Below are 43,730 nucleotides of genomic sequence, written 5' to 3' on the forward strand. Positions count from 1 at the left end.
TAAGGAACCGCCACGTGCCGAACGGCATGCGTGGTGGTGTGAGAGGTCGGAAAATGAAATAGGAGGAAACTATTTCATTTTCCTCCTACTCGATTACCTTAGTCGCGGCATATAACCTGCATATACGTATGAAAAGAATCACTGGCATACTAAGCTTTATATCCGGAATATTCTGGGTAATAGGAAGTTTGTATATCATAACCAACACATCAGCCCATCTTTCCGGTATCGCTTTGCTGGCAATCTCGTTATCATACATAGCGATGCTAAAGGTTACAAAATTCTGGTCGAACGAAATTACGGGTAGCTGGAATATTCAAATATTAGGATTAACAACTCTGGTTGGCTGCATCTTTTACCTGTACCTCGCTACGGCTATTATCGAACACGATATATTCGATGACATCAAAGGTATCATCATTCTTATAGTCACTGCGCTTTCAATAATCATACAAGGGTTTTACTTTCAGATAAACTACAAAAAGAGAACTGAAAAGATAAAAAGGTAGCACTTATAATCCGGCTTAAAAGTATATCCCATTCCGGAGATAGCTTCATTAAAACATGAATACAAAAGACTTAAACAAAATACTTCAGGATTTTGATATATTAAGCATCTTAAACGATTTTAATCCGGTTGTAGTTGGCACTATTCCTATTGGCATCAATATTCCCGGAAGTGATATTGACATTGCATGCCAGGCAGAAGATTTAATGCTATTCGGACAATTTATCAGGTCTCGTTTTTCTCATTTCCAATCCTTTCGGGACAACTACAATGAAAAGCGTTATGTCGCTTCTTTCGATATCAGGGAGATACCTGTCGAAATATACGCGGAATCAACTCCCTCGAAAGAACAAAACGGATTCAGGCACATGACTATAGAAAACAGGATATTGCAAATACTTGGCGATGCTTTCAGGCAGAAAGTAATAACCTTGAAAATGCAAGGATATAAAACAGAGCCGGCTTTCGGGCTTCTACTGGGGATGAATGAGCCATACGTAGAGTTGTTGCAATTGGAAGAAATGACAGATAATGAACTGAAAGACCATTTAAAACAGCTTCTTAAAAGTCGTTCTGATGCTAATCAAGGTTAAAAAAACACAATAGCTTATTGTCCCAAAGGGACTGAATGTGGATAACCGCGGGTAAAACCTGTGGCAGGAACTGACCGTAAAATATGTCTCCCTATCCGCCTTTTATCCATATTAGCCCACTTCGCCAACTTAGAACGCCGACTGTAAAACAGAAGAGTGATTTATAATCACAGAGGAGTGAAACGTATAAAAATGAACAAAGAAGATGCAGGATAAAATATTTTGCTAAAATTTAAACAGGCTCTTATATTTTTTATACTTTTACCTAAACAGATAAAAAACCAAATATGTCAAGAAACTACGCACCTCAAAAATTAAAGACTCAGATATTAATTTTGATCACAGGGATTATCCTTGGGGTAATGGTCATGTACCTGATAAATGAGAAAAAGAAAAGCACGGTACAAATATCTCACGACATGATACTTCAAAAGATAGAAAGTCTTGGAAATCTTGAAGTAACGAAATACAGCATTCAGGACATGATGGAATATAAGAAAGTGCGGAGATGGCTTCCCAATGCCAGAACTGCCCTGATTGTATCAGGAGAAATAATTTGTTGCGTAGACCTTACCAAACTACAGGCAGAAGACATTGAGGTTTCCCAGAAAACAATACGATTGCAGTTGCCCTCTCCTGAAATATGCCATGTAAAGATCGACCATTCAAAATCACGTATTTATAACATGGAATATGGCTTATGGGAATCGGCTGATATAGTAGACGATGCTTATACATTTGCTGAAAAGCAACTCAACGAAAAGGCCAAACAACTGGACATGCTAAGCCAGAGCCGGGATAATACAGTAAATCTCCTCAGGCCGATATTACTAGCCATGGGGTTTGAAGAAGTGAATATTACGTTCAAGCCAACTGGTTCAAAGGGCTAACAGTTTAAGGAGGATATAGAGCGTCTTATACAAGACCTGCACATAAAAAGCCTACCTTAATTTTATTTAACAATAAAAAGCATCAAATTTAATTTTATAATATTTAATTTTACACAATATAATTTTGGAAAACTAAAATGGACGAAAGTTTAAAATTAGATAATCAACTCTGTTTCCCCATATATGCCCTTTCGAGGCAAATAACGGCCATATATCGCCCTCATCTGGACAAGCTGGGGCTTACGTATCCCCAATACCTTGTGTTGATGGTGCTTTGGCAACATAATACGGTTACAGTGAAACAACTGGGAGAACTTCTATGGCTCGATAGTGGCACGTTGACCCCTCTATTAAAAAGGATGGAAGCCAACGGGCTCTTAAACCGCAAGAGATCTTCCGAAGACGAAAGAGTAGTGGATATACTCATCACAGAAAAGGGGAAGGGGCTGGAAAAAGAAGCTGAATCCATCCCTCCTGCAATAAAGGAGGCCTTAGATACAGACGATGAGCAATTAGTACAACTGAGAGAACGATTAAAAAAAATATTACATATAGCAGGCAAATGCAATGACAGACTATTGTAAGTAGCCTATAATTAATAAATTACAAATAAATAAAACATTATGAGCTTAATAAACGCACTCCAATGGAGATATGCAACAAAAAAATTTGATCCGGCAAAAAAAGTTGAACAAAAGCTGATAAACGAAATAATAGAGGCAGCCTGGCTGGCTCCTACTTCATCGGGATTACAACCTTTCGAAGTAATAGAAATCACGAATCAGGAGCTAAAGGAACAAATAGTACCTATAGCCTTCAATCAGCAACAGGTAGCAGACTGTTCGCATCTACTGGTATTTGCAGCATGGGACAATTATACCGAACAACGTATAGATACTATCTATAAATATACTACCGAAGGCCGTGAACAAAATCCGGATCAGTACAAAGACTATACCGACCGGCTAAAAAAAGCCTATCTGCAACGTCCGGCTGAAGTAAACTTCGAACACGCTGCCCGTCAGGCATATATCGCCTTTGGTTTCTCAATGGCAATGGCTGCCGAACTAAGAATAGATTCTACTCCAATGGAAGGTTTCGACAATAATGCATTAGATAAATTACTAAAATTGAACGAACGCGGCCTCAAAAGCGTTACTATATTACCATTAGGTTATCGCGATGCTGAAAACGACTGGTTGGTAAATCTCAAAAAGGTACGCCACCCTAAAAAAGATTTTCTGATTGAAATAAAATAATAATATTCACTAGAGTTTATATTCAATAAGATTATATATGGTTTATTCTCTGTGATTTAATTGCCTGCTGCTTTAGCTGGAGGATAATAGTCTAATCAGATAATGGCTTTAGCCAAAATGTTTTGACTAAAGTCGTTTTCTATCTGTATTATTATCCACGACTTGAAAGTCGTGGCAACTAAAACTCCTAAAAATATGCATCTTACTCTTTTATTGAATATAAACTCTACTAAATTAAATAAAAAAAATTATGGCAAAAGTAACATTCAAAGGTTCTCCTGTAAATACCAGCGGACAATTACCGGCAGTTGGCTCTCCGGCTCCGGATTTCACACTTGTGAAAACAGACTTATCTGATGTAACATTAAAAGACCTGAACGGTAAAAATGTTATCCTTAACATTTTCCCTAGTCTCGATACAGCTGTATGTGCCGCTTCGGTACGCAAGTTCAACAAAGAAGCAGCAAGCCTTCCCAACACTGTGATCCTGGCTATATCTGCCGACCTTCCGTTCGCAGCAGGACGTTTCTGTACTACCGAAGGTATTGAAAATGTACATCCGGCTTCAACTTTCAGAAATCCTGAATTTGCTAAAGATTATGGGGTGTTGACTCTCGATGGCCCGTTAAAAGGTCTTTTAGCCCGTTCGGTAGTCGTTCTTGACGGAAACGGTAAAGTATTATACAACGAACTGGTTGAAGAAACAACAAACGAACCAAACTATCAGGCAGCGATCAGTGTCCTAAAGTAAGGACAGATTGCAGATAGTGAAAAATATATAGTTACAGGGCTTTCTCTTAATACTGAGAAAGCCCTTTTTGTTTTTATATTATTCAGGCTGCCTTGCCTCCATTATTTCCTCATAACACCTAAACATATCTGCACCCATAAACTCCATTGCAGCACCATCGTAATGCAACCTGTCGCCTAAATGGGTTTGGTTATGGCTCATGTCTACACATTTAAAATTTCCGTCTGTCCGGCTTATTTTATGGAAAGCATTATTAATGTGAATCAAGGGTTAAAAAGCACAGTAACTTATTGTCCCGAAGGGACTGAAGGTGGATAACCACGGGTAAAACCCGTGGCAGGAACTGGCTGGAAAATATGTCTCCGTAGGAGGCAAATAGTAAAAACAAATGCCATTCGCCTCCTACGGAGACGGCCTCTCCCTATCCGATTTTTCCACGGGTTTTACCCGTAGTTATCCATATTAGCCCACTTCGTGGACTTAGAACCCTGACTGCAAAACAGAAGATTGATTTATAATAGTATACTGCAACCCTAAGCAACCCTTGATTCGCATTATTAATAGCATCGCATGCATAATTTAGTTTATATCTTATTTTTCTCTACCTTTGCACCTTCAAAAAAAATTAAAATACAAACCAGATGCTAATTGTTGATAGCTTAAAGGTAGAATTAGGCGACAGGGTATTGTTTGACAATATCAGCTATATAATTAACGATAAAGACAGGATTGCGCTTGTAGGTAAGAACGGGGCGGGTAAGAGTACCATGCTGAAGATTCTGGCAGGCGTCAATACACATTTCAAAGGAAGCATTACCGGCCCTGATGGGGTAACGGTGGGCTACCTGCCTCAGGTAATGAAGATAACCGATGAACGTACAGTAAGGGAAGAAGCTTCTCTGGCGTTTTCATATATTTTCGATTTGCAGGCTAAAATCGAGGATATGAACAGGCAACTGGAAACTCGTACCGATTACGAATCGGATGATTATGCCAAATTGATAGACGATTTTACGCACGCGCATGAACGCTTGTCGATGGTAGACGGCATCAATTTTGAGGGAGAGGTAGAAAAGGCGCTGCTGGGACTGGGCTTTAAACGTACCGACCTGGATCGTTCCACCAGCGAGTTTAGCGGTGGATGGCGTATGCGTGTCGAACTGGCAAAGCTATTGTTAAGCAATCCGGATGTGATGTTACTCGATGAGCCTACAAACCATCTTGATATAGAGTCTATTGGCTGGCTCGAAGATTTCATTAATACTCAGGCAAAGGCAGTTGTATTGATTTCCCACGACCGGGCGTTTATAGATGCGGTTACAAACCGTACTATCGAACTTACGATGGGACGTATTTACGATTATAAAGTAAACTATACCAAATATGTGGAACTGCGCCAGGAACGCCGCCAACAGCAGATACATGCCTGGGAGGCGCAGCAGAAACAGATAGCAGAAATAGAGGAGTTTATCGAACGGTTCAGGGCTCAGGCGGCTAAGGCTGTACTTGTGCAGAGCCGGATACGGCAGCTGGAAAAGATGGAACGGGTAGAGATAGACGAAGAAGATAAATCACAGATACGCATTCGTTTTCAGCCTGCTACACGTTCGGGCAATTATCCTTTGACCGTAGATATGGTGACCAAGAAGTATGACGACTATCTGGTGTTCGAAAACGCTAACCTGATGATAGAACGGGGCGAAAAAATCGCTTTGGCGGGAAAGAACGGGGAGGGGAAGTCCACCTTTGTGAAATGCGTGATGGGCGAAACTCCTTATGAGGGGAATATCATCTTGGGGCATAATGTGCAGATTGGTTATTTCGCGCAGAATCAGGCGGATTTACTGGATGAAGATCTGACTGTATTCGAAACCATCGACAGGGTTGCCGAAGGCGATATCCGCACACAGATACGTAACATACTGGGAGCATTCATGTTCAACCGTGACGATTCGGACAAAAAAGTAAGGGTGCTTTCGGGGGGAGAGCGCACACGTCTGGCTATGATTAAGTTGTTGCTGGAACCTGTGAATCTGCTTATTCTCGATGAGCCTACCAACCATCTGGACCTGAAAACAAAGGAGGTATTAAAGAATGCCTTGCTGGATTATGACGGTACGGTTATACTGGTATCTCACGACCGCGACTTTTTGGATGGACTGGTTACCAAAGTGTATGAATTTTCGGATAAGAAGGTACGGGAGCATATTGGCGGCATAAAAGATTTTCTTGCAAAAAAGAGGGCTTTGTCTTCGTAAATGGTTGTTTAATTGATGTTTTTACTTACATTTGCATTTGTTGGAAAATTTTAATAAAAACTACAAAACTTAAAGAAAATGAAAAAATTATTGTTCTCATTGCTTGCTGTAGGCTTTATCTTAACATCCTGTGGAGGTACTTCCCCTACTAAATTTAACGATGCTATCGTTAAAGCTAACACAAATATTTCGAATGTAGGAGGAACGTATATGAACACGTTGTCTGCAGCTCTTAGTTCCAGTTCGTATGATGGCATTGCCGCTGTTACTGATAGTGCTTTGGTAAAAATTGACGCGGAGTTAGCTATTGTGAAAGCATTGGAAGTTCCCAAAGGTGGCGAATCTTATAAAGATGCTGCCGTTAAAACATACGAAAGCCTGAGGGCATTTGTTGAGTCGGGTAAGAAATTCTCTACATTGACAAAAGATTCATCAGTAGAAGATATAAATAATGTTTCGGCTGAATATGAAGCTAAAATGAAGGTGTATACAGATAGTTTTGATGAACTGACCAAGGCTCAGGTAGCTTATGCTGAAGAAGCCGGGTATAAGATTGAAAACTAATCCTTTAGATAATATAGGAAAGCCTCGGTCTTATAAGGACTGAGGCTTTTTATTTTGTAAGAACCTGTATTCTAATCACTTCTTTTGTACTCTGGTCTACTTTGCAGCGCTCGTCGGAACGTTCACCTATAACCCAGATGATATTGTCGCCGGAACAGAGCAGCCATGCTTCTTCTTTTTCAAAGAGGCTGTATTTCCGGTCTGTAAAGTAATCACTCACTTTCTTTTTGCCTTTCATGCCGAACGGGATAAACCAGTCGCCTCGGCGCCATCTCCTTATCGTTAAGGGGAATGTGACCTTGTTCTTATCCAGATACAGGAGATTCTTATCCTTTTCTATCGTAAGGCTTTCATCTGCTTTTACAGTTTCTATCGCCATTGGTATCGGGTATGATATGGCAGTCTCATCTTGCTGAATGGTAAAGCTCTCAAGAGACAGGTTCTCTCTTTTCTTTATTAGGAATAATTCTCTGTCTTTAACCAGTTTATGAGTTTCTGAATAGAATACTTTCCCTGATTGGCTTATAAGGGATTCAAATATTTGCCTTACGGTAGCCGTATTGAAGTTGTAAGGGGATAGTAGTTCATATAATATAGCTTCGGGTTCCAGATACCTGACCAGTGTCTGTATATTGATGCTGTCGTCTTTAAATACATCGGCCTTTACCTGTTGGATATAGAACTTATAGATATTCTCTACCGGAGAGAGATGTTCTGCCGTACGTATAATGGAGTCTTTTACCGACGGGTTGATAGTCTCCAGCAGCGGTATTATCTTTAATCTGATTTTGTTTCGTGTATACAGGTCTTCGTTGTTGGTGCTGTCATCCACATAGTTCAGCCCCCTTTCTTTCAGATAATGCAGTATATCGCTGCGGGTAAGGCAAAGGAGCGGGCGTATTATATTCCCGTTTTGCGGAGCTATCCCGGTCAGTCCCCTTATGCCTGTTCCTCTGATCAGATTGAGTAGGATTGTTTCCACCGAGTCGTCCCGATGATGGGCTACGGCTATTTTGTCAGCCAGATGGATTGCCCGTATCTGTTCAAACCAGTTGTATCTTAGTTCGCGGGCAGCCATTTCTATCGATATGGAATGTATTTCGGCGTATGCTTCCGTGTCAAAGTCGATGCGTTCGTATTTCAGGTTATACTTCTGGCACAGTTCTTCTACGAAGAAAGCGTCCCGGTTCGACTCTTCTCCCCGGAGGTGGAAGTTGCAGTGTGCTACTACGCATTCGAGTTTCAGGCTATGCAGAATATCCAGCAGGGCAACAGAATCCGCACCACCGCTGACACCGACTATCACCTTGCTGTTATTCGTAAACAGCTGGTTCTCTATTATATATTGTTTGACTTGTGCTATGCTCATGATTAAATACAAAAATAGTATATCTTTACCTATATCGATAACGAATTGAACAATTATTGATGGCGGTTACACATAAAAGAACTACTGAAATGCGACTTATTCTGTTGATTCTGGATAAGGACATGTTCATTCCGTTTGTCCGGTTCTGATATACTGGCCTTGTTTCAGGTATTTGGAGGTATTATCTTCAGATATGAGAAATAATGCTTCTCTACCTTTTTGGAGAGCAGTTGTATATTCAGCATGTCCGATGCTTCGGAGATATCTTTAATTACACCATCATTATACAAGATGTCTATACTGTCGTCGGCTTCGTTATACATATTGGTACAGATAACGTCCGAAGAGCAGAAATATGAAGCTCCTTGTTCGTCTATTCCAAATTCATCCATATAAGTTTTGATGTGTTTTTGTATCTGTGATGGAGATAAGGCCTCATTGGTTATCTCTATTTTGAATAGTTTCCGGTTTACAAGGCAGTCGCTCAGTTTGGATAAAACAATATCTTCATGTTCTGCCCAAACTTTGAGCGCGCTCCATATATCATTGTCATCTAACTTCACAAAGTGTAATAATACTTCTTCGGGATTCTTTTCAAAATAGGCTTTATCTATATTCTTTTCCAGAAAATATTGCAGGGCGGGAGAGGCAAATAGATTATTCCCTTTGCTTGCCAGCTCTTTAGCTCGCATCAGTGCCTTTATCAGCATCTTTTCGGCGGCAACGGCGGTCTTGTGTAAATAAACCTGCCAATACATCAGGCGGCGCGAGGTGAGGAAATTTTCGATGGAATAGATACCTTTGGCTTCCACTACTAACTTATCGTTCTTTAGGTCAAGCATCTTTATAATGCGTGCCGAACCGATATTACCTTCTGTAACTCCGGTAAAAAAGCTGTCGCGGCGTAGGTAATCCAGCCTGTCTACATCGAGTTGCCCGCTCACTAATTGATGAAGGAACTTTTTAGGATACCCGTTTTTGAATATTGATATACAAATGTCGAGGTCGCCTTTAAATTCTTTATTCAGATAGTTCATTAAAGACAGGGAGAACTCTTCGTGATGTATGCCGTTTGTTAAAGTATGTTCCAATGCATGCGAAAACGGGCCGTGCCCTACATCATGCAACAATATACAAGCTAATGCTCCTGTAGCTTCATCGTCTGTTATTTCATGTCCTTTCGCCCGCAGTACTTTGATGGCTTCATCCATCAGATACATGGCGCCGATAGAGTGATGCAGGCGGGTGTGTTGTGCTCCCGGATATACATAAAAGGCTAAGCCCATTTGCCTGATTCTATTCAGTCGCTGAAGTACCGGGTGCTGTATGAGTTTATATAAAAAGTTGTTAGGTATGGTAATAAATCCAAATACAGGATCATTGATTATTTTTTTCTTGATAGTCATATATTTATCGGAATAAAGTAAAAAAATATATTGCTAAACAAAGATACAGACATTTTGTGAATATGCTTCAAATAAAGGAATCCGGAGAAAATAAATACCAACAGAATGGAAATTTAGGTTGTTAACTAAAAGGGTTTCGTTATAATTTCATATATTTGTATCTAGTTGAGAAAATGAAGCAAGTTAAGTGAAGATTTTATTGAAAAAAAAGTTAGGCATCCTCATCATTAAGGTTAGGTATATGTTGGGGCTGATTAGGACAGACAGGAATTCGGTGATAAAGGAGTATTTAGAAAAAGTCTCATAATTTCTGTAAAGTCAAAATCTTTATTAATTTTGGCAAAAAAATAAATAATGGAAATTCTGGAAACTTTTCTTTTGCCTAGTGCATGGATTGCACTCCTTACACTATCTTTTCTGGAAATAGTACTTGGTATAGACAATATCGTATTTTTGTCTATTGTATCAGCCAAGCTCCCCGCCAAGGAACAGCCCAAAGCACGTAGTATAGGACTTCTTTTGGCTATGCTTTTCCGTATAGCTCTACTTTTCTGTATCTCTTGGTTAATGAAATTGACGAAGCCAATTATCAGTTTTGATACACAATGGCTCGATGGTTCTATTTCGGGACAAAGTATTATCATCCTGGTTGGAGGGCTCTTTCTGCTCTATAAGAGTGTGACTGAAATACATCATAAATTGGAAGGAGAGAGTGATGCGGTTACTACAAAATCGAAAACGAGTTTTTGGGGAGTTATAGTCCAGATTGTAGCGTTGGATATCGTTTTTTCTTTCGATAGCGTGCTTACTGCCGTGGGGTTGGTTAGTTTTAATGAATTCGGTTATGTGGGGGCAATGACCATTATGGTTACGGCAGTAGTGCTGGCTGTGATGGTAATGCTGCTGTTCTCCGGTCCGGTCAGTAAATTTGTGAATGAGCATCCTACTATCCAGATGTTGGGACTCTCTTTCCTGATCCTTATCGGTGTCATGCTGATTGTAGAAGCCGCCCATCTGTCCCATCTGTCAATTTTCGGAACTGTGGTCGGAGAAATACCTAAAGGGTATATCTATTTTGCTATTGCATTCTCTTTACTGGTTGAGTTTCTGAATATGAAGTTGAGGAAAAAATCTAAACCTGTAAAGCTGGTTGATTCGGAAATTATTGAAGAAGATAAGCAATAATAAGTAACTGTTTAAATAAATTTAAACAGTTACTTAGACTGAGTAGTTAATCTTCATGCGAATCAAGGGTTAAATGTGCTATTTTTTGTCCCTTTAGGGACTGAATGTTGGTAGAAAGAAGCTTTAACCGGTTAATTGCGTGCCGTCAGGTACGCAATATCTACAGAACAATTCACATTTTGTACCTGACGGCACAAAAAAACGAATTTCATTCATGTTTCTACCAATATGATGTGCCTAACGGCACATTTAACCCTTGATTCGCATTCTTCAAATCTTTTTACCCTATTATACGACCTTACTATAGTTGAAATAAAAAAAATAAGGATGCTTATTTAAGCATCCTTATTTTATATAAGATCTATTTACTTACTTGGTAACAGCAGTGAATACAACTACACGGTTCCATTGATCTGTAGGGAACAGCTGTTCTTTATCTCCACTAGCTTTAGTTGTGATACGGCTTGAAGATATACCATACTTGTCAGTCAGTACTTTTGCTACAGCAGCAGCACGTTGTTCTGACAATCTTTGGTTGATAGCAGCAGTACCGGTACTCTTATCGGCATAACCGGTTACGATTACGTTAACCTGAGGGTTATCTTTCAGGTAACGAGCAGCATTGAAGATGTTGATATCCTGGTTTTGCTCAAGTTTTGCACTACCGATACGGAATACGACAACAGCATTCATCAGTACCTCTGTTTGTTCTTTAATTTCTTTAGTCTTTTCTACTACTACCTGAGGTTCTGGTTTTATAGCCAGTTCGCGTTGCAATCTGCTGATTTCAGAATCTTTGCTGTCGTTCAAAGCTCTCAGCTCATTGATTTTGTCGTTCGCTGCTTTGATAGCCGCAGGGTCTGCCGCGTCCACCATTTTAAATCCTCCTCTTGTGAAGTTGTATGTAAGACCCACCATAGCGTTTACTGTTCCGTCATACTTTTTACCTTCTACGCGTCCGTTGAAATTATCAGGATACAAGTTACCTGTTAATTCAAGGTTCAGGCTAACCGCGTCGGTTATACGGAAATCTCCCTGCAAACCTACACGGGGAACGATGCTGTTGGTTTTGCCATAGCCTTCGCCACCGAAAGCTTCTACATTGTCTTTACCCCAACCGTGGGCATAACCGATACCGGCTAAAAAGATTAAGTTGAATCCTCTTTCAGGATTGTAAGGCATAAACAGATTTGTAAGGTTCAATAATCCATCGAGGTTTGTCTGGATATAGCTTACCTTATATGTTCCTTCGCCAAATGTGTTATTGTAATAATTCTTTGATTGCCAGCCACCAACTTGTAGACGGGCACCAACTTTTGGCGAAAAGTATTTACCAACCGATATAGCGGCATGAGGAGAAAGTAAATCACCGAAACCAGCGTCACTGTGATATTCACTTATTGTGTAAGATCCCCCTATTTGTCCTTGTAGGAACCAGTGATCGCCAAATTGAGTAGGTGCATAGGCCTTTTCTTGCGCATAACTATAGCTGCCTGCTATAAATAATGCTGCAATAATAAAAATAATTTTTTTCATCTTGTGCTTTTTTTAAGTTTCATTTAATAGAACAACTTGCGTTGTACATTGTTCAAGTTTGTATAATTAATTGTCTTTCTTTTAACGCGAAAGTTCGGCTCAAAGGTATTATAAATATGTTATTGTTACAAAAAAAGCTATAAAATAAATGGAAGCAAGTAAAACAATTGTTTGATGACTTTTTGATTATTTATTTTCATAAATCATTTTTTTTTGATATTTTTAGACGCCGAAAACCTACTTGGCTGGCTTGTTTTTATAACAAGAATTACAGTACATGACAAAAATTTATATACTAGCTCTAACCCTTCCCCCTCCGGGGACTTCCCTTTATCAAAAGGGAAGAGCGCCTGCGGACAAAACGGCATCTGTCTCCGCTTTGCGACTCTCCCCTCGCTTCCCCTCCCTTGGGGGGCGGGAGTGCCCGGAGGATGAGGGGGCTGAACCTTAATAATGTTTTTGTCATGTACTATGAACAAGAATACACAATAATTTGTATTTAACATACTGAAATTTATTATAGACAATAAAATTATATGGCGCATCTACCTGATTTTATAAGTGATCTGGCAATTATATTGATAACGGCCGGAGTAGTAACGATTATATTTAAATGGCTGAAACAACCTGTCGTATTAGGATATATTGTCGCGGGTTTTCTGGCTAGCCTCCATTTTAAGAAATTTATAGAGAGCCTGGTCGTGAAAATTTCCGGTGCTTCGCACGAAAGTGTAGCATCTGTATTCAAGGTATTACCGGAAATATCCGACATGGGCAATGTAAGTATATGGGCCGAAATAGGGGTAATCTTCCTATTATTCGCCTTGGGACTTGAATTCAGTTTCAAGAAATTGATGGATGTGGGGGGTAAAGCCTCCATCGCTACCCTGATAAATCTCGGTTCTATGATAATCATAGGCTACCTGGTAGGCCAATTGTTTATTGTGAACCTTATAGAAGGCTGGAACCAGATGGATAGTATTTATCTGGGCTGTATGTTGTCTATGTCTTCTACCACTATCATTATAAAAGCGTTTAATGATATGAGCCTGCAAAAAAAGAAATTTGCGGGAATCGTATTCGGGATGCTTATAGTAGAGGATATCGCCGCCATTATTATGATGGTATTGCTTACCACATTTGCATCCAGCCAGCATTTCGAAAGCGGGGAATTGGCCAACAGTGTGATAAAGCTGTTCTTCTTCATGCTTATCTGGTTTGTTGTCGGCATCTATATGATACCTACGATACTGAAAAAGCTAAAGAAATATCTGAATGATGAAACCCTGCTGATAGTGGCGGTCGGCTTATGCCTTGGTATGGTATTGTTCGCCTCTGCCGTAGGTTTCTCTGCTGCTTTGGGCGCATTCATCATGGGATCCATCCTTGCCGAAACGATAGAGTCCAAGCATATCGAACATCTGATGGAGCCTTTAAAGAACCTGTTCGGAGCGGTATTCTTCGTTTCGGTAGGTATGATGATCGATCCTGCTATTATCGCAGAATATGGGATGCTGGTAATAATACTGACGCTGGTAGTGCTCATTGGCCGTATATTCTTCGCCACACTGGGGGTGCTGGCGTCAGGCGAAGGGCTGAAAGTTGCCATGCAATCGGGATTCAGTCTGGCGCAGATAGGGGAGTTCTCTTTTATTATCGCCACTTTGGGTGTTAGCTTGGGCGTAATCACAGATATGCTGTACCCTATTATCGTTGCCGTATCAGTGATTACTACTTTTACTACACCATATTGTATCAAACTGGCCGAACCTGCGTATGGCTGGCTTGAAAAGAAAATTCCGGTTAAATTCAGCAAGATAAAGGAAGGCTATGGAGCTTCGGGCTATGAAACTATAAACCAACAGAATGATTGGAAGAAATTATTGAAAAGTATCCTGAGCCTTGTCGCCATCTATTTTACGATATGTGTCGCTATATTGCTTATATTCCAGAATTTTATAACGCCATATATTGTAGAGTATGTGCCCGGTAGCATCTGGGGGCGCATATTGGCTGCCGCGATAACATTGACGCTGATGGCTCCGTTCCTGCGCGCCATAATGATGAAGAAGAACCGTTCCGAAGAATTTAAAAGTTTATGGAAAGATAACCGTCTGAACAAGGGAGCTTTGATTTCCCTGATATCGTTCCGTATTATCATTTGTATCGTACTGGTTCTTATGGTGTTGATTCCGCTATTCCCAAGGCTGACCGTATTGATGGTAATGATATCGTTAGTGGTTGTGACATTGATCATATTTTCTCAGGGATTCAAGGCGCAATCCCGTAAGATTGAAGCCCGTTTCCTCGAAAATCTAAACCTGAAACAAAAACTGGATGAGAAAAAAGCCGCTATTTTGCCGACAGTAGCTAAAGATTTGCGGTCTAAAGATATACATATCGCTGAATTTGAGATATCCCAATCTTCCTCGAGTGTAGGTAAGACCCTGCAGGAATTGAATTTCAGGCAGAAAACAGGCGTTAATATCGTAACGATAATCAGGGGTAGCAAAAAAATAAACATTCCGGATGGCAACGACCGTATTTATCCGTTTGATAAACTGGTAGTATCCGGTTCTGATGAGGAAATGCTAAAGCTATCGCAATACCTGGAAGAAAAGAAAGAGCAGGCATCGAATATGGAAGAAGAGGCTCAGTATCATATCAGTCTATCCCAGTTTATCATAGAACCCGGTTGTTCGCTTATCGGGAAGTCTATTGCCGGAGCCGGAATAAGGGAAAAGACCGAATGTATGGTAATCGGTATAGACAGGGGAGAAGAGTCCATTATCAATTTCACTCCTAATTTTATGTTTGACGAAGGCGATGTTATATGGCTGGCGGGAGAGAAAGACAAGCTAAATTCTTTTGAAGAAAATATAGCGAATCTGCAACCTATAATTCCTTAAAATAATATGCTGGAGATACCGGAAAGTTATACAATAAGCCATCAGGCGGAAAATATTTTAGCCGGAAAAAAAATAGCAAAGGTTTTTCAGGCTACCAGTCCTCACAAGTTTGCGTGGTATAGCGGAGATCCTGCTTTGTATGCTGATATGCTGGTCGGAAGGGAGATTGAATCAGTCAGGGGACATGGTGCCTATGTAGACCTTATCTGCGATGGAGATATATCTATATCGGTAGGCGATGGCACGAATATGAAATATTATACCGCGACAGAAAAGCATCCGGCGAAACATCAGTTGTTGATTTCGTTTGAGGATGGAAGTTTCCTTGCTTTTACAGTATCGATGTATGGAGCTATATTCGCGTATAAGGGAGAGCTGGATAATTTTTATCACAAGGGTAGCCTCAATAGTATTTCGCCTCTGTATGATACTTTCGATGAGACTTATTTCGATTCTATTTTCCGGGGGGTAAAAAAGGACTTGTCCATAAAAGCTTTATTAGCGACAGAGCAACGAATACCGGGACTGGGTAATGGCGTGCTTCAGGATATTCTTTTTCACGCTGCCCTTCATCCTAGACGAAAAATATCCACTATCTCAGACTTTGAAAAAGGCGACTTGTTCCATTCCCTGAAAGTTACCTTGCAAAGCATGGCGGATAAAGGCGGCCGCGATACAGAAAAAGATTTTTACGGAAACTGGGGTAAATACAAGACCCTGTTGTCAAAAAATACTTATAAAGCACCTTGCCCTAATTGTGGCGGGGATATCATAAAAGAGGCTTATTTGGGAGGAACTGTTTATTATTGCCCTAACTGTCAGAAATAAAACGAAATAAAGTTCTTTTTATAAGCTAATCATACAATCTCTTATATTAGAGTTTATATTCAATAAGATTATATATGGTTTATTCTCTGTGATTTAATTGCCTCCTGCTTTAGCTGGAGGATAATAGTCTAATCNNNNTGGCTTTAGCCAAAATGTTTTGACTAAAGTCGTTTTCTATCTGTATTATTATCCACGACTTGAAAGTCGTGGCAACTAAAACTCCTAAAAATATGCATTTTACTCTTTTATTGAATATAAACTCTAGTGTCTAAATAGGTTTAAGATGTTTAAAGGTAAGTAGTAGAAATAATTTAATGTAATATCACATGATAAAAAAACACCCAATGTGTAAAACATTGATAATTAACAAATTGCCTGAAAGGCAAATATATGCTGTCCTGTCTTTCAGACAGTAGTTTCTAAGCATTGCAATTTCCGCAGGCCGATGCCCTAATGTCTTCAAGCTAAGGCTGAAAGCCTTTATTATTTCAGCCCAATGGCAAGCGGAGCGCCGCCTTGGGTAAACAGCATCTACCAGAAACAGCGCGCTGCAAGCGCAGGTTAAACTTAAAGAACAAGACCAAATCATTGACCTGCGCTTTCAGCGCGCACGCTCTATATTTGGATATTCTGACCCAAGGCGTCGCCTTGGGCTGAAATAAGACGGGCTTTCAGCCCTGATCTTTGGTTCCATAATCCTTAAGTTGATGACACAGGACCGATAACCTTGGGTTATGAATTGAATTGAATTGAAAATCAGCGGAGCTAAATCGGCGGAGCCAAAATCAGGTTTTTAAAGCCTGGCTCAATGTTTTTTGTCACGTACTAAATGGAACATTCCGTTAGGAATGAATCGCCCGAAAGAAAGAAGCTGCATATAAGGAGACGCATTCCCATAGGAATGCACCCAATGTTTCTATAACCTTTTTCTGCCAAGCGATAATGCCTAACGGCATTCAATACACTGTTTTATTTCTACAAACCACCATAAGGAATGTATCATTAATTATCATCTTTTACTTAGTAGAAATACGTTTAAATAATTCTTATCTTTGCTCCCCAATATTATCAGACATCATGAACCAAAAATATCCTTCCGCTTTGTTAGAAAACGCAGTCAATGAATTTGCCAAACTTCCCGGTATCGGGCGAAAGACCGCGTTGAGGCTGATTCTGCATTTGCTGAGGCAGGATGATTCTATGGTAGACGATTTTTCCAAGGCTCTTGTAGAGCTGAAGCATGGGGTAAAATATTGCCATGTGTGCCATAATATCTGTGATGACGACGTTTGCCCCATCTGTATGGATAAGTCCCGCGATGCTTCTACTATATGTGTGGTGGAAAACATAAAGGAAGTGATGGCGATAGAAAATACGATGCAATTTAAGGGATTATACCATGTCCTGGGAGGGATTATATCCCCGATTGACGGGATAGGGCCTTCCGATCTGGAAATAGAAAGTCTGGTGGAAAGAGCATCGAAAGGAGATATAAAGGAAATCATACTGGCATTGAGCACCACAATGGAAGGGGATACCACAAATTTCTATATCTATAAGAAACTATCTCCTTATAATGTACGGGTTTCGATGATTGCCCGCGGCATATCCATTGGCGATGAGATCGAATATGCCGATGAGGTAACTCTCGGGCGTTCTATTCTCAACCGCACCTTGTTTAACGAATCGTATAAAATGTAACCGATGTTATGAAGAATAAGCAACGGCAGGTATATAAGTCGCTGATGGCGGTATTCTGGCTGAATGTGATCCTTTTGCTGGCAGTACTTTCGGTCCTGTTATTTATCAAAGGTATCGCTCTGAGTAATTCTGTGTCGTCCAATGTTGTATTCGAACAGTATTCTATTATAGTTTCATTAGCATGTATCCCCATTTCTTTGAAGCTGTTCCATTCGCAGTATCAAAAGATTCTGCCATTAGAGGAAGATAAATTTCTGGAAAAATATTTTATTACTTATATAACGCGGTTGTTTATACTGGATGCCGTGGCTATCCTTAATCTGGCAGGATTATACCTGTTCGATTCGAGGAATGCGATGTATATGACAATAATAATTATATTTGCACTGTTCTTTTGCTATCCAAGTAAGAAGGCTTTGGATAACAGGCAAGACAATGAAAACGACTTAAATAAAGATTAGAAAAATATGGTAATTGCGGTAGACTTTGACGGAACAGTAGTAGAACATGCATATCCCAAAATAGGGCGTCCCATACCTTTTGCGATTGAGACCCTGCTCCAATTGCAAAAAGAAGGTCATACACTCCTTATGTGGACGGTACGTGACGGTGAACTGCTTCAGGAAGCTGTAGATTATTGCCGGAGCAAAGGGCTTACCTTCTATGCTGCCAATAAGAATTATCCCGAAGAAGACCTGACTACGGCATCCCGTAAACTGAATGCCGATCTGTATATTGATGACCGTAATGTGGGCGGGCTTCCCGATTGGGGAGTAATCTATCATGCTATCAGAGCGATGGAGAGAGGAGAGCTTTCCTTTGAGAAGATAATGATGTCTTCGGGGGAAAATCAAAAGATACGTCGCCGGAAGAAGAATTTCTTTATCCGTCTGGGTGAGATGTTTGAAAGGGATGGGTATTAGGGAGTTGTGAGTTATGAATTCTTAGTTCTATGTCATTTTTAATTATTAACTGTTAATTTTTAATCAAAAAACCGTGCTTCTGAATAATACACAAATTTCACTTCGCGCCGTTGAGCCGGAGGACTTAGACATGCTCTACGGATGGGAGAATTCCACCGTGCTGTGGTATCATGGCAATACACTGGCGCCTTATTCTAAACTGGTAATACGGCAGTATATCAACGATTCGCTGGAAATGGATATTTATCAGAGCAAGCAGTTGCGCCTGATGATTGATCTGCACAACGATATCACAATCGGTACATTAGATCTATACGAGATAGATGCGCACAATCGCCGTGCGGGAATAGGAATCCTTATTGACGAAACTTTCCGCCAGAAAGGGTATGCCAGCCAGGCATTGGAGCTGATGCGCGACTATGCGTTCAATTTCCTGTACCTGCATCAGTTATACGCTTATATCTCCGTGTCGAACGAAAAGAGTATAGCCCTTTTCCAGAAAGCCGGATATAAGGAGGTCGGAGTGCTGAAAGACTGGTTGCAGCGGGGCGATGAGTTCGAAGATGTAAGGTTGTTTCAACTGCTCAACGAAAAATAAAGATGGGAGAAGATATAAAGAAAGCATTTGATGTTTTGGTGTCCGGCGGATTGATATTATATCCTACCGATACCATTTGGGGTATAGGCTGTGACGCTACCAACGAAGATGCCGTGCATCGTGTATATGAACTGAAACGCAGGGTTGACAGTAAGGCGCTTATAACATTGCTCGACAATCCCGTGAAACTGGATTTTTATATCAACGATGTTCCTTCTATAGCCTGGGACTTGATAGAATTGTCCGAAAAGCCACTGACTATCATCTACGATGGCGCGCGTAATGTAGCTTCAAACCTGATAGCGGAAGATGGCAGCCTGGCAATACGTATCACTAAAGAAAAGTTCTCACAGGAATTATGTAAGCGCTTCCGCAAGGCGTTGGTTTCTACTTCGGCCAATATCAGTGGAGAGCCGTCTCCGGCAAATTTTGATGAAATAAGCGACGAAATAAAGAAAGGCGTAGACTACATCGTAAAATACAGGCAGGACGATAAAAGTAAGTCGAAAGCGTCGAGTATAATCAAACTCGGTAAATCGGGAGAAGTAAAAATAATAAGGGAGTAAGGAATAAACGACATGGCAGCTTTTGAAGATTTAGTTTTTGAAGGGAAATCCTATGCGGACGGATTGCACAAGGAAATGTTTGACAATTGTACTTTCTCTAACTGTGATTTCTCTAACGCGAAAATCATATCATGCAGTTTTACCGACTGCTTCTTCAATGATTGCAATCTCTCGATGGTTAACCTTGGGCAGTCTACCCTGAATAATGTACAGTTCAGGAACTGTAAGATTCTGGGTGTGAAATTCAATCATTGCCACGATTTTATTTTCCATGTCGATTTTGATAATTGTATATTGGATTACAGTTCTTTTGAGGGACGGAAAATGAGTAAGACCCGCTTCAAGGACACATCGCTAAAAGGAGTCGATTTTGGAGAAGCCGATATCAGGCAGTCCAAATTTATCGAATCCGATCTGGACGAAGCCATTTTTTATAACACCGGCATGCAGGAAACGGATTTCACGGCGGCATATAATTATACGATCGACCTTAACCAGAATCAAATAAAGAAAGCCCGTTTCTCGAAAGACGGTTTGGCCGGATTGCTAAGCCAGTTCGATATAATTATAGAGGATTAGTAACTGTTTAAATTTGAACGAATAAAATTTAAACAGTTACTTAGTACTTATTCTAATTTGCTTACAACTCCTTATTCATTATATAATCTTCCATCACAAAACCATTGCCGATGTCGATATTCTCTGTTGCATGAAAGTCGAATCCCATACGTTTATAGAAGTCAATAGCTTTGTTATAGCGGTTTACGTTTAACGACAGAGTTGTATTATTATTTTCCTTTGCTTTCTCGCTTACCGTATCTATAAAGAAACGGCCTACACCTTTTCCCTGTGTAGAGGGTAGTACATATATCTTATGCACTTTAGTAGTTGGTGCATCCTTATAATTCACTTCGTAGGATACAAAGCCCAGATACTCCCCGTCTTCTTCTGCCAACAGGTAACGATGGTTCAGTTCGTTCATTTGCCTCTCCAGAGAAGCGGTGCTGTACATCATATCCATCATATATGCAATCTGTTCCTGCGACAGGATCTCTCTGAAAGTCACGGGCCAGATTATATCGGATAATACCTGTATATTATAAATGTGGTCTGTTGTAGCTTCTATTATTTGCATTACGCATAAAATTTAAATAGTTTCTTAGTTTTCCAGTGTAAATGATTTACTTCCTATACGGTTGCCATCTGCAAAAATGTCGATGCGGTATGTGCCCGGCATCAGGTATTCTTCTACGTTCCAGTACATGGTAACGGCCACTTCTTCGCCACCGTATTCCACTATCCGTTTGATGGAATAATTAATATTTCCGTTTTCGTACGCAAATGTATTTGCCCTGCTTTTGGTCAGCACATCATCATCGGGTTTCATTATACGGGCATATATGGTACGTTCGCCCGGCTCGGCAGTGATATTCTTGGTTATGGTAAAGTTTATAACCAACTGTTCCACCTTGTTTATTTTCTTTTGTACCTTCCCTTTACTATTCGTAGCCAGCACACTTATTCCGGTAGCATCCAGTTTGGCCGCTTTGGTTACTTTCTCGGTCAGGTCTTGTTTTTGTTGGGTTACCTGGTTCAGGGTTTTGGTAGTTTCCTGATATTTGGTTGTTATCTCCTGTTTTTCCTGTCTCAATTGCTCATTAGCCCTGTTCAGGGAGTCTATCTGCACAATGTAGGATTTCAAGACCTGGCGCAGGGTTGCAAGTTCTTTGTTCAAACGGGAAATTTCCGCCCTGTTTTCTGCTTTTACTGTTTTTAGTTCTTCCAGCAGGCGCTGAACCTTAGCCTGCTCATTGGTTAGCTTTTGCAACAACGAGTCGTTCCTTATATTCAGTTTAAATCCCTCATATTGCATCGACAGGTTTTCATATTCATCTTCCAGTTGCTGTTTGTTCAGCGTGCTTTCTTGCTGCAATTCGTCAATCTGGGTTTTCTGATTGAATATAAAATAGGCCGCTACACTTATCCCTATAATCAGCAGAACTATTATTGCTATCAGTATTTTAGAGTTATTCTTTTTTTCTGTATCCATGATCGAATTAAAAAAATCTGCGACTACAAATATAAAAGTTTTAAACAGATTGAACAAAAGGATTATTAGCTTTCGCTTTTTTTAATAAATCAGGATATTTTTGATAATTAAAGTCTTCTTTATTTCAGAATAAGCATGTACATTTGTTAGGCTTTAGGAAGATGTCGGGCGGTTTTTGCCCGGGTCTTGTTGCAATATGAAAGGATTGAATTATTAATTAATATATTAAAACAAATTATTATGTCTAAAGTAACAGTTGTAGGTGCCGGTAATGTAGGCGCTACATGTGCAAATGTTCTTGCATTTAACGAAGTGGCGGATGAAGTAGTGATGCTGGATGTGAAAGAAGGAGTATCGGAAGGTAAAGCTATCGATATGAACCAGACCGTTCAGTTGTTAGGCTTCGATACCCGTATCAAAGGTGTGACTAACGACTATGCGGCCACAGCCAATTCTGATGTAGTAGTGATAACTTCTGGTATCCCGCGCAAACCGGGAATGACCCGTGAGGAATTGATCGGCGTAAATGCAGGTATTGTGAAAAGTGTAGCGGAAAGCATCCTTAAATATTCACCGAATGCTGTCCTTGTAATCATCTCTAATCCGATGGATACAATGACATATCTTGCATCTAAGGTTACAGGCCTTCCTAAACACCGCGTAGTGGGTATGGGAGGAGCTTTGGACAGTTCACGTTTCAAATTCTACCTGAGTGAGGCTTTGGGTTGCAACCCGAATGAAGTGGAAGGTATGGTAATCGGCGGACATGGCGATACGACTATGATCCCGGTAGCCCGCCTGGCTACTTACAAGGGTATCCCTGTTACAGATCTTTTGTCTGACGAAGCGTTGGATAAAGTAGTTGCCGACACTATGGTGGGTGGGGCTACCCTTACAGGACTGCTTGGTACATCTGCCTGGTACGCACCGGGTGCGGCGGGGGCTTATGTCGTAGAATCTATCCTTCACGACCAGAAGAAAGTTGTTCCTTGCTGTGTTTCTCTTGAAGGAGAATATGGCCAGGATGATATCTGTATCGGCGTTCCAGTAGTTTTGGGTAAGAATGGATGGGAAAGGATCATCGACCTGAAACTGACGGCAGACGAAAAAGAAAAATTCGAAGCATCTGCGGCTGCTGTTCGCAAGACGAATGCAGTGTTGAAGGAAATTAACGCTATTTAATTAGTTTATAATAAACGAAGAGGCTGAATTCAAAGTCTCCTGCAAATTTAGGATGTTAAAAATATGCAGGAGACTTAGAATTTAGCCTGCTTTGTTTTACAAGGGTAGTTTATTCATTCATAGGCGGGCTAATCTTTTTCATTTTGAACTTGTGGAGTAATGCCAGCATACTTTGCAACTTTTCAGGCGAACCGGCAGAAAAGTTCAGATGTAACAGGTAATTATCATTGCACCCCAAGATAAGGGCTTCTCTTTCTGAACCGTTTATATATATCCCCCATTCTGAACCATCTTCGGCTTTGATGATGCCTGCTGCTTTATAAGGTTTCCCCGTACTGATGCCATTCCATGCATGTATATAGCGCAAAAGCAGTTCCTTCACTGTATGTTTTGCTCCGTATGTCAAATACCATGTACAATCCACCGAATACCCGGATTGGCTCATCTTAGTACATGTAAATATATCCTGATAGGTAGGAGCAAGGGGTGTTTGTCCGGTATCGTTGAGTATAAGCGGCTCTTTTCCCCATACATTGTCTTTTCCCCATGTGTATTGAGTCACTTTTCCGGGAAGATATAGTGTTGCCCCTATTTTTTCAAATTCGCAACGGAATGTGCCAATGTCAGAAGATAGGGTTTTTCCGATTTCCAGACTGTTTAGTTTTATATCTTTTTCATCCTCCAGTTTAAGTATAGACGATAAAGGTGCTTTCTCGTCATATTTTAATCTCTTCTCCAATGTTTCAATCCTTATACTTGATAATAAATTATCATAAAATCCGATATTTTCTTTGCTTACATTAGATAATGTAAAAGAAAAATATCCGATTTCATTCTCAAACCAAATGTCTACACTACCCAGATCGGGCTGTCCGCAGAAAGTGGCGCCGGCTTTTACTCCATCAATGATGAGGTCAAAATCCGTGTGATATTTGTAAACTTGTTTTGCCCCGTCAGCCATATTAGAGAAGTCCCTTGCTCCCTTGCCGTTCTTTGTTCTGTGGCGGACTATAAAGATGTCCTGAGGGCCACTGTAACGGCCAAACAGAATATTGTCGAACATATCGAACGAACTGCGGTATACTTCGGTGGTCCCGTTTCCATTATCTGTCAGCTTACGGGCTTGTATATCATATATATAATCCTTGGGTAAAACAAAGCTAAAGCCTTCTCCTGTAAAAACAAGCCGCGTATCTTGCTTGTTCTTTGCTTTAATACTACGTAGTTTGTTTTCAGGTTCTATATCCGGCCTCGGCTCCTTCTTTGTGTAATAACCCGACTTTACACGGTTTTCGTAACGTATCCTTTCCTGGTAGAAATTATTAATTTTCAGATCTTTTATTAGTCTTTCGTATTCCGGTTTATCTGTCAGGCTGGAAGGAACGGAGAAGGTAAATAAATGATTCTGATGATAAAAAGTATGTACGTTAAATTTGCGGTTTTGTTTTTTGATGCTATATGACACCGATTCGCCGAATGCATTTTTTAGCGAAGCGGTTCTTTCTATAAAATCCTGAGAATTCCGGGCTTTTTCGAGTAGGTATATTTCATCAAATTTTCTGTCGTATGGTATTATTTGCATTAGTAAATATGATTCGTCGCTACTTGTGAGTGAGAATTTGAATACATTATTGTTTGTAAGCATATCTATCGGAAAATAGTAGTCTACATTCTCATTCATTTCCAATGCAATATTTTGTCCGGAAAGCCGTGGAACAATAAATCCTGATTTGGCCGGCATAGGGATAGAGACATCAAGCAACGGCAAATTGAAATTATAAGCTTCGGATAAGCTCAGATATCCCTTTATGATAGGTTGTTGAGGATAACCGTCTATTGTAAAGATAACCAGTAGAGTAAGTATGATGGTTTTGATAAAGTTCAGATTTTTCATACGTAAAGATTCTGTTTGATAAATAATCCAATCCATACAAAATTAATATATTTTTATAGAGTACATGACAAAAACATTGAACCAGGCTTGAAAAACCTGATTTTAGCTCCGCTGATTTTAGCTCCGCTGATTTTCAATTCAATTCATAACCGAAGGTTATCGATCCTGTGTCATCAACTTAAGGATTATGGAATCAAAGATCAGGGCTGAAAGCCCGTCTTATTTCAGCCCAAGGCAACGCCTTGGGCTGAATATCCAAATATAGAGCGTGCGCGCTGAAAGCGCAGGTCACTGATTTGGTCTTGTTCTTTAAGTTTAACCTGCGCTTTCAGCGCGCTGTTTCTGGTAGATGCTGTTTACCCAAGGCGACGCTTCGCTTGCCATTGGGCTGAAATAATAAAGGCTTTCAGCCTTAGCCTGAAGATATTGGGTCATCGGTCTGCGGAAATTGCAATGCTTAGAAACTACTGTATGAAAGACAGGACAGCATATATTTTGCCTTTCGGGCAATTTGTTAATTATCAATATTTTCCATATTGGATATTTTTTTGTCATGTACTTATTCCATATATGTATAACACCATACACTATATACAAGCCCCGGATGGGGCGGCACAATATCCGTTACATGTTTCGCCCCATGTGTGGGCTTAATGGATACACTACTAAATAAAGCCAAAATTAATTTGGGTTGCCCTAATGTATTTTAATGATCTATATTCATTGTTTTGAAATATATTTATCTAATAATAAGGAGTGTTCTTTGGCTTATTTAGAGAAATAGTAACAATGAAAAGTATTGAAAAAGGTGTCACTTTTGTCACTTTTTTAATTGTATATTATTGATTATTAGATGTGTATAGCGTTGCATAGGTGTCACTTTTTATCTTTATCCAATGTCAAACAAAATATATAACAGAATATATTTTAACATATAAGTAAATACGTTAATTAACATCTGGCGTGCCGATATACAATAAACGATGCTTATATTTGTACCCATAAGAAAAGATAGTAATTAACGTTAAATCTATTGAATCGATGAAAAGGATAATCCCGATGTTTTTTTTAGCGGTTATGGTATTGATGTCCTCTTGTGATGGTAATGTGCCTTTGGCAAATAAGCCATACAACGAAGGAATAAATATAACCCCGCTACCAATGGAGCTGACACAGAAAGCTGACACTTTCAAGTTGGATAAAAGTGTGGTATTTGTAGCAAATGATGCCGATGTGGAGAAAGTCGCTGCCTACTTTGCTGCTAAAATCAAGAATTCTACAGGGTATAACCTGGGTATAGAGAAAACAAAACCGGCTGTAAACTATATAAGCCTGTCTGTAGTTGCCGATGTTCCCGTTAATAACGAGGGATATTTGCTGGATGTAACAGAGCATGGCATAGATATTCAGGCTAAAACCCCTCAGGGACTGTTCTATGGTATGCAAACCGTTATGCAGTTGCTTCCGGCTGAAATAGAAAGCCCTACAGTGGTTAAAAACATAGCATGGAAGATGCCTGCGGTAACCATCAAGGATGAGCCCCGCTTTAAATATAGGGGAATGCACCTCGATGTTTGCCGTCATTTTTTTGATGTAGACTATGTAAAGAAACAGCTTGACGTATTGGCAATGTTCAAAATCAATACATTCCATTGGCATCTGACAGATGATCAGGGCTGGCGTATTGAAATAAAGAAATATCCGAAGCTAATGGAAGTAAGTACCAAGCGTACCGAAGGCGAAGGCAATGAATATGGCCCTTACTATTATACTCAGGAGCAGATAAAAGACGTTGTGGCCTATGCCAAAGAACGCTTTATAGAAGTTATTCCCGAAGTGGAACTACCGGGACATGGTGTAGCCGCCATATCAGCATATCCTGAATTGTCGTGTACGGGCAAGCCTATAGAGGTGAGGAATATCTGGGGAGTTGCTACCGATGTGTATTGTGCGGGGAATGACTCTGTATTCCAGTTTTTGGAAAATGTGATAGCCGAAGTTATACCATTGTTCGAAAGCGAATATTTCCATGTAGGAGGCGATGAATGCCCTAAGGACAGATGGAAAGCGTGCCCTAAGTGCCAGGCTCGTATTAAAGAATTAGGATTAAAGGCTGAACAAGGACACTCTGCGGAAGAACGCCTGCAAAGCTATTTTGTACAGCGTATCGAGAAATTCTTATTGAAGCATAATAAGAAAATGATAGGTTGGGATGAAATATTAGAAGGTGGTCTTGCTCCATCTGCTACAGTAATGAGTTGGCAGGGAGAAGAAGGTGGAATCGCTGCCGCCAATATGGGGCATGATGTGATTATGACCCCGGGGCCGTGGATGTATCTTGATAAATATCAGGGAGATTCGAGAAACTTGCCTGTAACTATAGGCGGATACCTGACCCTGAAAAAAGTGTATGGGTATGATCCTATACCAGAGAAGATCGCCGAAGATAAGAGGCATCATATCTTAGGAGCGCAATCCAATCTCTGGGCAGAATATAAATATACAGGAGAAGGCATGGAGCAGGACATCTATCCCCGTATTATTGCTTTAGCTGAATTGGACTGGACCCCAAAGGAAAAGAAGGACTACAATGATTTTGAACGCCGCATCAATAATCAGCGTGTACGCCTTGATATGCACAATATCAATTATTACATTCCGGTACCGGAGGACAAGGGTCCTTTCAGGATCGCTTACTGGGGAGATTCTATCAGCGCGCCTGTATCCTGCAATTTTGTAGCGTTCACGGATCAGGCTACCTTAGAGTTTAAGACTACCGAACCTGTTAAAATGGTTTACACAACCGATGGCAGCGAACCTACGTTAACATCTGAGGTATATGTTAAACCATTGACATTTACAGAAAATACGACATTGAAAATCCGTTCGGTGCTTATGTCCGATAAGATGGGCTCTGTACGTACTATCACTCTCGAAAAGCAATCGTATGCTCCGGCAGTAGAAAAGGATAAAGATGCCAAACCTGGTCTGAAGGCTGAATATTATAAAGGTTATCTGAGAACGGTGGCCGAACTGGATGGCAAAACGCCGGAAGAAACCGAATACGTGGCTGCGCCTCAAGCATCGAAACACAGGATGCATGGTTATATGGAGCTCTATCCGGACGATTTCTATTCAACTATCCTGACCGGATATATGACTATCCCGGAAGACGGTGTGTATTATTTCAGTACGGACTTCGAATTGTGGATCGATGGCAAGTTGTTTATCTCTAATGAGAAAGATAATACAGGTACAGCCCGTCGGTTCTCCCGTAGCGATAGATCTATCGCTCTGGCAAAAGGTGCACATTCAGTTAAGCTGATCCGGATGGGCGCTATATTCGGAGGTTGGCCTACCCAGTGGGAAGACATGTCTGTAGCAATACGTAAGGCCGGTCAGCCGACATTTAGTAATATGGATGCGAGCTATTTTAAATGATATAGCCGGATAACTTGATATACAATGAGAAACCTTTGATGATTATTTTATCAGAGGTTTCTCGTTCTTATACATAGAATGAACGCTGTTGATTACAAAGTCTGCTCTTTCGGCAGGCGAGGCTTTAGGTACTTCTATAAGCTTATATCCAAGTTCTGTATATACGTTTCTCATTACTTCGTATGTGCGCAGAGCTTCACTGAAATCCTGTTTGCGTTCGTCATCAGTGGAATATATTTCCACCCACGGAGGCAGAATAAAGACTGTAGGACTATAACGGTAAGTCTTTATGGCATCTTTTAATGCTGCGTTTTCCGGGAATTTCATTAAGACCTCATATCCATAAGTATCGGGTATCCCTCTGTCGAAGAACAGGAGCTCGTCCACATCCGAATATTCTATAAAGTCGCCGATAGAATAGGAGAGCATTAAATCCGAATACTTACGCGTATTCAGCCAGGGGAGAGCGTCCCCATTGGTTTCCATCTGTTCCTTAATGATATGCCTGGCTACTTCATGGACACAATTGTATCCTCTCTGCCGGAGTTCACATATCAAGGTGGTTTTGCCTACTCCGGGCCCTCCTGTTATTATATGATAGTTGTTCTTTGTTCTCATGATTTAAACTACTAAGTTTTATACACTTGTACTGGATATCTTAATCCTGGATTATTTGTCTGGACATGCAGACCGGGGAGAGTATTCTATAATGCTGGTTGAGGAAGCCCGAATGCGTAGTACTGCAAATATAGGAAGTTTTTCCTGAAAACCAAGGGCTTTGGATTTATTGGAGCAAAATATCCGGCAGTACGTTAAATTACCGCCGGCTTGCTTTATATATAGATCGATTTTGTTATCGGAATTGTATAATTGGGTATGTTTATAATTCCATTTTCAGTGTCTGCCCATCCAGATATACACCTTTCGATAATTTGATAGGTACTTTGTGATCTGCGCCGTAGCCAATTGTTTCGCCATCTTTCAGAGTTACATTACTGCCTATAATATATGATGTAATGTTGAGCATAAAATCATACAGATCGGTTGTTTCCATCTTTGAGTTGATTATCTCTATCTCCGGTTTCCCAAAATTAGACAATCCGTATGTATACAGGCTTACAGTCTTGTCTTCATTTGGTCTGATTCCTATATAGAGCCAAATAGGTACGGGTATTTCGCCGGTTTTCAGGTCGTCTATACAGTTGAGGTAATAATCTTTGGATACTAATAGAGTCTGGTTTCCCTGATAAATACCTACACAGTTTGATGTCATCAGGATAGAGCAAAGCATCTTACTAAGCAGGCTATATCTTTCCACTGGCGATTGTTCTCCGGATAATACGGTGACTATCGCATGGCTTGTATGGTCTTCCAATTCTTCCGCGGCATTAGGCCAGAGATAATTATAGGACGCGACTTCTTCTATTTCTTCCCAAGGCACGGGGGCAGGCATGGCTGCTATTGCCACCATTTGTTCATCAATGTCGAATACTGCGGTCTCGTTGTTTGTGTTTTCTGTATCCCCAATGTTCAACTTCCAGAATGTTTTCAGATGCTCGATAACTTTTTCGATATTATAGCTTTCGCCATTTCTGAACAGGGGCATTGCCAGTATGACGCTGTTTGCCGGGGTTGATTCCTGTGCGGTTTCTTTGTCGTTGTTTTTCTTTTTGAAAATATCAAATAATCCCATAGTTAATATGTTTGTGTGAGTTCTAAATAGAGCGTAATAATCAAAGGTAAATATATTCTTTTGTAAAAATAGTTTTTTTTACAGAATTTCAAGGCAACCCCATCGAATTTCAGGACAAATCATCAAAGAGAGTGTGTCAAAAGCCTGTCATTCCGTACCTGACACGGAATCCCCCAAGAAACGAGTCTTGATCATGAAGAGATTGCGGCTGGAGCCTGCAATGACAATCACTCCATTTTGACTTTTGATACACCCTCTTTCATGCGTTTGCCTTGCCCTGGGTATTAGCAGGCTTGACTTTGCACTCGCTTTTTTGTATATTTGTAGAATAATAGGATGCGCCTCGGCAATTTCAAGCAAGCTTGATTACGCTCAGCTTTCACTATATTTGCATAAAACTCACACAATGACATTGTTTCAGCTTTTTAAGAATATAAAACCTTATGTTTATCCCTATCGCTGGCTTGTAGTATTAGCGTTGATACTCACCCTGATAGGTTCGTTGACGGCACAGGTAAATGCCTGGGTGCTGCGATATACCGTAGATGAGATCAATGGGCTGGTAGAAGCGCATAAAGGCTTGGCGGAAGGATTATCCATCCTTATCACGATATCTGTAATCCTGATAGGGAAGGAGATACTGAATTCTTTTATCCAGTTTGGGCAAAAGTTTTATGGCGAGAAATTACGGATTTTTATTGCGAAAGATCTGGCTCAATCCGTAATAGACAAGATACTGACCTACAAGCTGGCTTTCTTCAGCTCAGGAGGAAATCAACCGGGAAAATTGCAGACCCGTATCGATAGGGGTGTTGAAAATCTTACACGTTTGGTTCAGAACTTCTTTATTGATATTCTGCCTCTTTTCGCTAACTCTATAGTGGCCCTGATTATGATGTTCAACGCCAATTTCTATGTTGGCCTCGTAGGTTTGTGCATTGTCCCTATCTATTATTACGTGAGCCGCCAACAGGCAATACGCATGAGCGGCACACGGCGTACGATAAAAGAACTGCGGGAGAATAAGAGTCAGGGTATACTGGGTATCCTTGAGTCTATAACGGTTATCAAGTCTTTTATCAGGGAGAATATCGAGAGCGATAAGCAGATGGCTTTGCAGAATGACCTGACTGACGCACAGATGAAGACCCGCAAAATGAGCTTTCTCTTTGACGGGTTAAAAAGTTTTATCGAACAGATCGGTATCGTCATCATCATTATCCTTACCGCGTATCTGGTACTGACAGGCAAAATGACAATAGGAGCCATCATGTTCCATATTATGCTGTTTAACAATGTGTCGGCGCCAATCAGGCAATTGCACCGTATATACGACCAGATGAACGATGCCCTGATTTACTCCGAAAGCTTTTTCGATATACTAAAGGCTGATAACCAGATAGAGCATTCAGGAAAACATAAGGGCAGGATCAGGGGTAAATTCGCTATAAGGCACGTCAACTTCACATATCCCGATAACGAGAAACAGACCCTTTACGATATTAATATGGAAATTATTCCCGGGCAAACTACAGCTTTGGTTGGCTTGTCGGGTGCCGGTAAGAGTACGCTGATTAATCTTTTAGATAAGTTTTATCAGCCTGATTCGGGCGAAATCTTACTGGATGGTGTTTCATTAGATGATTATGATACTGCCTATCTGAGGGAGAATATCGGGCTTGTATTGCAAAAGAATCATATCTTTAATGGTACCATAGAGGAAAATATCCGCTATGGAAAACCCGATGCTACGCATGAAGAAGTTGTGGAAGCCGCGAAAAAAACATATATTCACGATCAGATTATGACCTTCGATCAAGGCTATCAAACTTCGGCACTGGCGTTATCGGGAGGGCAACAACAAAAAATAGCGATAGCGCGCATGTTTTTGAAGAATCCGCCTATCATATTTCTGGACGAGCCTACGGCCAGTCTGGATGCCGTGGCAACAGAACAGATAAAGAATAGTCTTGACGCCATTAAAAAAGACCGTACCGTGATTATTATTTCGCATAGTATATCACAGATTATCGATTCGGACCGGATCTTTGTAATGAAAAACGGCAGGGTAGTGGAGTCCGGCACACATGAGGAAATATACCATCAGGAAGGGGTTTACAAAGAGATTTTCGATGCTATGGCTCGTAGTCTGAATATTGATAAGATTTCTAAAACACTAGATGAATAATATATTATGACACAAAAGGAATATAAAAGTACATTCGACGAAGACGATGCTGTTGGCTGGCACGAAATAGACAAAGCTGTGGAAAGTCTTTATGGAAAACAAGAGCCTCGCCATTATGCGCCGCCTTTGCATTATATGGTAGGAGGAACCGACCCGCTGGATGGAGTAAGCATATACGATGCCGAAAAACAGGAACATCACCGCCATCTGGTAAGCTACGGTATGTCTGAGCTGTACTATAATGAAGAAGCTGCCGGAGGCGAATTTAGCAAATGGGGATTTGAATTTACATTTCGCCTGAAACCTTTCGCCGAAGATGGTAACGACCCCACATGGGTGGTTAACCTGATGAATAACCTTGCCCGTTATGTGATAAAGAGTGGTAAATGGTTTGAAGAATATCATGTGATTCCTGCAAACGGGCCGATCCGCCTCAATTCTAAAACTGAAATAGATATAGTAGGCATCGCCTTTGTCCTCGATCCGGAGCTGGGCAAGATACAAACACCACATGGCGAGGTGGCGTTCCTGCAAATGGTAGGGCTCACTTCGAAAGAAATGGACAGGATAAAAACCAGCGATTCGGTATATGACGAAGTAAAGAATGTTCTGGAAGAAATAAAGGCTATAAATCCGTTGATGATAACAGATTTGACGAGACGATAAGGAACAGTTTATAAAAAAATATCCTGATAAGATTTAAACAGTTTCTAAAAACTATGCTGAAAATACTCCTGAATAACCGCTTTATAGGGGCTGTCATATTGTTCAATACGGTGATTACCGTACTGTTGACTTTTGATACGCCTTTTAATGAGGTTTTCCATCTGACAGATTGCCTGATAACCGTTCTCTTCCTGCTTGAGATTATCTATAAAATATATGTTTATAAGAAGGACTTTTTTAAGAGTAAAACCAATGTTTTAGATATGCTGCTTGTATTTCTGGCGGCGATACCTCTATTCTTCATTTTCTCGGAAAAACAACCTACCGATTTCAACTATGTATTACTGTTAAGGGTCTTTAAGCTGTTTAAATTTATACGTTTCGGAAAGTTTATTCCTAATTTCTCAAAGTTGATCAGCGATTTCAACAGGGCGTTCAAAGCCTCGGCCAGCCTTATTGTCGGCGCTAGCATTATGATGATTATTATCAGTACTATACTGACTTATGTTTTCAAGGATTCGTATCCTACTTTATTCGGTAATCCGTTCGAATCGGCCTATACGGTATTCAGGATGCTTACGATAGAAGGCTGGTACGAAATTCCCGACTTTATGGCTGCTGATATTCCGTATGGCGAATCGGTTATGATAAGGCTGTTCTTTTCATTGTTTGTTTTTATAGGAGGTATGTTGGGGATGTCTTTCTTCACATCGCTTATTGTGGACGAAATGGTGTCGGACAATAATGACGAATTATTGCATAAGATGAACGCCCTGGAACGTAAGATGGACGAATTATCTCAATTAAACAGAGACCTTATGGATAAATTGAAATAGAAGATAAAGTAAGAGTCTGTTTAAAATTTATAGCAAATCTTTTTTATAGCTATTTTTAGATGGATTTTATCATTTTTGCTAGCTGGTTTAGCGGGCTAAACCAAGAGAAAAAAGGGGAAAAGACGCTAAAAAGAGCATAAAAAAATTGCTAAGAACTATTGACCCGAACCTGTAATAAAAATTTTCGCTAAAATTTAAACAGGCTCTAAGCCTTTTCCGCTTCCATTAAATCTGGTCTGACGGGAGGTTTTCTATAAATTATCTTAATACTAAAACAAAAGTGAGAGATAAGTAACTTTGATGAAGAGGAAATCGCCTTTTTTTGATAATTTTGTACCACTAAAATTGAAGTGATATAAAACGGTTTAAACAAATATTTCTCACTATATTAGGCATAATAGCGGGGTTGGTAACTTTGCTGTTTGGCCTGCTGAATATGCCTGCGGTTCAGGAATATGCGAAAGATATTGTAGTAAAAGAGCTTAAAGCTAAAATAGGAACTGAATTGGGGATTGGCAAACTCCACTTCCAGCTATTCAATACCGTTCAGTTAGATAGCGTTTACTTATACGACCAGTCGAATGAGAAAGTCCTGATGGCGGATAAGCTTTCCGCCAGCATAGACCTGTTCTCGTTGATGAGGACGAAGGTGGTGATAACATCGGCCTGGTTGTCCGACTTTGAGGTGCATCTGTCGAAAGAAACAGCCGCTTCGCCACTGAATATCCAGTATGTGATAGACGCTTTCAAATCTACCGATAATAAGGAAAAGCCTAAAATAGATATAAAGCTTAATGCAGTAAATATCGTAAATGGCCGTTTTTTTTATGATGTGAAAGATAAGCCTCTGGTGTCTGACCGTCTGGATCCTAACCATATAGCCGTTTCAGGCCTGAATGCTAAGCTGGCAATGAAATCTTTGATATCAGACTCTTTGAATATACAAGTCAAGAAGTTTGCCGTGAAGGAGAAGAGCGGGCTTGATATTTCCGACTTAACATTTCGTCTTATCACTCAAGGTAAAAAGGTTTCAGTCCGGAATTTCAATCTGGAACTACCTTCTTCTACATTGAAACTTGGCCGTTGCGAAATCGACCTGACGGCTCCCGACGATACATCCAATGCTATTGACTATGCAAATTTCGATTGCTCTATCGAGACTTCTTATATCCTGCCTCAGGATATAGCCGCCTTTGTTCCCGCCCTTAAAAACTTTGATGACCAGATAATCCTTCGCGGGCAAATTAACGGAAGGGTGGATAAATTCACTGTGTCCGGCCTTTCATTAGACTATGGTAGAAAGCTGCATCTGGTATCGAATGCTGAAATCAAAGATTTGAGAGATAAGAAGAAAACATATATTCGGGGTAGTGTGGACAAATTATCGTTCACCCATTCCGAACTGACAAGTATTATAGACAATTTTTCGACTAAAGATGTACAATTGCCGGAACAATTGAAGAATCTGGGAAATATCTCATTTGAAGGGGATATCTCGGGCTACCTGGATCAGCTCACAGCATTTGGGAGTATCAATACACAATTGGGAGTGGTAAAAACCGATGTCCTTTTCGGGCTGAATAACCCGAAGAAAGATGTATCTTCTTATGTTCAGGGGAAAGTCTATACATCAGATTTCGAACTTGGCAAATTCCTAGATAATAAAGATCTGGACAAAGCATCCTTCAATATTGTTGTAGATATAGAAAAACCCGAACAAGGAAGTTTCAGAGGGACGGCTGAGGGCGATATCGCAAGCTTTGACTATAAAGGATATTCCTATAAAGATATTAAGCTTGACGCTGCCTATGACGGATTGCGCGTAGAAGGGAAGATGGGTATTGATGACCCGAATGGCAGGGTAAATATATCAGGACTATTTGACCTTACGGATAAGAATATGCCGGAACTGGTATTCAAGGCGCGTGTTGTCGATATACAGTTAGATAAACTGAATCTGGCGAAGGATATGCGGCACTCATACCTTTCATTCAGCATAGATGCTGATTTTGTGGGGAAAGATATCGATAATGCGCAAGGCTATATACGTGTAGATTCGATAGACTTCCTCAATGAAGATAAGGTTTTTAAGATGGACCGATTACTCGTAGAATCGTCGGTGGACTCTCTTGGGCACAGGTTAGGTATCAGGTCAGATATAGTCAACGGGCAGGTTATCGGGCAATATTCGTTTTCAACGATGGCAAACAGCATTCTGGAAACCTTACATCCATATCTACCCGCTCTGATAAAGGCCGGTAACGGGAAGAAAAAGAAAGAGGAAGTTATAAATAATTTCACGTTTAATTTTTCGATAAATAACACTGAGAATCTAAGTACAGTCTTTAAGTTGCCTGTGACGGTTATCAATCAGGCGAAGATAGTCGGACGCTATGATAATGCTTTGGACAAATTCAGGGTCGAAGTCTTCACTCCGGCTATAAAGGCGGCAGGCATGAATATTAAATCGGGATATGTACTAGCTGAAAATGAGAACCCTGACAATTTGATAAATACCCGGGTCGATGCGTTGTTAATAGGAAAGAAAGATGTGACCAACGACATCTCTATAAAATCGACAGCTGCAAACAATCACGTAGATACAAAAATATCCTTTTTTAATGACGGGAAGCAGAAAGCTAAAGGAGATTTCTCTGTCTCCACCCTTTTTTCAAGGGAGGATAAGAAGCCATTGATGATCGATATAGACATGCTTCCGGGCGAGTTGATGCTTAACAATATAATGTGGAAGATGGACAGATCCCATATCAATATTTATGGCGGACATTATGCTGTTGACAACTTTGCTGTATATACAAGCGACGCAAGCCAGGGTATAAAGATAAACGGCAATTATTCGCCTAAAAGTTCAGATGATGTGCTGAAAGCTGAACTGAAGGATATTAATCTGGAATATGTGTTCCAGACTCTGGCTATAGATGTATTAAGGTTCGGAGGAGCGGCAACAGGCACTTTATTTGTCTCTAATGTCGAAAATAAACCATACCTGAATACCCATTTGGATGTTACGGATTTTAAATTTAATGGTACTGACCTCGGCAGCCTTAATATATATAGCAAACTGGATGAGGCAACCAATAAGATAATGATGGACGGCCTGATAGTGAGTAAGGAAAATAAGAAGACTAAGGTAATTGGCGAGATAGACCCTATAAAGCAGACATTATCGATGAATTTTGATGCCGACAGTGTTGATATCAGTTTCCTGAACAGGTATGCAGAGGCTGTATTTCAGAATATAAGCGGACGGGGAACCGGAAAGGTACATCTGTATGGAAATTTTTCGGATGTAACCGTAGAGGGAAAGGCTTTCATAAAGGACGGTAATATTGGGATCAATTTCTTGAATACCAATTACAAATTTACCGATACCATCTATATGAAAGAAGATCTTATCTACTTTACCGATGTCGCCCTTAACGATGAATTTAAGAACAAGGCAATAGCTAGCGGGAAAGTTTCTCATGATTACTTTAAGAATTTTATGTTCCTGGTTGACCTGTCGGCTGAAAACTTCCTTGTATATAATGCTACCCAACAACAAAATCCGATTTTTTACGGAAAGGTGTTCGGTAGCGGGAAGGGTACTATCGGCGGAGATGAAAGGGCTGTTGACATAGACATTAGCATGAGGACTGAGGATAAGACAATAGTGCGGATGAACTTTATGGAAGATGTTATAAACGAGTATTCGTTCATCAACTATAAGTCTGACCTAAAAGCCGATTCTCTTTCTTCCACGGCAGAGCAGGCCGGTATAAGCCCGATAAAGACGAGCTCGGGAATGGAGATCAATATGAATTTTTATATCGATGCCACTCCTAACGCAGTAGTGGAAATACTGATGGATCCGGTGGGCGGAGATGTACTGCGGGGTTCGGGTAGTGGCGCTATGCAGTTCCAGTGGAGCACAAAATCGTCTCCGCGACTGTTCGGTACATATAACATAAACAGAGGTAGTTATAATTTTACTTTCCAGCGGTTGATGGAAAGGCGTTTTACCATAGAAGACGGAAGTAACGTTCAGTTTAAAGGAGACCCGTTTGAGGCTATATTGGATGTGAACGCCGTATATAAACTAACGGCTAACCTTAGAGATTTGGATCAGGCACTGACTGAGTCGACAGGACAAACGACTATTCCCGTCAATTGTGTTTTGAGTCTGACTGGGCGGTTGAGGCAGCCTAGTGTAGGCCTTGATATTCAATTCCCTGCCGCAGACCCCGAGGTAGCGCGTCAGGTGAAAAGTATAATCAATACACCTGATATGATAAACTGGCAGGTGGCATACCTGTTGCTATTATCTAAATTTGATAGTCCGAAGGGAGGGAATACGCCATACGAAACCTCCGATTTCGCAGCTGTAGCTTCTGCAACTTTATCGAACCAGTTGACTAAAATAGTAAGTAGCATAGATAGCAGGTGGCAGTTGGGAACCAATATACGCTATAGCGACAAGGAGTTTACCAATACAGAGGTAGAATTGATCCTGTCGAGCCGCTTACTGAACGACAGGCTGCTGATAAACGGTAACTTTGGGTACAGGAATGACGTATATATCGGTAAAGAGGCGATGATAAGCGACGTAGACATAGAGTATCTACTGAATAATGCAGGCACATGGCGTATAAAAGCTTATAATCATTATAATGAGAAATTCTATTATACAGAGAAAACGTCCCAGACACAAGGTTTTGGTGTTATTTACAAGAAAGACTTCGACAGCCTGAGCGATTTGTTCGGAAATCCAAATTTGAGAATAAAGGCTGCTAAGGATACTGTGACTCCTGTACTCCCCGATTCGGCAAGCAGGGGCAGTTCGATAAGCCACTTCATCAGAATGAAAAAATGACACTTCCTCCTGCCCTGAAAAGTTTTGTACGGGAGCATGGACAGGATGATGTTCATGAATTGGCTTTGCATGCCCGGCAATACCCCAGTATAGATATGCAACTGGCTATCCGACAGATTACAGGGCGAAAAATAGCTGCTGAAAAAATTCCATCATGGTATGATAATGAGTCGGTCATCTATCCCAAACACATTTCGATGGAGCAGTGCTCGTCAGAATATACCGCAAGATATAAAGCAAGCTTGGTAGCCGGCGATTGTATGACGGATTTGACCGGAGGCTTAGGCGTGGATTTTTCATTTATGGCTCCCAAATTCGCGAAAGAAGCTGTATATGTAGAACAACAAAAGGAGTTGTCGGAAATAGCTGCTGGTAACTTCGATGCATTGGGACTGGACAATGTGATTATAAAAAACGCCGATGCTGTAGATTATCTGCGCATGATGCCTCCTACAGACTTGATTTATATCGATCCTTCGAGGCGCGATAATGTAGGCAGGAAGATTTTCCGTATAGAGGATTGTACACCCAATATCCTTGATATAGAAGATTTGTTGGAAGAGAAAGCCGGAATGGCAATGATAAAGTTATCCCCGATGCTTGATATTTCCTTAGTCCTGAAATCTCTCAGGAATATCTCGGATGTCCATGTTGTCAGCGTGGACAATGAATGTAAGGAATTATTATTCGTGAAGCAGAAAGATTGCGGGAAACAACTTATCCATTGTGTCAATATACAGAAGGATAAGGCGGATAAATTCTTGTTGGAAAAAAATCAGGAAGAACAGGCCATCGCTAGATATGCTTCATCAGTCGGGCGCTACCTGTATGAGCCTAATGTATCTTTGTTGAAGGCCGGTGTATATAAATATATATCAGCGTACTACAAGTTGGATAAATTACATCCCAGCAGCCATCTATATACATCTGATGAATTTTTACCCGATTTTCAGGGACGCCGGTTTGTAGTCGACAGCATTTGCTCCCTTAACAAAAAAGATATTAAGTCATATTTGTCAACTATCGGGCATGCAAATATTACCACGCGAAATTTTCCACTTTCTGTCGAGGAAATCAGGAAAAGGACAAAAATAAAAGATGGTGGCACTATTTACATATTTGCCACCACACTATCTAATGAAGATAAAGTCTTGGTTCTTTGCCGGAAAACCTGACGCCTACAGGCAGTTTTCCGCGTGATAAGACGAGCGTACAAGAGGGCCGCTTTCTACATAGTCGAATCCTTTTTCCAGCGCGATCTCTTTCAGCTTCTTAAAGTCATCGGGATGCACATATTCCACTACAGGCAGGTGTTTCCTGCTTGGTTGAAGGTATTGTCCGATTGTTAATACCGAGCAATCCACAGCCAGCAGATCATCCATTAGTTCGAAAATCTCCTCCCGCGTTTCTCCCAAGCCGACCATAATCCCGGATTTAGCCTTCAAGCCATTTTCGGCGATGCGTTTCAGTACCGATAAGCTTACATCATATTTTGCAGCGCTCCTTACCTGTGGTGTCAGCCTTCTTACAGTCTCCATATTGTGCGATATTACATTGGGCCTGGCTTTGCAAACCATATCCACAAGATCAGTATTGCCACGGAAGTCGGGTATAAGCACTTCTAATGTTGTTTCGGCGTTAACTTCCTTTACCTTCTTTATCGTTTCTACCCAGTGCGAGGCGCCTTGGTCGGGCAGGTCGTCCCTGTCCACAGATGTGATAACGGCATGCTTCAGTTTCATCAACCGGATAGAATCGGCTACATTTGCCGGTTCTCCAGGATCGAGCGGGAACGGCTTCCCGGTTTTCGTATTACAAAACTTGCACGACCGTGTACAGATGTCTCCTCCTATCATAAATGTAGCGGTACCACGTCCCCAACATTCTCCCATATTGGGACATCTTCCACTAGAGCAAATCGTATGTAATTTATGTGACTCTACTATATGTTTAGTTTGGGAAAAATTATCATTTCCCCCCAGTTTTATTTTTAACCAATCAGGTTTTTTAACATGTTCCATATTTATATTATTGATATGCAAAGATAAGTTATAGAATAGTTAATCATTATTCCTAAATGGTTAAAAGATTTTATATGCAAAGTGAAGTTTTACCGTAAGTGCAATGTGGCGAAACTTACGCTTAATCGAGTAGTATACCCGCAGTGTTGTGTATTGTGTTCCCAAAATAGAATGCAAACCTGTGTTGCCCTTAGTAACTGTTAGGGTGTGTCAATCCCTTCATTTTGACACACCCTCGTTAATACTTACTTCAAAGATAACAGGCTGTTATCCTGACTGTTCATCTCTACCTTTTGTATCGCTACAAATTTTCCATCCTTGTCATATAGGTGGATAAGCAGTTCCGATTTGTCTGCCCATCTGTTCGTATCTTTATCCCATTTGGTATAAACAATATAGGCTAACTGATTATCTTTATTATTTATATATTCATATCTCCGTGCTTCTACCCATTCCCTTTTACTATTATTCCACATATAGGTGGTTCTTTTGATTCTATTATTACTGTCATCATATTGATATACGGTGCGGATAGAAGTTTCCTTATTTCTCTTATTGTAAGCAATATATTCCTTCGTATGATTTGCTTCATCTACTTTCACATATTTTACAGTATTCTTATCTTGTTTCTTTTGGGCAAAAAGAGTTGTACAAGAGAATAAAAGGATACATATCGGAATAAAAAATCTGGTTTTCATAATTCATCATTTTTTAGTAAGACATTTGATTTATTTAAATTCAAATACAAGCGTTTTCTATAATATTGACGCGTATGAAGAATAAAGGTTACAGTATTACCAAAAAATAACATTTTTCCTTATCGTATTTAACGATAGCCAGGGAGAAGTGTGAGAAATCCATGTGTTATTATCGAAAAAAATTATCTACTATTAGATGGTCTTTGACATAATCCGGAGAAAAAAGAAGTGACAAAATAAACAGTATAATAACTGTCACTTTTGTCACTTTTTCTGGAGTGATTTAATGTATTGTGTTTATATATAATAATTTACGTTGTGTTTTGGGAACAGTGTGTTGTCACTTTTTGCCAGTCACCTAAAGCTTTTGCTGCTTCATCTTGCTGCCGGCGAATCCGTAAAACGATATATAGAGGAAGCACACAAGAGGTACGATGAAACCCAGATTCATGCTGTTTTCGCCAATTAATCCCATCAGCATAGGCGCGATAGCTCCGCCCACTATTGTCAGGATAAGTATTGATGAAGCGGTTTTGGTTTTCTCTCCCAGGCCTCTTAGCCCCAGAGCAAATATGGAAGGGAACATGATAGACATGAAAAGGTAGCATGCAATGAGGGCGATGACGCCAAAGCGGTTGTGATTTATAGTCACAAACAGCATGAGCAGGGTATTTATGATGGCAAATGTGCCTAATAATACTTCGGCTTTTACTTTGCGCATAATCATTCCTCCGGTAAAACGCCCTATAGCAAACAGGGTCATACTACCCAGTCCAAGGAGAAGTCCGGCTTGTAATTCTTTCAGTTGCAGCTCTTCTATCTCCACAGTATAATTGATGAAAAAGCTGTTGATACCGGTTTGAGCCGCTACGTACAGAAACTGGGCGACTACCGCTAGTACAAAGTGTCTTTGTTTTATCAGTGGCAGGCTTGATGTGTTTAGTGTACTGTCAGATATGTCATCGTCTGCTTTTACTTCCGGTAATTTAGTGAATAGGAAGAGAACCAAAACCAGGACAACAAGCGTACCCAGCCCTACATAAGGTAGTATCAAAGCGGAATTATCCGTCTGTGCTTCAGCAGTAGTCACCGTATTCTCTACGATACTACCGGCTCCGATAAATACCTTTTGCAGCGCTTCTTGCAGGAGTTCGAATATTGACTTTTCAGACTCATTGCCGAATATAAGGACAGAACCTACCAGTGGCCCCAGTATCCATCCCACAGCGTTGAATGTTTGCGCCAGATTGATACGGGTAGCGGCTGTCTGGGGAGGCCCAAGCACGGTGGTATAAGGATTGGCAACGGTTTCGAGGCATGTGAGCCCGCAGAATAAAATAAGCAGGCCTAGCAGGAATGCCCAGAATGTATTGATCCCTACAGCAGGCACAAACCAGAAGGCGCCGATTGCAAACAGGATCAGGCCGACAATAATACCTGCTTTGTATCCGAATTTCCGGGCTATATATCCTGCCGGTAATGCCATAAGGAAGTATGCTCCGTAAGCCGATGCCTGTACCGCGGCCGATTCTGTCTTGGTCAGGTCGAGCGCGTTTTGGAAATGTTTATTCAATACATCCAGCAGGCTGTGGGCGAATCCCCACATGAAGAACAAACTGGATACTAAGATAAAGGGAAACAGATAGTTCTGGCCTTGGCTACCGATAAATAATGATTTTTGCCCGTTGCTTTTCATAGATTTGTTTACTGATATAGTTTTATAAGAAAGGGTTAAAGATAGAATAATAAATTTATAATGTCGTCTGATTTAAGGTTTATTCTCCTAATGCCTCTCGCAGAGAGAATATGCGCTCTATCAGCTGCCATTTTTCATCGGAGCGTTTGCCGGACTCGGCCGACTGGAACTTGGAAACGAAGTCTTCCCATTCTGCTTGCCTTTCGTATGTTGCCAGTTTGCCAAAAGCTTCATCCCAATTGAAGCCGGTAGGGGTTTCGATAATCATAAAGGCCATGTCATCTATCAGGTAGATTTCCATATTCAGTATCCCGGCTTTACGTATTCCTTCGGGAATCTCTTTCCAGATGTTCTGGCTGCTATGCCAGTATTTATATTCATTAATGGTGTCGGGGTTGACTTTGAGAAATTGGCAGTAACGCTTGGTTTTACCCTCGGTTATCTCGGTATATCCGTTTTTCAGTTCCATTCGTTTCCAGGTTTTATAATTGATACAAAGGTTGATGTTTTAATTGTTTATCAAAAGTAGTTTTTTATCATATATAATACGAGGTCACTAGTGTCCGGTTTAGAAAATATTGACATCGTTAAAACCCTTATGGATAAAGGGGAGTGAGCACGTTCTTTGATTTTTCGATTTGAATTTTC

Annotated in this window: 37 protein-coding genes; 24 read left to right on the top strand and 13 right to left on the bottom strand. The window is 40.5% G+C overall.

Going from position 1 to position 43,730, the window contains the following annotated elements; genetic code table 11:
* Positions 1-128 precede the first annotated feature (128 nt).
* The 6 genes from D0T84_RS15040 to tpx all read left to right on the top strand — a co-directional run bounded on the left by D0T84_RS15040 (position 129) and on the right by tpx (position 4,001).
* Positions 129-509 (top strand): hypothetical protein, encoded by a 381-nt coding sequence (locus D0T84_RS15040; protein ID WP_163308681.1) that lies wholly within the window; start codon positions 129-131, stop codon positions 507-509.
* A gap of 55 nt (positions 510-564) precedes the next feature.
* Positions 565-1,101, top strand: coding sequence for a DUF4269 domain-containing protein (locus tag D0T84_RS15045; RefSeq protein ID WP_163308682.1), 537 nt, complete (start codon positions 565-567; stop codon positions 1,099-1,101).
* A gap of 287 nt (positions 1,102-1,388) precedes the next feature.
* The gene (locus D0T84_RS15050; RefSeq protein ID WP_163308683.1) at positions 1,389-1,991 is read left to right on the top strand and encodes a DUF4230 domain-containing protein; all 603 of its coding nucleotides are present in this window, start codon (positions 1,389-1,391) and stop codon (positions 1,989-1,991) included.
* Between the two features lie 137 nt (positions 1,992-2,128).
* Positions 2,129-2,575, top strand: coding sequence for a MarR family winged helix-turn-helix transcriptional regulator (locus D0T84_RS15055; RefSeq protein WP_163308684.1), 447 nt, complete (start codon positions 2,129-2,131; stop codon positions 2,573-2,575).
* 39 nt (positions 2,576-2,614) lie between these two features.
* On the top strand, positions 2,615-3,250 hold the full coding sequence (locus D0T84_RS15060) for an NAD(P)H-dependent oxidoreductase (RefSeq protein WP_163308685.1): 636 nt from the start codon (positions 2,615-2,617) through the stop codon (positions 3,248-3,250).
* A gap of 250 nt (positions 3,251-3,500) precedes the next feature.
* Positions 3,501-4,001 (top strand): thiol peroxidase, encoded by a 501-nt coding sequence (gene tpx / locus D0T84_RS15065; RefSeq protein ID WP_163308686.1) that lies wholly within the window; start codon positions 3,501-3,503, stop codon positions 3,999-4,001.
* Between the two features lie 78 nt (positions 4,002-4,079).
* Here the strand turns inward: tpx and D0T84_RS23010 are convergent, their stop codons facing one another.
* Entirely contained in the window at positions 4,080-4,202 is a 123-nt protein-coding gene (locus D0T84_RS23010; protein WP_255495400.1) for a hypothetical protein, read from the bottom strand.
* Between the two features lie 440 nt (positions 4,203-4,642).
* Between D0T84_RS23010 and D0T84_RS15070 the strand changes: the two genes are divergently transcribed.
* Both D0T84_RS15070 and D0T84_RS15075 read left to right on the top strand, forming a co-directional pair.
* Positions 4,643-6,259, top strand: a complete 1,617-nt coding sequence (locus tag D0T84_RS15070; protein ID WP_163308687.1) for an ABC-F family ATP-binding cassette domain-containing protein — start codon at positions 4,643-4,645, stop codon at positions 6,257-6,259.
* 78 nt (positions 6,260-6,337) lie between these two features.
* Positions 6,338-6,823: a hypothetical protein gene (locus D0T84_RS15075; RefSeq protein WP_163308688.1), complete on the top strand. Its 486-nt coding sequence runs from the start codon at positions 6,338-6,340 to the stop codon at positions 6,821-6,823.
* 49 nt (positions 6,824-6,872) lie between these two features.
* Here D0T84_RS15075 and tilS read toward each other — a convergent pair whose 3' ends face one another.
* Both tilS and D0T84_RS15085 read right to left on the bottom strand, forming a co-directional pair.
* Positions 6,873-8,192 (bottom strand): tRNA lysidine(34) synthetase TilS, encoded by a 1,320-nt coding sequence (tilS, locus tag D0T84_RS15080; RefSeq protein WP_163308689.1) that lies wholly within the window; start codon positions 8,190-8,192, stop codon positions 6,873-6,875.
* A gap of 164 nt (positions 8,193-8,356) precedes the next feature.
* Positions 8,357-9,598: an HD domain-containing protein gene (locus D0T84_RS15085; RefSeq protein ID WP_163308690.1), complete on the bottom strand. Its 1,242-nt coding sequence runs from the start codon at positions 9,596-9,598 to the stop codon at positions 8,357-8,359.
* Positions 9,599-9,952: 354 nt separating this feature from the next.
* Here D0T84_RS15085 and D0T84_RS15090 point away from each other — a divergent pair, with 354 nt between their 5' ends.
* The gene (locus D0T84_RS15090; protein WP_163308691.1) at positions 9,953-10,783 is read left to right on the top strand and encodes a TerC family protein; all 831 of its coding nucleotides are present in this window, start codon (positions 9,953-9,955) and stop codon (positions 10,781-10,783) included.
* 369 nt (positions 10,784-11,152) lie between these two features.
* Here the strand turns inward: D0T84_RS15090 and D0T84_RS15095 are convergent, their stop codons facing one another.
* On the bottom strand, positions 11,153-12,319 hold the full coding sequence (locus tag D0T84_RS15095; RefSeq protein ID WP_163308692.1) for an OmpA family protein: 1,167 nt from the start codon (positions 12,317-12,319) through the stop codon (positions 11,153-11,155).
* A 536-nt stretch (positions 12,320-12,855) separates the two neighbouring features.
* Here D0T84_RS15095 and D0T84_RS15100 point away from each other — a divergent pair.
* The 8 genes from D0T84_RS15100 (at position 12,856) to D0T84_RS15135 (ending at position 20,423) form a co-directional block, all read left to right on the top strand.
* The gene (locus D0T84_RS15100) at positions 12,856-15,228 is read left to right on the top strand and encodes a cation:proton antiporter (protein WP_163308693.1); all 2,373 of its coding nucleotides are present in this window, start codon (positions 12,856-12,858) and stop codon (positions 15,226-15,228) included.
* 6 nt (positions 15,229-15,234) lie between these two features.
* Positions 15,235-16,056 carry a DNA-formamidopyrimidine glycosylase family protein gene (locus D0T84_RS15105; protein WP_163308694.1) on the top strand — a complete coding sequence of 274 codons (822 nt, stop codon included), beginning with the start codon at positions 15,235-15,237 and terminating at the stop codon, positions 16,054-16,056.
* A gap of 1,077 nt (positions 16,057-17,133) precedes the next feature.
* Positions 17,134-17,757 (top strand): recombination mediator RecR, encoded by a 624-nt coding sequence (recR, locus tag D0T84_RS15110; RefSeq protein WP_163308695.1) that lies wholly within the window; start codon positions 17,134-17,136, stop codon positions 17,755-17,757.
* Positions 17,758-17,765: 8 nt separating this feature from the next.
* The gene (locus D0T84_RS15115) at positions 17,766-18,218 is read left to right on the top strand and encodes a hypothetical protein (RefSeq protein WP_163308696.1); all 453 of its coding nucleotides are present in this window, start codon (positions 17,766-17,768) and stop codon (positions 18,216-18,218) included.
* A 6-nt stretch (positions 18,219-18,224) separates the two neighbouring features.
* Positions 18,225-18,680 carry a BT0820 family HAD-type phosphatase gene (locus tag D0T84_RS15120; RefSeq protein ID WP_163308697.1) on the top strand — a complete coding sequence of 152 codons (456 nt, stop codon included), beginning with the start codon at positions 18,225-18,227 and terminating at the stop codon, positions 18,678-18,680.
* 73 nt (positions 18,681-18,753) lie between these two features.
* A complete protein-coding gene (locus D0T84_RS15125; RefSeq protein WP_163308698.1) occupies positions 18,754-19,278 on the top strand; it encodes a GNAT family N-acetyltransferase in 525 nt (174 codons plus the stop codon).
* A 2-nt stretch (positions 19,279-19,280) separates the two neighbouring features.
* The gene (locus D0T84_RS15130; protein ID WP_163308699.1) at positions 19,281-19,844 is read left to right on the top strand and encodes an L-threonylcarbamoyladenylate synthase; all 564 of its coding nucleotides are present in this window, start codon (positions 19,281-19,283) and stop codon (positions 19,842-19,844) included.
* Positions 19,845-19,856: 12 nt separating this feature from the next.
* On the top strand, positions 19,857-20,423 hold the full coding sequence (locus D0T84_RS15135; RefSeq protein ID WP_163308700.1) for a pentapeptide repeat-containing protein: 567 nt from the start codon (positions 19,857-19,859) through the stop codon (positions 20,421-20,423).
* Between the two features lie 61 nt (positions 20,424-20,484).
* Here D0T84_RS15135 and D0T84_RS15140 read toward each other — a convergent pair whose 3' ends face one another.
* Both D0T84_RS15140 and D0T84_RS15145 read right to left on the bottom strand, forming a co-directional pair.
* A complete protein-coding gene (locus D0T84_RS15140; RefSeq protein WP_163308701.1) occupies positions 20,485-20,979 on the bottom strand; it encodes a GNAT family N-acetyltransferase in 495 nt (164 codons plus the stop codon).
* 24 nt (positions 20,980-21,003) lie between these two features.
* Positions 21,004-21,894, bottom strand: coding sequence for a hypothetical protein (locus tag D0T84_RS15145; RefSeq protein ID WP_163308702.1), 891 nt, complete (start codon positions 21,892-21,894; stop codon positions 21,004-21,006).
* 240 nt (positions 21,895-22,134) lie between these two features.
* Here D0T84_RS15145 and mdh point away from each other — a divergent pair, with 240 nt between their 5' ends.
* Entirely contained in the window at positions 22,135-23,076 is a 942-nt protein-coding gene (gene mdh / locus D0T84_RS15150; protein WP_163308703.1) for a malate dehydrogenase, read from the top strand.
* A 109-nt stretch (positions 23,077-23,185) separates the two neighbouring features.
* Here mdh and D0T84_RS15155 read toward each other — a convergent pair whose 3' ends face one another.
* Complete coding sequence (locus D0T84_RS15155) at positions 23,186-25,006, bottom strand: hypothetical protein (RefSeq protein WP_163308704.1); 1,821 nt, start codon at positions 25,004-25,006, stop codon at positions 23,186-23,188.
* A 1,005-nt stretch (positions 25,007-26,011) separates the two neighbouring features.
* Here D0T84_RS15155 and D0T84_RS15160 point away from each other — a divergent pair.
* Entirely contained in the window at positions 26,012-28,411 is a 2,400-nt protein-coding gene (locus D0T84_RS15160; protein ID WP_163308705.1) for a family 20 glycosylhydrolase, read from the top strand.
* Between the two features lie 42 nt (positions 28,412-28,453).
* Here the strand turns inward: D0T84_RS15160 and D0T84_RS15165 are convergent, their stop codons facing one another.
* Both D0T84_RS15165 and D0T84_RS15170 read right to left on the bottom strand, forming a co-directional pair.
* Positions 28,454-29,029 (bottom strand): AAA family ATPase, encoded by a 576-nt coding sequence (locus D0T84_RS15165; protein WP_163308706.1) that lies wholly within the window; start codon positions 29,027-29,029, stop codon positions 28,454-28,456.
* Between the two features lie 262 nt (positions 29,030-29,291).
* Complete coding sequence (locus tag D0T84_RS15170) at positions 29,292-30,104, bottom strand: DUF4261 domain-containing protein (RefSeq protein WP_163308707.1); 813 nt, start codon at positions 30,102-30,104, stop codon at positions 29,292-29,294.
* A gap of 406 nt (positions 30,105-30,510) precedes the next feature.
* Between D0T84_RS15170 and D0T84_RS15175 the strand changes: the two genes are divergently transcribed.
* From D0T84_RS15175 to D0T84_RS15195, 5 genes are all read left to right on the top strand, one after another.
* Complete coding sequence (locus D0T84_RS15175; RefSeq protein WP_163308708.1) at positions 30,511-32,292, top strand: ABC transporter ATP-binding protein; 1,782 nt, start codon at positions 30,511-30,513, stop codon at positions 32,290-32,292.
* Between the two features lie 6 nt (positions 32,293-32,298).
* Entirely contained in the window at positions 32,299-32,958 is a 660-nt protein-coding gene (locus D0T84_RS15180) for a suppressor of fused domain protein (RefSeq protein WP_163308709.1), read from the top strand.
* A gap of 53 nt (positions 32,959-33,011) precedes the next feature.
* Entirely contained in the window at positions 33,012-33,794 is a 783-nt protein-coding gene (locus D0T84_RS15185; RefSeq protein WP_163308710.1) for an ion transporter, read from the top strand.
* 406 nt (positions 33,795-34,200) lie between these two features.
* Positions 34,201-38,667 (top strand): translocation/assembly module TamB domain-containing protein, encoded by a 4,467-nt coding sequence (locus tag D0T84_RS15190; protein WP_255495401.1) that lies wholly within the window; start codon positions 34,201-34,203, stop codon positions 38,665-38,667.
* Positions 38,664-39,842 carry a class I SAM-dependent methyltransferase gene (locus D0T84_RS15195; protein WP_163308711.1) on the top strand — a complete coding sequence of 393 codons (1,179 nt, stop codon included), beginning with the start codon at positions 38,664-38,666 and terminating at the stop codon, positions 39,840-39,842. The genes D0T84_RS15190 and D0T84_RS15195 overlap by 4 nt, the downstream gene beginning before the upstream one ends.
* Before the next feature lie 3 nt (positions 39,843-39,845).
* Here the strand turns inward: D0T84_RS15195 and lipA are convergent, their stop codons facing one another.
* From lipA to D0T84_RS15215, 4 genes are all read right to left on the bottom strand, one after another.
* Complete coding sequence (gene lipA, locus D0T84_RS15200) at positions 39,846-40,688, bottom strand: lipoyl synthase (protein WP_163308712.1); 843 nt, start codon at positions 40,686-40,688, stop codon at positions 39,846-39,848.
* Positions 40,689-40,933: 245 nt separating this feature from the next.
* Positions 40,934-41,386 (bottom strand): DUF3836 domain-containing protein, encoded by a 453-nt coding sequence (locus D0T84_RS15205; protein WP_163308713.1) that lies wholly within the window; start codon positions 41,384-41,386, stop codon positions 40,934-40,936.
* 358 nt (positions 41,387-41,744) lie between these two features.
* Positions 41,745-43,082 carry an L-fucose:H+ symporter permease gene (gene fucP / locus D0T84_RS15210; RefSeq protein ID WP_163308714.1) on the bottom strand — a complete coding sequence of 446 codons (1,338 nt, stop codon included), beginning with the start codon at positions 43,080-43,082 and terminating at the stop codon, positions 41,745-41,747.
* A 79-nt stretch (positions 43,083-43,161) separates the two neighbouring features.
* Positions 43,162-43,551, bottom strand: coding sequence for an L-rhamnose mutarotase (locus tag D0T84_RS15215; RefSeq protein ID WP_163308715.1), 390 nt, complete (start codon positions 43,549-43,551; stop codon positions 43,162-43,164).
* Positions 43,552-43,730 lie beyond the last annotated feature (179 nt).

This window comes from Dysgonomonas sp. 521 (assembly GCF_010501055.1).
Lineage (GTDB): Bacteria > Bacteroidota > Bacteroidia > Bacteroidales > Dysgonomonadaceae > Dysgonomonas.

Excerpts from the sequence above, each read along its gene's own strand:
- D0T84_RS15040 (WP_163308681.1), top strand. The coding sequence starts at position 129 with ATGAAAAGAATCACTGGCATACTAAGCTTTATATCCGGAATATTCTGG.
- D0T84_RS15045 (WP_163308682.1), top strand. The coding sequence starts at position 565 with ATGAATACAAAAGACTTAAACAAAATACTTCAGGATTTTGATATATTA.
- D0T84_RS15050 (WP_163308683.1), top strand. The coding sequence starts at position 1,389 with ATGTCAAGAAACTACGCACCTCAAAAATTAAAGACTCAGATATTAATT.
- D0T84_RS15055 (WP_163308684.1), top strand. The coding sequence starts at position 2,129 with ATGGACGAAAGTTTAAAATTAGATAATCAACTCTGTTTCCCCATATAT.
- D0T84_RS15060 (WP_163308685.1), top strand. The coding sequence starts at position 2,615 with ATGAGCTTAATAAACGCACTCCAATGGAGATATGCAACAAAAAAATTT.
- tpx (WP_163308686.1), top strand. The coding sequence starts at position 3,501 with ATGGCAAAAGTAACATTCAAAGGTTCTCCTGTAAATACCAGCGGACAA.
- D0T84_RS23010 (WP_255495400.1), bottom strand. The coding sequence starts at position 4,202 with ATGAGCCATAACCAAACCCATTTAGGCGACAGGTTGCATTACGATGGT.
- D0T84_RS15070 (WP_163308687.1), top strand. The coding sequence starts at position 4,643 with ATGCTAATTGTTGATAGCTTAAAGGTAGAATTAGGCGACAGGGTATTG.
- D0T84_RS15075 (WP_163308688.1), top strand. The coding sequence starts at position 6,338 with ATGAAAAAATTATTGTTCTCATTGCTTGCTGTAGGCTTTATCTTAACA.
- tilS (WP_163308689.1), bottom strand. The coding sequence starts at position 8,192 with ATGAGCATAGCACAAGTCAAACAATATATAATAGAGAACCAGCTGTTT.
- D0T84_RS15085 (WP_163308690.1), bottom strand. The coding sequence starts at position 9,598 with ATGACTATCAAGAAAAAAATAATCAATGATCCTGTATTTGGATTTATT.
- D0T84_RS15090 (WP_163308691.1), top strand. The coding sequence starts at position 9,953 with ATGGAAATTCTGGAAACTTTTCTTTTGCCTAGTGCATGGATTGCACTC.
- D0T84_RS15095 (WP_163308692.1), bottom strand. The coding sequence starts at position 12,319 with ATGAAAAAAATTATTTTTATTATTGCAGCATTATTTATAGCAGGCAGC.
- D0T84_RS15100 (WP_163308693.1), top strand. The coding sequence starts at position 12,856 with ATGGCGCATCTACCTGATTTTATAAGTGATCTGGCAATTATATTGATA.
- D0T84_RS15105 (WP_163308694.1), top strand. The coding sequence starts at position 15,235 with ATGCTGGAGATACCGGAAAGTTATACAATAAGCCATCAGGCGGAAAAT.
- recR (WP_163308695.1), top strand. The coding sequence starts at position 17,134 with ATGAACCAAAAATATCCTTCCGCTTTGTTAGAAAACGCAGTCAATGAA.
- D0T84_RS15115 (WP_163308696.1), top strand. The coding sequence starts at position 17,766 with ATGAAGAATAAGCAACGGCAGGTATATAAGTCGCTGATGGCGGTATTC.
- D0T84_RS15120 (WP_163308697.1), top strand. The coding sequence starts at position 18,225 with ATGGTAATTGCGGTAGACTTTGACGGAACAGTAGTAGAACATGCATAT.
- D0T84_RS15130 (WP_163308699.1), top strand. The coding sequence starts at position 19,281 with ATGGGAGAAGATATAAAGAAAGCATTTGATGTTTTGGTGTCCGGCGGA.
- D0T84_RS15135 (WP_163308700.1), top strand. The coding sequence starts at position 19,857 with ATGGCAGCTTTTGAAGATTTAGTTTTTGAAGGGAAATCCTATGCGGAC.
- D0T84_RS15140 (WP_163308701.1), bottom strand. The coding sequence starts at position 20,979 with ATGCAAATAATAGAAGCTACAACAGACCACATTTATAATATACAGGTA.
- D0T84_RS15145 (WP_163308702.1), bottom strand. The coding sequence starts at position 21,894 with ATGGATACAGAAAAAAAGAATAACTCTAAAATACTGATAGCAATAATA.
- mdh (WP_163308703.1), top strand. The coding sequence starts at position 22,135 with ATGTCTAAAGTAACAGTTGTAGGTGCCGGTAATGTAGGCGCTACATGT.
- D0T84_RS15155 (WP_163308704.1), bottom strand. The coding sequence starts at position 25,006 with ATGGATTGGATTATTTATCAAACAGAATCTTTACGTATGAAAAATCTG.
- D0T84_RS15160 (WP_163308705.1), top strand. The coding sequence starts at position 26,012 with ATGAAAAGGATAATCCCGATGTTTTTTTTAGCGGTTATGGTATTGATG.
- D0T84_RS15165 (WP_163308706.1), bottom strand. The coding sequence starts at position 29,029 with ATGAGAACAAAGAACAACTATCATATAATAACAGGAGGGCCCGGAGTA.
- D0T84_RS15170 (WP_163308707.1), bottom strand. The coding sequence starts at position 30,104 with ATGGGATTATTTGATATTTTCAAAAAGAAAAACAACGACAAAGAAACC.
- D0T84_RS15175 (WP_163308708.1), top strand. The coding sequence starts at position 30,511 with ATGACATTGTTTCAGCTTTTTAAGAATATAAAACCTTATGTTTATCCC.
- D0T84_RS15180 (WP_163308709.1), top strand. The coding sequence starts at position 32,299 with ATGACACAAAAGGAATATAAAAGTACATTCGACGAAGACGATGCTGTT.
- D0T84_RS15185 (WP_163308710.1), top strand. The coding sequence starts at position 33,012 with ATGCTGAAAATACTCCTGAATAACCGCTTTATAGGGGCTGTCATATTG.
- D0T84_RS15195 (WP_163308711.1), top strand. The coding sequence starts at position 38,664 with ATGACACTTCCTCCTGCCCTGAAAAGTTTTGTACGGGAGCATGGACAG.
- lipA (WP_163308712.1), bottom strand. The coding sequence starts at position 40,688 with ATGGAACATGTTAAAAAACCTGATTGGTTAAAAATAAAACTGGGGGGA.
- D0T84_RS15205 (WP_163308713.1), bottom strand. The coding sequence starts at position 41,386 with ATGAAAACCAGATTTTTTATTCCGATATGTATCCTTTTATTCTCTTGT.
- fucP (WP_163308714.1), bottom strand. The coding sequence starts at position 43,082 with ATGAAAAGCAACGGGCAAAAATCATTATTTATCGGTAGCCAAGGCCAG.
- D0T84_RS15215 (WP_163308715.1), bottom strand. The coding sequence starts at position 43,551 with ATGGAACTGAAAAACGGATATACCGAGATAACCGAGGGTAAAACCAAG.